The organism is Marinobacter sp. ST-43 (assembly GCF_030541085.1).
GTDB lineage: Bacteria > Pseudomonadota > Gammaproteobacteria > Pseudomonadales > Oleiphilaceae > Marinobacter > Marinobacter nauticus.
The window spans coordinates 1-55,573 of record NZ_JASSVO010000019.1 but is presented as its reverse complement, the minus strand read 5'-3'; the positions used below and the strand labels follow the sequence as shown (position 1 = coordinate 55,573).

Sequence of the window (55,573 nt, the reverse complement as noted above, 5' to 3'; positions counted from 1 at the left end):
TAGAGCCAGACATGCCTCCGAGTGTGCGGCCAGGCTGGCACCGAAACGGTTTAAACCGCTACAGGATGAGGCCCGATCAAACGCGGCAGATGCCGCCGCCTGCCCCCAGATTCCTGCCTGCCCCTCAAACGCCCACTAACAGGCGGTCAGAGGGATTTTCGCAGGAGCACTACGTCTTTCACGGGAATCTCCAGATCCCAGCCATAATGCTGGGCCAGCCAGCGGAATGTCTGCTCACGGTAGAACACCACATGGGTGGGATCGCGCCGATAGTGCCAGTTATCGAAACGGGCATCGTCGGTCTGGAAGCAAGTCATGATACCCAGGCAGCCTCCGGGCCGGAGCAGGCTGTCCAGCATGCGAAACACTTCGGCTGGATGATGCAGATGCTCCACAACCTCGGTACAGGTAATAACATCGTATTGCCGATCCAACGCGGCGGCGTCCGGGTAAAAGAACGGGTCATATAAAGTCATATGCAGTCCCGCTTCCTCAAGCATTCTGGCTAATGCCGGGCCAGGGCCACAGCCGAAGTCCAGCCCCTGCGCTCCGGGTTCAACATACCCCAGCAGAGGCTTGGCCAGCTTTGAAAGAAAACGCCGGTAGCCGGGATCGTCCGCATTGTTGTTGTGCAATTCATAGACGGCTCGCTCCCGGGAGCCGGACAGCCGACACTCGGAGGCCATCACCGTGGCTTCACACTGGCCACAACGGAAATACGTTTGCTGCCCCACTTCACGAAACGGCACCAGTTCAGCGTTTTCACACACCGGGCAGCGCGCTTCCTGCTGCGCGGACGATTGCGGTCTTTCGATCATGAACGTTTCAACCTGACAAAAGTTTCATTGTCATATCCGGCCATGCGGCGAATTTGTGACCGGATGCGTAAAAGCGCCCATCGTGCGCTGCCTATACTGGCACCGAACAGAGAGGAGTCGGCTTGTACCTCTTGAATGATAACAACAGTTCAATTCAAGACTAAATGCCCGGGAACTGCCCCGGCTCAGAGACCGGAACATGGAAACGTCATCTGAACTCGCACTGGAAGTGCCGATCGTCTCGGCTCGCTATGCCCGCCGTTTTGTCCGTTTTATGGAACATCGCGGTGTAAAGCGGCATACCATTCTTGCCAATACCGGCATCACCGACGACATGCTGAATAACCCGGACGCCAGCTTGTCCATGCATCAGGTCATGGATTTGCTGCGCCAGGCGGATTGGCTGATGACCGACGAGCGCGCGGCGTTCGAATTTGGCCAGCAACTGGACCTGCCCAGTCACGGCCTGCTCGGGTTCGCCATGTTGGGCCAGGAAAATCCGCGACGCCTGGTGAGCATGATCGTTCAATACCTGCGCGTTGGCCTGCCACTGATGGACATGGAACTGGAATCGACCGGCTCTACATTCCGCATCCGGCTCATCGATACCTGGGGCGTAGAGGACTTGAGACCCTGCCTGACGAAGATCTATATGGGCAGCATTCACCGTATCTCCTGCCAGGTTTGCAGCCATTTCCACTTCCAGTTTGATTTTCCGTCGTCTGCCTCACTGGAAGACTGGCAGTTGCTGGCCCCCGGGTGCGAGTTCGAATTCGATGCACCGGTTGCTCAGGTAACCATGCCACTGAAAGGTTCACCAATTCCGAAAAGCGAGGCGAACCTGGAGTTCTTGGTAGCCCGTACCCGATGCCATCGAAAACCAGGCAATCTGGAAGCCGACGAGACCGCGATGCAGGTTCGCGAACTGATCATGAGCCAGCCCGGCCGTCCCTGCACCACCGAAAACATCGCCCGGCGCCTGGACATCAGCCCGCGCACCCTGCGCCAGCATCTTGCCAGCGCCGGCACCTCTTTCAGAGAACTGCGCAACGAAATTCGTGAAAGCTTCGCCACCCTTTATCTGAAAGACACCAACGTACCGTTGGAGTCGATCTCCGAGAAGCTGGGGTTCAGTGACCAGGCCGGTTTTACCAAAGCCTATCGATCCTGGACGGGCAAAACCCCCGGCGACGTTCGGCGGCAAGCCCGCTCAAAAAAGTGAACACAGCTCACTTTTCGTTTTGACACCGTTCACGGTTTAGACAATCCCTTCGCCCCTCTCCGCTTTGAACAAAAACGGTGCCGCGACAAGCAATGACCCGCGGCACCCTCTCCCCGTCTAATAACGCTGCACTCATACGTGAACACGTATGGCAAAGGGATCTTTGCAAGTCCGATTGAGCAGTCCTTATCGGTGTTGTCTGCAACCCACTACAACAAATAACGACGTACAGAGGACGAACTCATGAAACTCAGGAACCTCAATACGAGTGTCCGCAAGCTCGGCCCCGCGATTGCCGCGGCGGCTTTGATGGCGGGAGGCGCAGGTAATGCCTCCGCCGAGCAAGTATCCACCGAGCTGGCATTTGAGTGCCCGTTTCCACTCATCGGTGATCAACCGATCCGTGCCACCATCAGTGCTGATATTCCTTCGGCAGCATCAGTGGGAGAAACGATACCGGCCTTCACCGTAGACGCGATCACCGTTGTCAACGACGATGCCCGCACCGGCCTGAAACTGGTTCAATCAGCCACTCTTGAAGGGGTTGCCACCAGCTTCAACAGCGTTACCACACCGGGCAGAACGGTAGAGCAGATCGTCACTCTTGATATACCACCGACACCGGTTCCGGAAACCTCCGGCGAATTCAATGTCCCGGCTACCGGCACTTCACCGGAATTCCTGGTTACCGCAGATGATGTCGGCGAACTGGAAATCAGGGTAGGCGCTCTGCGGCTGGACCTGATCGCGCGCACCGCCAACGGCGACATCGCACCCGCACCAATCGGCGAAATCACAACCGACTGTGTTCAGCTGCCGGATCAGAACAACCTGCTTCAGACAGTGACTGTAGGCGGAGACGTTGTTGAAACACCACGCATCAGTATTACCCCTGAAGACATCAGCTTTGGATCAGTACAGGCTGGCCTCAGTGCGCAGCAGAGTGTGACCATTACCAACACCGGCAACACCGGCCTTGGCCTCAGCAACATCTTCATTGATGGAACCGACGCCGATGTATTCACTGTCACCAATCAGTGCGGCTCCAGCCTGGCGCCCGAAGCTTCATGCGCTGTCGACGTAACCTTTGCTCCAAGCACCGAAGGTACTCGCAACGCTACTCTGACCATCGAATCTACCGATCCGGAGAACGAGTCTGTAAGCGTTCCGCTCTCTGGCAAGGGAACTCTGGCACCCACTCCGGAAATTTCGGTAACGCCGGAATCCGTTGATCTGGGTCGCGTTCTGTCAGGCACCAGCGCAACTGCACAGGTTACCGTAGACAACAACGGCAACGCTGCTCTGCAGATTGACAGCATCACCCTGACTGGCGCCAATGCGGCGGACTTCATTCAGACCAATGACTGTACAACGGTCGCCGCAGGTGAAAGCTGCACCATTGATCTGAACTACACCGCCGGGGCACCGGGTGTAAGCAACGCAACGCTTGTCGTTCGCTCCAACGACCCGGAAACTGCGGAAACCTCTGTCAGCGTCACAGCCGAGTCTTACGAGGAACCGACCGGAGGTTCCGAACTTGAGCTGCTGCTCGGTCTGCAGGGCTCTACTCTGATCAATGCAACCGGAGGCACCCTGCCGCTGAACGGTTCCATTGCCACACTGCTGGACATTGCCTCAGGCACCTTTGAAGCCGATCTGGAAGTACTGCCTACCTCTGGCAACTTCTCCATCAAACTGCTTTTCAGCAAGATCAATGCGGCAGCCAACGTGGAGTTTGAGCAGGCAGAGGTTACCACCGGCACACTTGTGAATGGCAAGTTGACCGCAAATTCCAAGCTGTATGTGAAAGTACCCAAGGTTGCCATCAAGCTTGGCTGGCTGCCAGTTCGCATCGGTGGCGGTTCCGAGTGCCAAACCCGTGAACCGATCAACATCGAACTCAAATCCGTTGAAGGCTCTAACTTCTCCCCGGCAACGGGCGGCGAGGTCAGCGGCGTCTACGAACTGGGCGCTCTGGAGAACTGCGGGCTGCTCACCAGCTTGCTCAACCAGTTCATGACTGGCCCGGGCAACACCATCAACCTTGAGCTCACTCCGCAATTCTGAGGAATTCCGGCATCGCCGGAAGCAGGTTCACGGCTGGCACTAGCTGGCCGTGAACCTTACACGCAGTAAAAACAAAATCAAAAAAAGGAACAATGCAATGAAAAGCCTGAAAAGAAATCTGCTAGCACTGGCTATCATCGGCGCGCCGTTTGCCGCGCAGGCAGAACTTAAACCAATCGACGATGCTCAGATGGGCAGCATCACCGGTCAGGCCGGTGTCACCATCGAGCTCGAAACCAAAGTAAACATTGGTGAATTCAGATATACCGATGAAGGCTCTCTCGCCATCAAGGACATCAGCATCGGCGGTGCTGGCGCCGGCTATGAAGATGAGATGTTCAAAGACATCGAGATTGGCAGAAGCCTGGCCTTCAAGGATTACACCGACCTGATCGACAATATCAAGATCGAGATCGACGTTGCCGCGGATGGCGACGCCATCATCAACGTACTGCCAATCACCGCAGCTCCTATCGATTTTGGCGTGACAACCGGTGAATGGAGCCTGCAGGGCAACACAGACTCCACGCTGCTGGCAAGCAACTTTTCAATGAGAGGTATCTTCAACAAGGTCGGCATCACCGTGGATACCGCGACCGACAAGCTGACCCTGGACACAAAGGTCGGTATTTCCGATCTGGATATCGATGTCGACTTCCTCGCGATCGGTATTCGTGACCTGCAGCTCACCAAGAATACCTATCTCGAAAAGGTTGCTGACAAAGCAACTGGCGGCAATGGCCCGACCATTCTGGATGCCGCCGCGGATATCGTTGTGGAGGTCTATAAAGACCAACGCTTCGGCAGCTCGGACGATTCTCTGGCGATTGATCTGCAGCAGTTTGACGCAGACATGAAGATTGGCCAGGTTCTGGTGGGCGGAACCAGCATCGGCTCCCTGACACTGGACAACCTCTCAGTGCAGAACACCCGCATGAGAATCTACGGTCACCAGTAATGCACCGAGGGCCCGTTCCGGGCCCTCACTCTGCCAACCCGGCGGCGCGTTTCATTTCCAGATCCAGATCGCTCTCCGCCAAGGGCTCTGAACTGATCAATTCAATCCGCGATTGTTCTCCCGGCTCACAGGGCTGAACGGTCAACGCACCTTCCACCTGATTGATCACTCGCCAGCCATCCAGGGTATGCACAACGGCCTTGAACCGCACCAGGCGTTCGTCCATCGCCGTTGCCAGAAGAGACGCCTCCGAGAATTGAATTTCCGGGTGGATGCGCCAACCCAGACTGTAATGCCCCTGACCACGGTTGGTCATCCGCTGCCAGGGCTGGTCGTCCAGAGACGGTGCCGGGGGGCGAAGATCAAGCGCAGCCCGCTGTTGATGAGCATCCGGGCTGGATACCGGCTGACGCTCCATCTCACCGTCCAGCCACTCGGGCGCCAAATGTCCTTGGCTTGTCGTGTAAACGGCACGCTTCGTCAGGGGCAGTGTGGCAACCCAGTCTTCAAACGCCGAGAGTTGCTGTGCCGTGCAAAGATCCGATTTGTTGGCGACCAGAATATCGGCAGCTTCGATCTGATCCCGGAACTGCACATTCTCAAGCACTTTCGGGTTCTCGAGTTTGCGTGGATCCACCAGAGTAATCACCGGCCCCAACGCCAGGACATCCTGATAATGCTCTCCAGTCAGGGTATCGAGAATCTGGGACGGATGGCCCAGGCCCGTGGGCTCAATCAGCAAACGATCCGGCTTGGCTCTGGCAATCAGCTGATTCAGGCCGATCTGCATGGGCAGCCCCGCGACGCAGCACATGCAGCCACCTGGCACCTCGCGCACCACCGCCCCCTCGGTCTCCAGGATGGCACCGTCAATGCCCACCTCGCCGAACTCGTTCACCAGTACCGCCCAGGTTTCCCCTTCCGGCTTCTGGCGCAGAAGGTCCAGAATGGCAGTGGTTTTGCCAACGCCAAGGAACCCGAGTATCAGGTTGGTGGGAATCGGGCGGGGAATGCTGGACATAATTCTGGCCTCAAAAACGTTATACTATAACAACATTGACCAGGCCGGGCTACGTCCCGACTATGGAGGAGTTAATGCCAAGACTGTTCTTCGGACTGGAAATTCCTGAGTCGATCAAGACCAGCCTCTTAAAGGTAAAAACTGACATTAAAGGTGCCCGCTGGCAAAGCAAAACCCAGCTTCACCTAACCCTGACGTTTCTGGGAGAGGTGGAGGCCGAACAGGTAATCCAGGCTCGGGATAACGCCAGAAAGGTGACCCATACGCCTTTTAAGCTGGAAGCCGCCGGGTTGGGTTGCTTCGGCAAGGAGGAGAGCCCGAAAATCCTCTGGGCGGGAGTCTCCCCCGAGGCAGAACTGAGGGGACTGCAACGCACCCTTGCCCAAAGGCTCATCAACGACGGCTTCACTCTCCAGAATCCCTCATTCAAACCTCACATTACACTGAGCCGCTTTCGGGCTGGCGCAGGCTCGGTGGCCGGGCTGATCGAGCACTACCAGAGGACCCGGTTTGGCAGTTGGCCGGTTCAGGGCTTTGCACTGTTTGAAAGCAGTCCAGGCCAAAGCGGCTCTGTCTATACCGTACTGGAACGCTATCCGTTAACCACCTGAAGCCTCAGGATTGCTCAAGTCGGTTTGCCTCGTAGTCCTCAATCAAGGCTCTGGCGAGAACCCAGTCCTCGTCAGCCACATGCACATTGGTAAAGCCGGCAGCGCCGATCTCGCCCAGTGCACCCTGCAGGTAATGCCCGCCTACGTGCGCCTCTATGTGATTGGCGCGCAGCAGGCCAGCAATGATGTGAGCTTCGGTAATATCCCGGGCCCGATAGGCTATTTGCAAAACAGCGCACTCCTATATGCTTAACGCTGTTTCGACTATAGTCGTCCCAATGCCCTGTGTCTCGCGCCCCAAGGATTGTCCATGCTCTGGTTTCTGCTCGCTGTCGTTACTCTTGTTGTCCTGATCACATTGCTGATCTTCCGGGTAAAGGATCTTTCCGAGTACGACGGCCAGGACTGGGTTATGAAGGAGGTTGCTCCAAACCCGGCTCATGATGAGGTCATAGAACGCATCAAGGACATGGGGCGCGCCTCCCGCGGCCTGAAAGGCAAAGCCCGGCTGATCGCCCTCCGCAATCACCTGGATAGCCTGGGTGAAGGCGTGGATATCGAATCGGACATCCGTCATCAGGATCATCCGCGTGGAGAATGGATATTGGCGCCCGGGGCCGATTCCCGCCGACGTGTGCTCTATATTCACGGCGGTGCCTGGGCTGCTGGCAGCCCTCGCAGTCACCGGGCGATTACCGACCGTTTTTCCCGGATTGCCAATGCTGCCGTTTTTGCGGTTGATTACCGGCTCATGCCCGAACACCGGTTCATGGATGGCATTCGGGACTGCCGCCAGGCCTATGCATGGCTGCTGAATCATGGCCCGGACGGCGAAGCGCCCGTCGACTTCATGGTGGTTGCCGGAGACTCGGCGGGCGGTAGCCATACCCTGTCTCTGCTGGCGTGGATTCGCGACAATGGCCTGCGGCAGGCCGATGCCGCCGTTGCCCTGTCACCCTCCACGGATCTCACGCTGACGGCGCCTAGCAATCGCGAGAATATTCGCACGGACCCACTGCTGGGCCCGGTGTTTGGTGGTTTGTCCAAAATCCCGCTGCCCGTGTTGTGGTGGGGAACACTTGCCGCGTTCAGAATCTCTCCCACCAACCCGGTTGCATCACCTCTGCGGGGTGAGCTTAACAAGCTGCCACCCGTGCTTATCCACGCAAGCACCACGGAAATGCTGCTGGACAACGCCACGCGTTACGCCGCCAAGGCAAAAGCCCAGGGTTCACCGGTGGAGCTTCACACCTGGCAGAACATGGTGCATGTATGGCACATCTTCACGCCACTTCTGCCCGAGGCAGACGAGGCGTTTGAAGACATCGCGGTGTTTCTTCAGAAAGTGGAACAGCAATAGCAGCTGGTGCCGGCGCTACTCAGCCGGCTTTCGCCTGACGTACAGCACTTTGTGGACGCGAGAAACGACCGTTCCTGCCTCATCCACAATATCGATATACCACTCCGGCAGGTACTTGTCGCCGTCAGCGGTGGCTTCGCGTATTTCATCAAGACGCGCATTGGTCAGCTCGAAGTGGGCCTTTACCACGCCCTTGCCGGGGCGGATAAAATCAATACTCGCGGACTTGTCCCACACGATGTAATCGTTGCCCAGTCGGCGCATCAGTAACAGCATATACATTGGGTCAACCATGCTGTAGAGAGATCCGCCGAAGTGCGTGCCCACGTAGTTGGTGTTGTACCAGTGCTGACGCATTTCCACCGTTGCAGAGCTGAAGTCATCAGCAATGTGAGTGACTTTAATACCTGCCCCCAGATAAGGGGCGAAAGTTGAGAGCACTCGGCGCATGGCGCCGGCACTGGCAAACCAGCGGCGAATCGTCGAATTCATGGCAACATCCAAACGGTTGAGAATCAGTTTCACGACTGTGTAGCTGGCTATCTTCTTACAGCCACACCGCGTTTTCAACGAAAATTCATACGACCGTTTGAATTTTTTAGACTGGAAACATCAAGGCTTCACATCGAACCACTGGGGATAGTTCAGCAGGCAGTACAGCGCGAGCATGTCGTATACCGCATGCCAGACCATCACCAAGGGCAGGCTGCCCCAGAACTGGTAGGCACCACCAAGAATCAGTCCAAGACCCGTTGCCACCAGAAAATAGGTAAACGACACGTAGTGCACCAACCCGAACAACACAGAGGCCGCCAGCAAGGCTGTCCAGGGCCCGGTATGCTGCAGTAGCCAGCCCTGCACCGCTCCACGGAACAAGAGCTCTTCCCCCACCCCGGCGAGCACGCACAAGGTCAGCAATACCGGCCAGCGATAACTCGCCGCGAAGCGGTAAAGGGCCTGCATCTGCGAGCCGAGATCATCAGGAAACAGCCAGGAGAGCTGGGTGAATAGCAATAGCACAAGGTAGGTGATGCCAGCGCCCAGGCTACCATAGAGCAGGGTTTCCAGCAGATTCAAGTTGTTCAGCATTAATGGAATATCGAACAACCAGATCGCAAGCCAGCCCACCAAACCAATACCGCCCTGAAACAGCAGGGCGGCGGTGGTGGATAGTTTGGCGCGACCTTGGGCCATAACTCAGTTTTCGAACAGACCCTTGACCGGGAACAGGTCGTCGTAGGCGGGCGCCTGCTTCTGGGCCTTGGCCTGGAAGGATTTCATCATGTCCGTGGGGCGGAACATGCCAGACTGCCATGTGGCCATGTAGCGGAGGCTGTCTTCTACGCTGTGATCGCGACTGAAATTGATCATTTCCTTGCAGCCGGTCACCGCCAGCGGCGAATTGGCAGCGATCTGGGCGGCAATGGACATCACGCCCTCAAGCATCGCTTCCTGAGTCTCGTATACCGAGTTCACGAAACCCAGGCGATAGGCTTCTTCAGCACCGAATTTGCGGCCCGTATAAGCCAGCTCACGCACCACGCCCTCAGGCATCAGTTTAGGCAGCCGCTGCAGCGTGCCCACATCAGCTGTCATGCCCAGCTCGGTTTCCTTGATGGTGAAATAGGCATCGGAGGTGCAATACCGGCTGTCAGCAGCGCACACCAGGTCCAGAGCCCCACCAATACAGCCCCCGTGCACGGCAGCAAGCACGGGCAGACGTACTTTCTCCAGAGAGCTCAGAGTATCCTGCAGCTGCAGTACGACTCTTCGCAGGTTCTCCGCCATACGGCCAGGATCACCACTCATGGGCACGGATTTCGGATCCGAGAACACGCCCAGATCCATGCCTGCGGAAAAGTGCTTTCCAGTGGAGGAGATCACAATCACCCGGGCATCGGTATTGGCTTCAATGTCCTGAACGCAGCGCGGCAGCTCCAGCCAGAATGCCTTGTTCATGGTATTCAGCGCCTCGGGGCGACTGAACTGAACGTGGGCGATGTGGTCTTTTACTTCAATATTGAAACTTTCGTAGTTGGCGAGTTCAGACATGATGGATCCCGTATCATCTGAGAGCATGGTTTCGTATTATTAGGGTGCACATTACCGCGAAACGAGGCACGATGGAATTCACTTTCCTTGGCACATCGGCCGGAACACCAACCCGGTCACGCAACGTCACCGGCCTGGCGCTTTGCCTTTCGGGGCCCAAACCCTGGTATCTGGTGGACTGCGGTGAAGGCACCCAGCACCAGGTGATGCGCACACGGTATTCGGTGATGCAGTTGCGCGCCATTTTCATCACCCACATCCATGGTGATCATATCTTCGGGCTACCGGGCTTGCTTACCAGCGCTTCCATGCTGGGTCGCACCGAGCCTCTGGACATCATTGCGCCGCCACAGGTACGCCGGTTTATCGATACGGTCATCGAAAACAGTGACTCCAGCCTGAGTTATCCGTTGAACTTCATCAACTCGGAAGCTCCGGGTTTTTACTGGCAGGATGACCATTTGGGTGTTACCAACGTGGCGCTTTCGCACCGGGTACCTTGCCGGGCCTACGTATTCACAGAGCGGAACCTGGAACGTCAACTCCAGAAGGAGAAACTGGTTGCTGATGGCATCGAGCCTGGCCCTGAATGGGGCGACCTGCAGAAAGGCAAAGATGTTCTACTGGATGACGGGCGCCTGCTGCGCAGCGACGACTACACCCAAATCCCGAGAACCGCGCGAAACATCATTGTCGGCGGTGACAACGACACCCCGGAACTGCTGAAAGATGCCTGCCAAGGCACCCACGTATTGATTCACGAGGCCACCTACACCCAGGATGTCGCAGACCGCGTTGGCCCCTGGCCACAGCACAGCTCGGCGCAGCAGGTGGCCCGGTTCGCGCAGGAGGCAAAGCTGCCCAATTTGGTACTCACCCACTTCAGCTCCCGCTACCAGTCCGCCCCGGGTGGCAGCCCTCATATCAACCAGCTCGCCGCCGAGGCGTTGCAGCATTACACGGGCCACCTTTTCCTGGCCCGGGATTTTGACACCTACCGTCTGGAGAAAGACTTCCAGCTACACAAAGTTGATCACAGCTAATCAGTCGCTATTCTGGCCTGGCGGCAGTACCACCCATTCAGGGTCTTCAAATTCACCCAAAGGCCGAATCTCAACAAACGGAGCGGCGCTTTTAATGATCTCCGCGATCCTCGGGTCCTTCCGGGCATCCATGGCATCGCGGTCGGCCTTGCTGTCCCAGCTGGCGATAGCGATCAACTTGTTCGGCTCACCAATCTTTCGGTGTAGTTCGGTACCACGGGCACCGGGCGCCTGCTGAATCAGCTCACTGGCCCGGACCCAGGCATCGGCATACTCCTCAGCAGAGTGCCCGTCTTTCACCGTGACCTCGAAAATATACTTCATCGCATCCTCCTCACTCCTATGGATCTTCGTGGTTCGCTGAGCCTTGCGGTAGACTGGCCGGACATTCACAGGGAAGTCACCAATGTCCGCACCGCTTGTTTTTGCCATCGTCGCCATCGCCCTGATTGGTGGCTCACTGTTTTATTTGTTCTTCTACCGCAACTGGCGACGGCGGCGCGAACTGCAACAGCCCTTCCCTGTGTCCTGGAGGCACCACCTTCAGGATAACGTGCCGCTCTATAATCGGCTCTCCGACAGCCACAAAACCCGACTGGAGAATTTGGTTCAGCTCTTTATCTCGGAGAAGGAATTCTACGAATGTGCCGGTTTTGAAATCGATGACCGGGTGCGAGTGACCATTGCCGGCCATGCTTGCCTTTTACTGCTTGAACGCGGATTTTACGAATACGATGACGTCAAAAGCATCCTGGTCTATCCCGACATCTACCGGGTAAAGGACACCGAAAGCGATGGCCTGGTGGTCAGCGCCAGTGACGAAACCCGGGCCGGAGAGGCCTGGTCCCACGGCCGGGTAATTCTGGCCTGGAGCCAGTGTGAACAAGCCATCGCCAATCCTCATGGCCCGCACAATGTGATTCTCCATGAATTCGCCCATCAGCTGGACTACCTGGATGGCACTGCGGACGGTGCGCCACCACTGAGTGGCGATGACGCTGCACGCTGGCAGGAAACCATGACCGAAGCCTGGGACCACCTGCAGCATCGGCTGGAACACCACCACAAACCCTGGCTCGATCCCTACGGCGCCACCGAGCCGGCCGAGTTTTTCGCGGTGCTGACCGAGGCCTTCTACCAACAACCGCAGCACTTGAAACGTGAACAACCTGACGTCTACGCTGCCCTGTGCCGTTTTTACCGGATCGACCCGGAGCACATGCGTGCCTGCGAGCCTTGATGATCAGCCGCCTAGGCCGTTTCCCTTGACGCCGAGACGATCCAGGTAAAGATGCAGCTCTTCCTCGCTGATATTCACGTATTCCAGTACCCGGCCATAGAGCATCACGGTAGGCACATTACGCCCGCCTAACTCCTTCTGGGTCTCACTCAGGACGTAAAGTATCGTCCGTTCCGTTTTTGTGAGACCATCCCGCGCATCGGGGATTACCTCGTCTATTCCGCGTAAACTGCTCATATTTCTGAATCCGGTAAGCTGCCCATGGAAATCAAAGTCAATTATCTCGACAACCTGAGGCTTGAGGCCAAGTTTGACGATTTTACCGTCGTCTCAGACCAGCCCGTCCGCTACAAAGGCGATGGCTCGGCGCCCGGCCCGTTTGACTACTTCCTGGCCTCATCTGCCATGTGCGCGGCTTACTTTGTAAAGGTTTACTGCAACGCCCGGGATATTCCCACAGATAACATCCGCCTGTCGCAGAACAACATTGTAGACCCGGAAAACCGCTACAAGCAGATTTTCAAGATTCAGGTGGAACTGCCGGAAGACATTTCGGACAAGGACCGCCAGGGCATCATCCGCTCCATCGACCGTTGCACCGTTAAAAAAGTGGTGCAAACCGGCCCGGATTTCCAGATTGAAGTGGTGGAAAACCTGGACGAAGACGCTCAGGCCCTGCTCACCGCCGCCCCCGGCGGCGACGGCAACACCTATATTGAGGGCAAGGATCTGCCCCTGGAGCAGACCATTGCCAACATGACCGGCATCCTCTCAGATCTGGGCATGAAGATCGAGATTGCCTCCTGGCGCAACATTGTTCCCCACGTGTGGTCTCTGCACGTGCGCGACACCGCGGCCCACATGTGCTTCACCAACGGCAAGGGTGCCACCAAGGAAGCCGCCCTGTGTTCGGCCCTGGGTGAGTTTATAGAGCGGCTGAACTGCAACTTCTTCTACAACGACCAGTACTTCGGCCAGGACATCGCCAACAGCGAGTTCGTGCACTACCCGAACGAAAAATGGTTCCAGCCAGGCCCGGAAGGCGAGTTGCCGGACGGCATTCTGGATGACTACTGCCTGAAGATTTTCAATCCGGACGGCGAACTGCTGGGCACGCACCTGTTCGACACCAACTCGGGCACGCCCGAGCGTGGTATCTGCAGCATTCCGTATGTGCGTCAGTCAGACGGAGAGACAGTTTACTTCCCCTCCAACCTGATCGAGAACCTGTACCTGAGCAACGGCATGAGCGCCGGTAATACCCTGCAGGAAGCGCAGGTACAGTGCCTGTCAGAAATCTTCGAACGGGCAGTCAAGAAAGAGATCATTGAGAACGAAATCGCCCTGCCGGATGTTCCCGAGAGCGTGTTGGCCAAGTACCCGGAGATTGTCGAAGGTATCAAGGCCCTGGAAGAGCAGGGCTTTCCGGTACTGGTGAAAGATGCCTCCCTGGGCGGTCAGTTTCCGGTGATGTGCGTCACCCTGATGAACCCCAAAACCGGCGGTGTGTTTGCTTCCTTCGGTGCACACCCCAGCTTCCACGTTGCCCTGGAACGCAGTCTGACCGAGCTGCTGCAGGGTCGCAGCTTTGAAGGTCTGAACGACCTGCCGGCGCCCACCTTCAACTCCATGGCGGTGACCGAGCCCAATAACTACGTTGAACACTTTATCGATTCCAGCGGCGTGGTGTCCTGGCGCTTCTTCAGCGCAAAATCCGACTACGATTTTGTGGAATGGGATTTCTCAGGCAGCAACGAAGAAGAAGCCGACACCCTGTTCGGCATCCTCGCGGACATGGGCAAGGAATGCTACATGGCGGTGTTCGAAGACCTCGGCGCTCCGGTCTGTCGAATCCTGGTGCCGGGCTATTCCGAGGTGTATCCGGTGGAAGACCTGGTGTGGGACAACACCAACATGGCCCTGGAATTCCGCGAAGACATCCTCAACCTGCACCGTTTGAGTGAAGAAGAACTGGCCGATCTGGTACAGCGCCTGGAAGAGGCCGAGCTGGATGTATACATGACCATCGTCACCCTCACCGGCATCGAATTCGATGAAAACACCGTATGGGGCCAGCTCACCATTCTGGAACTGAAACTGCTGATCTACCTGGCACTGGGCGAGCTTGAAGAGGCCCAGGAGCTGGTGGAGATGTTCCTGCAATTCAACGACAACACCGTTGAGCGCGGCCTGTTCTACCAGGCCATGAACGCAGCCCTGGAAGCCACGTTGAACGACGAACTGGAGCTGGATGATTACCTCTACAACTTCCGCCGTATGTTTGGCGACCCGGTGATGGATGCGGTGGTCGGGTCTATTGAGGGGTCGGTGCGCTTCTTTGGCCTGGAAGAAACCGGCATGGACCTGCGAGGTCTGGACCGGCACCTGAAGATGATCGAGAGCTACAAGAAGCTGCACGCGGCCAGGGCCCGCAAAGCCGGACTCTGACCGCTGCGGGGCAGATGCGGTGCCCTCAGGCGCCGCTATCCCGCCACTATCGTTTCAAAACCGCCATAAATCAGGCGTTTGCCATCAAAGGGCATAGGGTTCACATCGGGCTGCAGGCGTGGATCATCCATGATTTTCGGCATGGCGTGGTCCCTGATCGCCCGCGAGGGCCACTCTATCCACGAAAACACCACGGTTTCCTCCGGCTGGCACTTCACGGCCATCGGAAATGAGGTCGTTTCGCCCTCTGGCACGTCATCCCCCCAACACTCGACCAATTTCAGTGCGCCATATTCCTTGAACACCGCGGCGGCATCACTGGCGTGTTTGATGTATTTTTCCTTGTTAGCGGTTGGCACGGCAGCCACAAAACCATCGATATAGCTCATGATCTGTCTCCCTATTCAATCCTTCGGTGGTAGTTCCCGCACCGGCCGCACTTCAATGCTGCCAAAGCGAGCTGGTGGAATCCGGCTGGCCAGGTGCAGGGCTTCATTCAGGTCTCTGGCTTCCAGCAGATAAAAACCCGCCAATTGCTCTTTGGTTTCAGCAAATGGACCGTCGGATATCAAGACTTCATCATCCCGAACCTGCACGGTGGTCGCCGTGTCCGTTGGCTGCAGAGGCTGTCCGGCCACATAGTTTCCCTGTTCGGTAAGCCGCTCGACTCCAGCCACGCACTCCTGATTCAGATCATGCCATTCCTGATCAGTCATGGCGTTGATAATGCTCTCCTGGTAGTACACCAGAGCCACATACTTCATCTATCTTCCTCCCTGTACCTTACAGGCACGCTTTGGTCTGGTTACTGACCATCCATTGCACGCCAAACCGATCCTTTGTCATGCCAAACCGGTTGGCCCAGAAGGTCTGTTCAAAAGGCATGATGATCGTCCCGTCTTTTGCGAACTGGCTAAAAACCCACTCGGCTTGCTCAGGATCGTCGTACTCAAGATGCACCTGAGCGCCTTCCGGTGCCTGATAGCAATCACCTGCAGCGTCGGCCCCCATAAGCCGGCGCCCCCTCAAGTTCAGCGAGGCATGGGCCACCCTGTCGTGCCATTCCGCCGGGACCTGATCCGCTGCCGGCGTTTCCCCATAGGTGATGATGGCTTCGAGGTTTCCACCAGTAACTTCCTGATAAAACGACATAGCTTCACGACAGGTGCCAGGAAAGCCCACATGTAGGTTCATCTCCAGTGGAAGCCGGCTCAGTTCTTTGTGTTTTTCCAACCCCCTACCGGGCTCAAAATCATCCATCGTGAAGTACCGTCGCAACTCCAGCGTGACATCGCCGCTGGCATCCTCTCGGGGCCACTGTTTGGCCCAGGCGATAGCCTCCTCCAGCGACTGCACCTCCAGAATACTGTAGCCGGCAAGCAACTCTTCAGTATTCTGGAACGGCCCCTGGATGATCCGGGGCTCTCCGTCGCGAAACTCCACCCGACAACCCTCACTGCTGGGACGTATTCCGTTTCCACTCACGAACACCCCGGCCTGCATCATTTGCTCGTTGTAATCCGCCATAGCTTGCAGGATCTCCTGACTGGGTAACACGCCCTTCTCGGTGTCTGCATCCGCTTTTCGCATCAGCATGTACTTCATTATCTGCTCCTCCCTTGATTGCTTTACCAATAAGTCGCACAACAACGGAGGAAATCGACACAGGCAGACAACTTTTTTACACGGGAACACTCAATTCCCGAAGTCTGCGTTCCAGAAATCGCCGTTCCGGGGTTTGTGTCGCCAGCGCTAACGCACGCTGGTAGGCGTGAGCAGAAGCATCCACATCCCCTGCCCTGCGCAGGAGATCGGCCCGGGCGGCGTGAAACAGGTGATAGGACAGGATTTCCTTGTTGCCCACCAGCCCATCCAACAAAGCCAAACCGGCCTCCGGGCCATCACACATGGCTACGGCAACCGCGTGGTTCAAGGCGACAACCGGTGACGGGTGCTGGCGATAGAGAGCCGCGTAAAGTCGCGAAATGCGGCGCCAATCTGTTTCATTGGAATCGCCAGCGCGGGCATGCACTGCCGCTATGGAAGCCTGTAACGTGTATGGCGAAGCTGGCGTTAGCGGCAGTGCCTGTTCTAGCCACTTCAGCCCCCGGTCAATCTGGCTCCGATTCCACAGAGAACGATCCTGCTCCTCCAGCGTAACCAGATTGCCATTCTCGTCCTCCCGGGCACCGCGGCGGGAATCGTGCAGCAGCATCAGCGCGAGCAAGCCAAACACTTCCCCTTCGGGCAACAAATGAGCCAGATTCTCAGCGAGCCGAATGGCTTCATCCGACAGGCTCATGTCAGTGACCGACTCACCATCACTGCGGGAATAACCTTCATTGAATACCAGATAAATCACTCGCAACACGCCGGGCAAGCGCTCCGGCAGTTGCCGGGGCTCTGGAACCTCGTAGGGAATCCGGGCCTCTCGAATTTTTTTCTTGGCACGAACAATTCGCTGCGCCAGAGTAGCCGGCTTCTGCAACAGGGCCCGGGCGACCTGCTCGGTGGTCAAACCGCACATTTCCCTGAGAGTCAGAGCAACACGGGCATCCAGGGACAACGCAGGGTGACAACAGACGAAAAGCAGTCGTAACTGGTCGTCCTCAATGGCCTGCCAATCATCGCAGTCTGCGCCTTTTTCCTGCTCGCCTACCAGGTGAGCGTATCGTCGGGCGGTCTGTCCGCGGCGAATGTGATCAATGCCTTTGCGGTGACCGGTTCGGATAAGCCAGGCCACCGGGTTTTCCGGAATACCTTCGCCTGGCCATTGCCGAACCGCCGCCGCAAAGGCCTCTTGCATGGCTTCCTCCGCCAGCTCAAAACTGCCCAGCAGGCGAATAAGCGTAGCCATTACCTGCCGGGACTGATCCCGGTATATCCGCGCAATCGCCGGGTTATCTGCTGGCACCGTACCCTCCTGTGTGGATCACCTGCTTGCCGATCACCCGGATAGCCTCAGGCCGGCAGGTTGCGCGAAACGGGGTCTTGCCGGCCACGTCGCCATCCACCGTTACCGTCTTGGCGCGGGTGGTTTCTACGTGGCACCACTTGCCCTTGATCTGGATCACGGTGCTGGTCCGGCGCGGCGTCTTGCGGTTCAGGCGCACCATCAGAAATGCAAGTAACAGCTGCGGCAACGGGCGCGGTTTAACGGCTATGACATCCAGCAAGCCATCGTTCGCAGAGGCCTCCGGTATTTCATGGCCCCCACCGAAATAGGCCCCCGTGGCAACCGCAATCGATAGCCAGCGACCACCCAGATTAGAACGATCAGTACGAATATGGGCGTGGAACCCCCGCTGGGCGCCCAGTTGTCGGAACAGTGTGGCAATGTAACTGAATTTTCCAAAAAGCTTTTTGGTAGGTGAACTGGCCTGCCGTGAAGGCAAAGTGCCCAGGCCAATATGGGCCACGTTGAGATAGATGCGGTCATCAAACTCCGCCACATCAATCATCTCGGTGCTACCGTCCGCCACCAGACGGGCCACCTCTGCCGGTTCAGACGGAATACCCAGGTTGCGTGCAAAATCGTTAGCGGTTCCCGAAGGCAGAACTGCGAGAGTCGCGCCGGTGCGCAGGCAAAGTCCGGCCACACCGTTCACAGTGCCATCCCCACCCGCGGCCAACAATACGTCGTTGCCAGTCACCAGGCGCAGCCACTGTTCAGCCTCATCCAGCCTGCATTCGGTTACGTTCTCGATTCCCTGCTCGCGCAGATGCGGCAACCAGAAATCCGCATCCCGGCAGCCATCACCGGAACCAGGGCTATCCACCAGCCAATACGCCATATCATTCCCTCTGGAGAAAGAAACTGTCCCCTTCATTTGATAGCATGGCTGATCGATTTCTTCATGCAGGAAGCATTACCGTATGGCAACGCGCATTACTCTCCATTACTGCACTGGCTGTAACTGGATGCTGAGATCCGCCTGGATGGCGCAGGAACTGCTGACCACCTTCGACGGCATGGTCGACGAGCTCACATTGAAACCCGGCTCCGGCGGCATCTTTGAAGTCTGGGTAAACGATACCCGAATCTGGTCCCGCAAGGAGCAAGGGGGCTTCCCCGATATCAAGCAACTGAAACAGCTGGTGCGGGATCAGATTGCCCCGGAGCACTCACTGGGGCACTCAGACAAGCCGGTGTAGTACATCTACGAGGGTGGCTACCCGCTCCCGCATCTTTTCGCTACCATACGCCACCCTCAAAACGCCCGCCCGCTGCGCCAGGCCCGTCTGCAGCTGCTGTTCGCCAGAGGTGATCCAGTTGACCCTGCAGAGGCTTTCCCTTGTCCATCAATGCCTTATATACCGACTTGTCGGGCTACTACGATCTGATGTGTGCCGATATCGATTACCCTGCCCAGAGTCTTGGGGTACAGCGGTTACATCAGCTATTCGGCAATGGCGGCAAGCGTCATCTGGATCTGGCCTGTGGTACCGGGCCGCACATCCGGCATTTCCTGAACCTTGGTTACCAGTGCGAAGGGCTGGATATTAATCAGCCCATGCTGGATGTAGCCCAACAGCGTTGCCCGGAAGCCGTCTTCAGTGTTCAGGATATGTGCGAATTCAGGTTTGATAATCCATTTGATCTGATTACCTGCTTCCTGTACTCCATTCATTACAGCGATGGTATCGAGAAGCTCCAGGGCTGTATCGAAAGCGCCTACCGGGCGTTATCAGCCAACGGATTGTTCTGTTTCAATGCCGTAGACAAGACCCGAATCAACAACAATCTGTATGTCTGTCACTCCGCCCGGCACGATGGCAGTGAGTTTACCTTTCGGTCTGGCTGGCATTACGTTGGCGGTGGTGAACGGCAGTCGCTCCGGCTGAGCATTGATCGCACCACCAACGGCATCAGTGAATCCTGGCAGGATGAGCACCCCATGGTAGCACTGAGCTTTCGGGAGCTGGCCACCCTGTTGCAGCCCTGGTTTGACGTGACCATCTTCGAGCACGACTACGAACGCATCTTGCCCTGGGATGGCGAATCCGGAAACGCACTGTTTGTCTGCGTAAAGCGTTGAGCGTTACCGGATTTCGCTGAGAAGAATAGTGGTTAGTGCTTCATGCCGGCGTGGTCGTTCATCGCCGGGGCACCGTCAAGGGGGCGCACCATCAGTTCAATATTCAGGTCTTCGGCACCATCAAAATCCAGTCTTACCGGAACTTTCTCGCCCTCAACTAGGGGCTCAGGCAGCCTTTCAAGCATCAGGTGATAACTGTGAGGTTTTAACTCCACGGTTTTGCCGGCGGGTATCAGAAGACCACCATCTACCGGCTGCATACGCATGACACCCTCATGCATGGAAGTTTCGTGAATCGAAACGTTGCCGGCTCTAGGGGTTTCTGCGCCCACCAGGGTGATGGCCTGTTCACTGTGGTTGGTGATCGCCATATAGCCCACACCCATGGGCGTACCCGGCGGTGTTGGCCGACTCCAGGGCTGATTGATCTGTATCGGATGGCTCTGGTGGTCGTTACCGTGTGCGTGATCGGCGGCAAATGCGGCCGGGGCGAACAGGGCTGCGCCCAATGCCAGAGCAATCAGGGGTTGTTTCATTCGGCGTTCCTTGTTTTCTGACAAATATCACTACTGTAGCGGCCGGCTCCGACCACTTCAAAGCCATCAGGAGCGACGAATGGTCGCAGGGATATTGTCCGTGTTTGCCGTGTCAGTGAGCACCTGACGAACGTCTGCCATAGGCACCGGCCGGCTGAAATAGTAACCCTGGAAGCGCAGGCAGCCCATTTTGATCAAGGCCTGGGCCTGAGCCTGCTCTTCTACACCCTCAGCGATCAGACTCATGTTGTGGCTGCGGGCAATGGCGACGATGCTGCGCACCATATTGGCGGCTTTTTCATCTTCAACAATACCGTCCACAAAGCTTTTGTCGATTTTAAGCTCATCCAGAGGTAACTGGCGCAGCAGGCTGAGGGAAGAATAGCCGGTTCCGAAATCATCCATGGCCAGGCGTATACCGTGGCTTCTCAGGTCGCAGATAGTTTGCAGCACCTGATCGAAATTGCCCATGAACAGCGTTTCGGTAATCTCCAGAACCAGAGAGGACGGCGAGACATCGTGGGTTTTCAAGGCGTTCAATACTGTATCCACGAAGCCTGGCTGGCAGAACTGAATCACCGAGATGTTGATGGCCAGATCCAGCGGCTGTTTCACCTTGTCTATCAATTGCCGGAATTCCCTCAGGCTGGTGTCCAGCACGAAGTTACCCAGAGGAATCATCAGGCCGCTTTTCTCGGCCACATCCACGAATTCTGCCGGCGAAACGAATCCCAACTCTTCATCCTGCCAGCGCACCAAAGCCTCCAGACCAATGGTTTCGCCTGCATCGTTCACCTGCGGTTGGTACACCATATAGAGAGCATGAGAGGCCAGGCCATAGCGCAGCCTCTGTTCCACGTTCAGCCGCCGTAGATAAGCGGTTTCCATTTCTGCCTTGTAGACGCAGACGGCATTCCGGCTTTGTTTGGCCTCATACAACGCCAGGTGGGCACTACGAATCAGCTTGCTGAGGGAGTCTCCGTCTTCGGGGTACCGGGCCACCCCGACACTCGCGCCCACCTGCAGACGAAGCCGGCCCACTTCGAAGATTTGGGCCAGATCTTCTACCAGTGCCCGGCAGGCATCGGTCAACGAGGGGATGTTGGTATTGGGGGTAACGATGGCGAATTCATCGCTCCCGAGCCTCGCCAGATCGTCGTGTCGTTCCGCCAACCGCTCAAGTCTTCGCCCAAATTCCACCAGGGTGTGATCCCCGTACTCCAGCCCAAAGCGGTCATTGATGCCACTGAAGTTATCAATGTTGATCACCACCAGACTGAACGGCCTCGCCTGAGAAAGCCTGCCTTCCAATCGATCCAGGAGCCCGGCGCGGTTTAACAGGCCGGTGAGATCGTCATGTCGAGCCCGGTACAGCAACTCTTCCCGACGCTCTCCCTCGGCACGATCAATAACCCGGAACAACAGGTAGAGCAACCAGGCACCCAGTACAAAGCCAATCACGTAGGGTACGAGGGTACCCATAAAATCGCGGTAAAGAGGGGCAAAACGCGTCTCGGACACTGTCCAGATCTGATACCGAGCGTCGAAGGTGGCGGCTGTCAGATAATCTCGCTGGTCGCGGGTCATATGAAAAGAAACCGCCTCCGGACTGGCCATGATATCGGCCATGGTCTTTCCGGTTCCCTCCTCGAAATCACGCCGCTGTGCGCTCAAACGCTCCTCGTTGACCTGCGAGGCAGAATATCGCTCAGGCGTTGCGCCCTCTCGCGACATAAACTGGACGTATTTGTCTGCCTCCCGAAACAGGATGACACTGTCCTCGGGACCATCGTGCAGATCCTGCCCAAGAACTGAACCTTCGGCACCGATCTTCAGTCCGGCCGTCATTACTGCAACCACAGAACCATCGTCCGCTCGCAAGGCCTTTCGTATCGGGATCAACCAGGCACCGAGCGCATCCATATAATAAGTACGCCCTACCACCATCACATCCGACTCAAGGGCTTGCCTGAAACCTTCTGCGGTACTGGGGTTCTCCAGGAGATTGGGCAGGCGGCTGGTGTCCATATTGGTGCTGATACGAACCAGCGTGCCGTCCGGGCGAGCCAGGCCAAAACCTACGAGGGCCGGGTTAACCGAAAGGATATTGTCCAATAAAGGCATTTCCCTCCGCTCTTCCAGCGGTTCGCCACTGTCGAGGAGTTCGCGCCCCACGACATCAAGCACCAGCTCCTGAGTCCGGAACAGACTGTGAACGGATTGGGATATGAGCTCAGCTCTGGACAATTGATGCGCAGTTTCATCAGACAGGGTCTCCCGCCAGCGCTGCTGGAGAGACACCCCTAAAAGCGCAACGCCGACGATTACGATCAGAAAATACAGCGTCCAGATATTGCTTTTCAGAGCCGCCAAGTAGTCAGTCCATTTGTCCCGGTGAATGGGTTAATTTCGCTAACCATGATTATAGGATGACGTTGCAAATACGCACCCTGTTTTGACACAACCTTACCAAAAAAGATGATGCCAAAAGGAACTTTGCCGTCGTTATCCAGACAATCTGTTCATCTGGCGTTCATGCCGGATAGGGTTTACTGAGGCTAGAATCAAAATCAAAGCCAACGGCAACCAGGCGGAAAAGGAGCCAGACAATGAATGTAATGTCAGTGCTGAACCAGATCATGAACCAGGCCCAGGGCGGTCAGTCCCGCCAGGGCAGCCAGGGTGGAATGGACGTAAACCAGATGATGGGCAACCTTGGCAGCCAACTGTCCGGAGGTAAAGGCGGCAGTGGCATTGATGTAAAAAGCCTGTTGGGTGGCGGAGCACTGGGATTGATGCTGGGCTCCAAGCGTGGCCGCAAAATGGGCGGCAAGGCACTGAAGTATGGCGCCCTGGCCGGTGTCGGCGTACTGGCATGGAAAGCCTATCAAAACTACCAGAGCACCAATCAGGGCCAGGCACAGCCCGCCCCGGTGCAACAGGGCCAGCCCCTTGAGCAGTTGCAGGGAGCTGACCAGGAGCGTCGTGGACTGGAAATTCTCCAGGCCATGATTATGGCCGCCCGCGCCGATGGCCATATCGATGCCAATGAAAGACAACTACTGACTCAGGAGATCGAGCGGCTGGGCCCGGACGACGAACTCCAGGCCTGGATCCAGCAACAGTTCGATGCGCCACTGGATGCCAGCGCTTTGGCACGCAACGCCGATTCGCCCCAGGCAGCCCGGGAAATCTACGTCGTCAGCGCCGTGATGATTGACGAACAGAACCCGATGGAGCGTGCCTGGCTCGAACAACTGGCCGGTGCCCTGAAGATAGAACCCAATCTGGCCAGGGAGCTTGAACAACAAGTGCTGGCTGCCAGTTAATCAATCACAGCAGACGGCACCGGACTCCCCGGTGCCGAATCCAAGTCAGGCCTTCTTAACAAACTCCGACTTGAGCTTCATGGCCCCCACACCATCAATCTTGCAATCAATGTCGTGATCGCCATCCACCAGGCGGATGTTCTTGACCTTGGTTCCCACCTTCACCACCAGGCTGGAACCCTTCACCTTCAAATCCTTGATTACGGTGACGGTATCGCCATCCTGCAGCTCATTGCCATTGGCATCACGAACCACCTTGCCTGCTTCAGCCGCTGCCTGCTCGGCCTCCGTCCATTCATGGCCGCACTCCGGGCACACCAGCTGAACGCCATCTTCGTAGGTGTATTCAGAACTGCACTTGGGGCAAGGGGGCAACTGAGACATTATCATTTCCTGTTAACTGAATGAGCACAGGATTATACCACTATTGCCCCGGCGCCACCCTCGCCAGAATGTCCGGGTTCTCCGACAACGGCAACGCCAGAATCACTCCTTCATTCGAAGCCGGAAAAATGCCCGTCAACGCCGTCACATTCACTTGGTGTGACACCATCAAAACGGGCGCACCCTGCCCCAGGCTATTCACCAACTTGATGGTTTCACGGGTCTGTTGCGGGCCGTCGCCACGGTTGCGAAAAAATGAATTCAGAGCCGGCCACTCAGTCACTGGCCCCATATTCATTTCCTGGGCGGTCTCAACACATCGACACCACTGGCTGGAAAACAACCTCGCCTCAGCAATTCCATGTTCTGCCAGAAACGCTTTCCACGCCCGGGCCTGCTCACGCCCCGTGTCGTTCAGGTTCCTCTGGGTACTGCAATCTCCGAGCACAAACCCGACTGGATCACCGGTGCCTGGAGCCAGGGCATGACGCAGCATCAAAACGGCTCTCCCCTCTCTAAGGGCAGCCCAGGCGTCCTTTTCTGAGGCATGGGTTTGAGAAAACCCAAAAGCGCCGATGGCCATCAAACAAAACACAAACGCTTTCATAATGATTCCTCAAAGACTCCGTCAGCGCGCATATCGCGGCGGTATCACCAGTGCCAGATCTGTGTCATTGGGGGCTACTTTCCAAAAATTTCGAAGGCCATGGATGGCCTGAGAGAAGCGCACATGGATGTGCTCGTAGCGGTTTTTGGAAAGTAGCCCCCAATGACACAGGCACCCAATGTCTTACCGCCTAATAGCCAATACGCGGAACCAAACTAACAGGCTCACCCCATGAAAGGTTAAACTGACCACCAGCCAAACCAACGAAGGAAAACCGAAATGCCAATCTGGGTCGACGCCGATGCCTGCCCCGTTCCCATCCGGGAAATCCTCTGCCGTGCCGCTACCCGCTGGCAAATCCAGACCACCTTCATCGCCAACCACGCCATCAGCCTGCCACCAAGCCCACACATCAGCCGCCGGCAAGTCCCCCACGGTTTCGACGTTGCAGACAACGAAATCATGGACCAGATGAGCAAAGGCGATCTGGTGATTACCCAGGACATTCCCCTGGCCGCCGAAGCCATCGAAAAAGGCGCCGACGTCTTCAACCCCCGTGGGCAGGCCTTCACCAAAGAAAACATCCGCCAGCGCCTTGCCATGCGCAACTTCATGGAAGAAATGCGCAACGCCGGCCAGGTAACCGGCGGGCCGGCCCCATTCAGCCAGGGAGATCGAAAAGAGTTTGCCGACCAACTGGACCGGTGGCTGCAAAGAAACGCCCGCAAGTGAAAATGATTCTGTTTTAAAAAACGAAAGAATCCGCTACCCTTCCCGCCTCTGACAACCAGACAGCAGAAGGAAGCGGAACATGACCACACGCGCCCAGCACACCAGCAGCTTTGCCGCTCTCGGCCGCCTGCTTCGATACGCGCGTGGTTACCGGCGCCAGATCATCGCCGCCACCACCTGCTCCATCATCAACAAGCTCTTCGACATTGCCCCGGAAATACTGATCGGCGTCGCCATCGATGTAGTGGTGAACCAGGAAGAGAGCTTCGTTGCCGGCCTGGGCTTTGAGACTGCGCAGGAGCAGATCACCATCCTGGCGGTACTCACCTTCTTCATCTGGGCTGGTGAGTCGCTGTTTGAGTACCTGTTCCAGATTCTCTGGCGCAACCTGGCCCAGCGACTGCAGTCCGATCTCCGACAAGACGCTTACGAACACGCCCAGCGTCTGGACATGAGCTTCTTTGAGGCCAACAGCTCCGGACAATTGGTAGCCACCATGAACGACGATGTAAACCAGCTGGAGCGTTTCCTGGATGGCGGCGCCAATGCCATGATTCAGGTAGCGGTTACCGTAGTGGCTGTGGGTGCCGTATTCTTTGTGCTGTCGCCACTGATTGCCCTGTTGGCGTTCACACCTATTCCCCTGATCATCTGGGGTGCCTTCTATTTCCAGCGCAAAGCCAGCCCGCTGTACGCAGACGTAAGGGAGAAAGTGGGCGACCTGTCCAGCCGCCTGGCCAACAATCTGGGTGGTATCGCCACGATCAAGAGCTTCACCGCCGAACAGCGGGAAGCAAAACGCCTGAAGGACGCGAGCGAAGCCTATGTTGATGCTAACCGCCGCGCCATTCGTATCAGCTCCGCATTCATTCCGGTCATTCGAATGGCCATTCTGGCCGGCTTCCTGGCCACCTTTACCGTTGGCGGTATGATGGCGCTGGAAGGCAGCCTGAACGTGGGCGCTTACGGGGTGCTGGTGTTCCTCACCCAGCGACTGCTCTGGCCCCTGACCGGCCTGGCGGAAGTGATTGATCTGTTTGAACGGGCCATGGCCAGTACCCGACGGATTCTCGATCTGCTCGCCGAACCGGTAAACGTCCGGGATGATGCCGGCAAGTCCCTGGAACAACCCGTTCGCGGAAAGGTCTCATTCAACCAGGTGAGCTTCCGTTACGCCGGCAGCGGCGCAGGCATACAGGACATTACCCTGAGCGTTCCAGCAGGCAATACCCTCGCGTTGGTGGGGGCGACCGGCTCCGGCAAGTCCACATTGATCAAGCTGTTATTGCGGTTCTACGACCCCTCCCATGGAGACATCCGGATTGACGGCCAGCCCATTCGTGGGGTGAGCCTGAAGTCCCTGCGCGATGCCATTGGCCTGGTCAGCCAGGATGTCTACCTGTTTGAGGGCAGCATCCGCGACAACCTTGCCTATGGCAAACCCGATGCCAGCGAAGAAGAGATCATTGATGCCGCTCGTACTGCCGAGGCCTGGTCCTTTATTGAGGCGCTACCGGAAGGCCTGGACACACCAGTAGGTGAACGGGGCATTCGCCTGTCCGGCGGCCAGCGTCAAAGGCTGTCTCTGGCCCGGGCGCTGCTGAAGAATCCACCCATCCTGGTGCTGGACGAAGCAACCAGTGCCGTGGATAACGAAACCGAAGCCGCCATCCAGCGCTCACTCAAGCGCATCGGCCATAACCGAACCGTCATCATGATTGCCCACCGGCTTTCCACCATTGTGGATGCGGACACCATTGCCGTGGTCGAGAATGGTCGGGTTGTCGAAGAGGGCGATCACGACAGTCTGATACGCAATAACGGCGCCTATGCCGCGCAGTGGCGCGTGCAAACAGGTCAGGCGTAAGAACGTTATCCCGATTACCAATTATTATTGATAGGTATTCGCATTTAGATTATCCTGCCAGCCACAGAAACAGGGGAATCTGAATGTCCGCGTTTTTTGATGTCCGCGACCTCGCCGTCCACATTGGTAGCACGGCTATCCTTCATAACATTAGCCTGGCCTTTAACGAAGGCCAGGTGACCGCCCTGCTTGGCCACAATGGCTCGGGCAAATCCACTTTACTGAAAACACTGGCCAGGCAGATTCCAGCCAGTGCCGGTGAGGTCCGACTGGAAGGTGAAGCTGCCAAAAGCCTGGGCGCCCGTGCTTTTGCCCGGATTGTCGGCTACCTGCCCCAACACCCGCCGGGCACCGATGGCCTGACCGTCCGGGAATTGATCGCACTGGGCCGTTACCCCTGGCGAGGCCCGCTTGGCCGCTACAGCGATGCGGATTACGCGCTGATTGATCAGGCGATTGCCGACACAGACCTTAAACCTTTTGAACACCGCGCTGTCGATACCCTTTCCGGTGGTGAACGTCAACGGGCCTGGATTGCCATGTTGCTGGCCCAGCAAACCCGCTGCCTGCTGCTGGATGAACCTATCTCCGCCCTGGATGTGAAGCACCAGGTGGAAACGCTGCGTCTGGTGCAGCGCCTTGCCAGCCAGCGCGAACTGACCGTGATTGTGGTGCTGCACGATGTCGATCTGGCTTCCCGTTTCTGCGACCGGTTGGTGGCCCTGAAATCGGGCCAGGTGGTGGCCGATGGCACGCCGGCAGAGATCATGGACAGCCAGATTCTGGAATCGATTTACAGCGTTCCCATGGGCGTGATGGAGCGGGCGCCGGGGCAATGGGTTTCCTATGTCCATTAACACGAAAGCCATGATGCTCGGCGCGCTGCTCTTTCTGCTGCCGATCGCAGGAACCGCCCAGACCTGGCAACACGAAGGCGGCACACTAACCCTTGAAGAGCCCCCTGAACGCATTATCGCGCTGAACTGGGCCGCCACCGAGACGCTGCTATTACTGGGTATCACCCCCGTTGGCGTGGCAGACAAAGCCGGCTATCACACCTGGGTTCAGGAGCCGGAACTGCCTGACAGCGTCGCCAATGTCGGCACCAGGGTCGCGCCCAGCCTGGAGGCAATCGCAGAACTGAAACCCGACCTGATCGTCACCAGCACCGAAATGGCTCCCGCGGCCGAACTGTTGGAGCGGATTGCGCCAACCTACGTCATCAGCGTGTATAAAAAAGACGCCCGTCCATTCGACAGGGCCCGGGAAATGCTGATAACCCTGGGCGAAATCACCGGCCGGATCGACCGGGCCGAATGGGTACTGGCCGATATCGAACAAACCCTGAACCAACAGCGGAAACGACTGGAGCAAGCCGGCATCACCGACAAGCCGGTTGCCCTGGTGAACTTTATGGATGACCGCCATGTCCGCATCTATGCCCCCAACGGTCTGTTCCAGACTGCCCTGGATAACCTTGGGCTTACCAATGCCTGGTCAGATCCAGGCAACTACTGGGGGTTTTCAGCCATAGGCCTCGAGTCTGTGGCGGATGCCAGGAACAGCCGCATCGTGGTGATAGACCCCCTGGTGCCGGGGCTAGCCGACAGTCTGGCCAACAGCCCGTTCTGGACCTACCTGCCACCAGTGCGAGACGAGGAGATCTACCGGATTCCTGCTGCCTGGCCTTTCGGTGGCGTATACCCGGTGAAACGCCTGGCCGTTGCCCTGACCAACGCTCTGGTGGAAGGGGGCAGCGACAATGTCCGTTGAGTCTACCCTGCGCGTTTCCAATCGCCCAGAAATTCCCGCCAGGCTGCCCGTTGCAGTCGCTCTACTCTGGCTGGCCGCACTGGCCACCAGCGCCTTGCCCTGGCTCGATCAGCTACAGCTTCCACAACTTATATCGGCGTTCTGGACGTTTGATGGCAATAACTACGCCTCCGTTTTGGCCCACTTCAGCTGGGCACCGAGGGTCTCCATCGCGATACTGATTGGTTGCGCGCTGGGGCTGGCCGGAGCCGTTACCCAGCAGGTGCTGGGTAACCCACTGGCTTCACCCACCACTCTGGGCGTGGAGGCCGGGGGCCAGTTTGGCATCACCCTTGCTACCTTATTCGCTCCGGGCTTGCTCGCCTTCAGCCCCGACCTGGCCGCCGTGGCCGGCGGCTTGCTCGCCATCGGTCTGGTCATCCTGCTGACCTGGCGGCTCGGCTTCTCGCCGGTCACCGTGATTCTGGCCGGGCTGGTTGTCACCTTCTTTCTGGGCGCCATCAATATGGCATTCCTGCTGCTGAAAGGTGAATGGCTCGGCAATCTGTTTATCTGGGGTGCAGGATCCCTGGTGCAAAACAACTGGGCGCCCTTCTTTGATCTGCTCCCCCGGGTACTGGTTATTGCGGCTTTGATGGTGGCCCTGATGCGTCCGTTACAGCTGCTTCAGCTCGGCCAGGCATCGGCAAACTCACTGGGGGCGAAGGTGTCCCTGCTTCGTGCTGTTGCACTGTTTCTGGTGGTGATCATGAGCTCACTGGTGGTCAGCCGGGTGGGCGTGGTCGCCTTTGTGGGGCTGGCTGCACCAGTACTGGCGAGGCTTCTGGGGGCCAGAAGCCTAACTGAACGACTGCTATGGAGCACCCTGGCAGGTGGCGGCCTGCTGTTGCTGGCCGACACCCTCGCCCACTGGGCCACCACCTGGGATGGCGGGTCTCTTATACCCACCGGTACGACCACCGCACTCATTGGCGGGCCAATCATTCTTCTGGCCCTGCAAGGCTTCCGCAACACCCATCATATGCCCGGTCAGGACAGCAGCCCCGCGGGGTTTCTGCCCCGCCGGCGACATCCCGCAATGGTCGCCGCAGCCCTGTGCTCGTTACTGGCCCTGACCATCATTCTCTCCATGGGCTGGTCTCCGGGCCTTGAAGGCTGGAACTGGACGCCCGTAGCACAGTGGACAGACGCGTGGGTATGGCGGGGCCCGAGATTGATGGCCGCCATCCTGGCCGGAATGGCGCTGGGTATGGCCGGCACCCTGATCCAGCGGATGACCGGCAACCCCATGGGCAGCCCGGAACTGCTGGGCATCAGCGGCGGAGCAGCGTTAGTGATGGTAGTTCTGGTTCTGACCGGGCTGGAGATTGGCCGGCTTGGCCAACTGGCCGCCGCCACGGTGGGTGCCGCCGGCGCCCTGGGGCTGTTACTGCTGCTGGCCCGCAAGCACCACTTCGCAGGCAATCAACTGTTGCTTGGCGGCCTGGCGCTGTACGTATTCATGGATGCCGGCCTGAGGCTGGTAATGGCCTCTGGCGGCACCGTTGCCTCTCGCCTGCTGAACTGGATGTACGGCTCCACCTGGCTGATCTCGGAATCCGAAGCCTTCGGTTTACTGGCATTGGTGGTAGGCCTTTCGACCTTGCTCTTGCTTGCCCTGCGACCGCTCACACTGCTGCCCCTGGGCGAAACATCCGCCTCTGCCCTGGGACTGCGGGTGCCACGGGCGCGACTTCTTCTACTGGTGCTGGCTGCCGTGCTGACCGCGGCGTCAACTGTAGTGATCGGGCCATTAAGCTTCGTCGGGTTGATCGCCCCGCACCTGGCCCGGGTACTGGGACAGCAGACCGTGGGCCGGCAAATGCTGGTCGCAGCCCTGGCGGGGGGGCTACTGCTTTCACTGGCCGACTACCTGGCCCGGGTTCTGGTGTATCCCAATCAGCTACCCGCGGGGCTGCTGGCCGCCCTGGTCGGCGGCTTGTACTTCCTGTGGGGGCTAAGCCGTCATGGTCGCGGCTGAGGCAGCAACGCAATGGCTGACGGATTACCACAATCTGTTGGCCCGCCACGGCCTTGACGCTACCACTCTGATGGACAGCACACTGACACCCGCCAACCGCGAACAACCCGCGTTGTTCTCCCTGGCCCAGCTACTGGCAAATCCAGACCTTCTGCAACAACAGGTCCTCAAGGACTATCTGGATGCCGATCATCCGCGATTCCGCAAGGCGCGGCTTTCTGTCCTGCACCAGAGCCTGGCACTTCAGATTATCGGACCATTGGTGATCCGGCTGTTCAGGGATGGCAGCAGTGCTGCACTCGATCCCCGGCGGGTTTTCCTGTGCCCGACAACATCAACACCAGCGGACCCGTCTCGCTGGCAATATGCGGCCAGTAAACAGGAGATCCTGGAGCCTGAGGCGTTCATAAGAATTCTCAGTGAACAGATGCAAGACTGGTACGGTGTGTTCCGGCAGCATTTCGGGGTTAGTCCGGGTGCCTACTGGAGCAGTGTCGGGCTGGCGTTGGGTGCGCCCTATTCAGTGGTGTGGAACCGGGTTAATCCGGCAGAGTTGTGTAAACAGGCCGATAGCTGGCTGGCGCAGTTCAAATGCGAGGCCAACCGATACATTGACTGGATTCCGGCAGAATTCGGCCAACAGTGGTGTGCCATCCCTCAGCGCAAAGGGTGCTGCCTCAAATATTTATTGCCCGGAGGCGGCTATTGCGGAACATGTGGGATCTATCGGAAAGAGCGGATCAGCTAGCTCCGACCATCGAAACCAGTATCACTCCCAACGCAATCAATCCTATGACGGCACCTGAACCTGCCGCCAGCTTCAATCCATCGAGTATTTCCTGTTCCGGATTCATGCTCACTCTCCTTGAGGCTTGATCAACAAAAACCGGGGCAGCCAGCGCAGCGCCGACTGCCCCACCCTGTGATTAATACACCCAGGAAACGGTCAGGCTGGCATTGGCCGGCTCACCGTAGAAACCCTGGGCCGAGGCACCAAATTTCTTCAGGCTCTCGATGTACTTCTCGTCGGTAACGTTGTTTACGTTCAGGGTTGCATTCCAGTGTCGGGCGAAATCATAGCTTGCCATCAGATCCAGCACCGCATAGCTGTCCTGCTCTGTGACGATGGTCTCACCGGCATTCGGGCCGGTAGTCGCAACACCCTGTTCCTGGGTAATCTCAGACTGCCAGCGTACCTTGCCACCAAGCTTCAACCCTTCGACCCCAGGCACCTTCCAGGTAGCGCGCAACTGGGCTAGATGCTCTGGCACGAAGGACTTGGCCCCTTTACCATCCTTGTCCTCAATATCCACATAGGTATAACCGGCGAAGAGCTGGATTCGGTCGGTGAGATCACCCACTATTTCGGCTTCCACACCCTGGCTGGTCAACCCATCCACAGCGGTGTAGTAAGAATCATTGGTTCCGGCGAACACGCCTTCTGCCTCGGCTACGTTCTTCTGCTCAGTCTGGAACAAAGCAATAGTGGTATTCACACGGTCGTTCTGAAACTCACTTTTCAGGCCCAGCTCGTAGTTGACCCCGTCAATCGGATCCAGTCGATCACGATTGATGTCCACCTCAGTCTGGGGAGTGAAAATCTCGGTATAGCTGGCGTAGACCGAATGATCGTCATTGATGTCGTAGATCAGACCTGCATAGGGTGTTTTCACGGCATCGTAGCTGCTTTCCTTGGTCGCTCCGTAGCTTTCGCCCTTGTTATCCAGCCAGGTCAGACGGAGCCCTGTAATGGCGGTGAGTTGATCGGTCAGCGACCAACGAGCGGCAGCATAGGTGGACGTTTCGCGGTCGGTCCAGTCAGAGCCCGAAGGAGCATAGACCAAGTCTGGCTTGGCAAAATTGCCATCCCAGTCATTGAGAGGAGGCAGCGGAACGAAAACACCCTGTGTGTAGTTATAATCGAACCGCGACTCATCTTCGGTTTCTGAACGGGACCAATTGACCCCAACCACCAGTTCGTGAGTTCTATCGGCCAGGGTGAAGGGGCCAGTGGCATACGCATCGACCACCCATTGTTCCACATCCAGGTCGTATTGACTTGGATAGGCAAACAGCCCCTGGCCGGTTTGCCGATCCGGAGTCCCGAACTGATATAAAAGCTCAGAATCACTTTCATTCTCCAAACGGAACACCGTGCCCGTGGCTCTCCAGCCACCAGCAAGCTCCTGACGCAATTCAACAAAGCTGTTGTGCTGGGTGTTGTCCCAGTAGGACCAGTCTGAAGCCGTGCTGGTTGAACGCGCAAAATCCGTCGCTGAGCCATCGGAGTAGAACAAAGGCAGCGCACCCCACAACGGACTGTCTGTATCAGACGTCTGAATGGCGTGGCCAAGAGTTAGCAACGTGGTATCGGTCAGGTCTGCTTCCAGCACCCCGTAGAACATCTGCTTTTCGTTGTTATACCGGTCAAGGTAGGAGCCTTTGTCCTCATAACCGGCAACCACCCGGCCGCGCACCGCACCGGATTCAGACACGGCACCGGAAACATCACCGACAATCCGTTTTTTGTCCCAGGAACCACCAGTCACCGCAACCGAGGCATTGGTGTCAGCGGTTGGGCGCTTGCGGATAAAGTTGACTGTCGCGGCCGGGCTGCCGGAACCGGTCATCAAACCGTTGGCGCCCCGAACCACCTCCACGCGATCAAAGAAGGCGGTGTCCAGCTCACCCTGAACGTTGTCATATACCGCCGGCATGCCAACACCGTCGTACTGGAAGTTGTTGATATCGAAACCACGTGAGGTGTAGTACGTGCGGTCTGTTTCCACCGACTCTACGGTGACACCGGTGGTGCCTTCCAGAACATCGTTGATGTCGTTCTGGGCGAAATCGTCCATCTGTTCGCGGGTAATGACCGTGACGGCCTGGGGGACCTCCCGGTGTGACAGCTCCATCTTCATGGAGGTTGTGCTGGCTCCGCTAATGTAACTCTCCGTCGCTTCCGAGGCCACCTGGCCACGGCTTGCGGTAACATCCAGGGCTTCCAATGCCTTCGGTTCGCTGCCCTGCGCTGCTGCCAGTCCTGGCAGAGTCGCACACATCATGGCAGTGATCAGGGTTTTTCTTCTAAATCGGGGCTCCGGATTCAGAGACATCTAACGGCTCCTTGGTTGATTAAGACCACGTCATTTTTAAACCCCACTATGTTAATGCGAATGGTTTAGATTTGAAACACCAAATGCAAATGATCCGAAATTATCGCGAAACTCTATATCTCCAGAGGCTCGCATCGGCCGCAATACCACGACCTGCTATGGTTATTGCAGGTGCTGAAGATCTCTAAGAACAACAGAGAGGCGGAGACGGATATGTTCAAGCGCAAATTCTGGAAGTGGCCTCTGGCCAGCCTACTGGTCTCGGCAGCCCTGGCCACACAGGCAAACCAGACCTTTCAATCTGATAAGGCAGACTTTCATCTGGAAACCGTAGCCGCGGGGCTGGAACACCCCTGGGCCATCGCTTTCCTGCCCGACGGATCTGCACTGATTACCGAAAGGGAAGGCCGTTTGCGAATTCTGGAAGATGGGCAACTTCGCAGTGAACCAGTCAAAGGCCTGCCGGAGCTAGTCGTTTCGGGCCAGGGTGGTCTGCTGGATGTACTGCTGCATCCGGATTTCGAGGCTAACCGGCTGTTATTCCTTAGCTACGCGCATCGTAATCGCGAGGGCATGACCACACGGGTTGCCCGGGCAACTCTGGCTGACAACTCTTTGCAAGATGTCGAGGTGATCTTCGAGGCTCTTCCCCGCTCAAACACCAGCCGGCACTTCGCAGGCCGGATGCAGTTTGATCGCGACGGCAATCTATACATCTCAGTCGGTGACCGGGGTGAAATGGATCGTGCTCAGGATACCGCAGACGATGCCGGTGGCGTTCACAGAATCACCATCAGCGGTGAGCCGGCAGAGGACAACCCCTTTGCCGATCAAAGCGGCTTCAACGCGTCTTTCTTCACCTATGGCAACCGCAACATTCAGGGTATGACCCGGCACCCACAAACCGGTGAGATCTGGAGCCATGAACATGGCCCCCGGGGCGGCGATGAGGTCAACGTCCTTCGCGCGGGTAATAACTATGGCTGGCCCAAGGTCACCTACGGCATTGACTACTCGGGCCTGCCGATCTCCAGTCGTACCACGATGGAAGGCATCACAGAACCACTGCATTACTGGGACCCATCCATTGCGCCCTCTGGCATGGCGTTCTACACCGGAGATCTGTTCCCTCAGTGGCAGGGCGATCTTTTTGTCGGCGCCCTGAAGCTTCAGAAACTGGTGCGCTTGTCCCTCGACGGAGAAAAAGTCATCGAGGAGGAAGATCTGCTCACCGACCTGGGTGAACGTATCCGCGATGTGCGTATGGGGCCAGACGGCGCACTCTGGCTGCTGACCGACTCGGACAACGGCAAGGTATACCGGATGGTGCCGGCCGATTGAGGTTCAGTGCGGATCGTTGGTTCTTTCAGTTTTTTCGAACTGTGGCAGGTTGTCGGTGATCTCGAACCAATCAGATTTCGACCCTACGTAGACGTGCTGGGCTGCTTTTTTGCCCAGCGGCTCGTTAATCACACCAATGCGCAGCCGGAGGATGCCCGGAATAGCGTCGACCCGGCTGTAAAGAGGGCTTCCGCAACGGCTACAGAAGGCCCGGTATTTGCCGGGCCGGGATTCAAATTCGGTGATCCGGTCTTCACCGACAGTAAACCGGAACCGGACAGCCTGAACCGGCGCACTGGCCGAAAAGGCACTGCCATGATTGCGACGGCACTGGCTGCAATGGCACAGCGCTATGGGCCCAATCGGGCCGTCGTATTCAAACTGGATATCACCACAAAGACACTGGCCGGTATACATAACACTCCTGGCTCCGCGAAGGCTCACTGATCGCGCAGATGATACCGGCTGGCAGCCGGATTAGCAGCCCTAGTTCCGCAAACTCGTTACCCGTAGTTTTTTTCCAGATAAGCAAGAATGCGAGCCGATTCAAACAGCCCCTCCCCGGTATTGGGATCTTCCAGATAGGGCACCTGAACCCGGCCATGTTGCTGGAAAAACGCGTCCCGCTTGCCGCCCGGGATTGGCAGATAGGGGCCGGGTTTGATGCGCTGCCGGGCAGGTCCTGCTTCGGTCCAGTGTTCCTTGCCCAGATTATGCAAGGTGTACGGAATCTCGTATTCACACAGCTTTTCCCGAATCAGGCGCGAGAACGGGCTGCCTTCGAAACTCCACAAGTGAAGCCCCTGCTCAGGGCGCCGGGCTGGCCGCGCACGCATTCCGCGAAGTTCACTGGCTCCGGAGCCCGCAGCACCGAGCGCCGGTTGCCAGGGCCGGCTCTGGTAGTAGCGAGGCACGGAACGATGAGCATACTGGCGGAACAGATACTCGATAATCGCCTCGGATTCATACAGCACTTCGCCGGTGTTGTGGTCATGCAGCAGGGGAAACTGCTGTTTGCCCCCCAGGGTCTCGGCTTCCGGGCGGAATACCCGACCACCCTTCGGGCAGGGTCGAATCTCAACGTCCAGATGCAATGCCGTCAGCACCTCACGAACACGTCGGCAGTATGGACAGGCTTCAATGTCATAGAGAACCAGCGGCTTCTCAGGTTGCGGAACAGCCTTGATAACCAGGCACCCGCGCCAGGCTGCAAAAGAAGAAGTGGCCACCGATTCCAGCACATTCACTTGATGCTTCAGCGTTTTTAACATGATCGCTCCCTTGTTTTCGTCATTTTCTCCATTGTCCCACAGGAGAATCTGTGCCCATTGGCCCGCTGGCCCCTGGGCTGGCGTCATACTAACTCACTGATTCTTCAGGCCACTTACTCGATGTCACAAAAACTCAATATAAACAAAGACTCTACTGCCATTTTTTAACGTCATGTATAGCTTTTCTGCATAGTACATACGCACAGAATGGGCTATTGTACAAAGAGAACACAACAACGGGTTCCGGTCATGAATACTCAGGGGTTGCAGGCAGGCAAAGGTCTTGCCACAGGCAGATTTGCGTCAGGAGCAGTGGCGCTGGCCATCGTGTTGGCCAGCGCCCCGCTCGGCCAGGCTTTCGCTCAAGAACAGACCTCTGCGGAAGAGGCCTTCGCCAGCTCCCGTCACTGGGCCAGCCAGATCCGAAGTTATGCCAGCAAATCCCTGAACAGCGATGAAGCCCTGAGTGTGGCCGCCATTCCCCTGAACGGCCCCGGCATTGAGCAGTATGTAAACGCTGACACACTGATGAGCCCGGGCTCCATCATGAAGCTGGTAACCACCTATGCCGCCCTGGAACTCCTGGGCCCTACCCACCACTGGAATACCGATTTCCTCACAGACGGCATGATGGTGGGCGACAGCCTGAAAGGAAACCTCTACGTACGCTTCGGTGGCGACCCCAAACTGACCCTGGAACGGCTCTGGAGCACCCTGCGTGAACTCAAGAGCATGGGCATCAACCGTATTGAAGGCGACCTGGTACTGGATGGCAGCTATTTCCGGGTCGACGGCGGCTTCCCGGCGTTCGAGGATAACGGCGACAACCCCCACGCCCCCTTTCTGGTGGAACCCTCCGGCTATCTTACCAACCTGAATCTGCTGCATTTTCAGGTACGCGCCGATGAGCGTGGAACACAGGCCTGGACAACCCCGGATCTGGGCGAAGTCTCCATTGATAACCGGGTAACCGCATTACCGGAAGGTCCCTGCCCTGCCCGCAGCCGGTTTGATTGGGAACCGGTATTTCATGAAAACCATCAGGTAACGGTTCGGGTAACCGGACAGTTACCGCAAGGCTGCCGCAGCACCACCTATCTGTCTCTGCTACCGCACGAACGGTACTCTGCTTCCGTGATTCGTTCTGTGCTATCGGAAATGGGCATTATTGTCAGTGGTGGCGACCGCTTTGAGGGCACACCGGAAGACGCACGGCTGATCATGCGCACCACCTCACCAGATCTGGTCTCCATGGTGCGAGACATCAACAAATGGAGCAGCAACGTCATGGCCCGCCAGATACTGCTGACCATTGGCGCCGAGTTCCGCAAAGAAGATGACAAAGACGATCGGGTAGCCGGTATCCGCACGGTGTACGAATGGCTGGAGAATATGGGCATCAACACCGCTGGCATGGTGATTGACAATGGCGCCGGGCTAACCCGTCATGGTCGCATCACGGCCAGGCAAGGCGCCCAGATACTAGAACAGGCCTGGGACAGCCCCTACGCTTCCGACCTGATGGCCTCCATGCCCATTATCGCGATGGACGGAACCATGGCACGCCGGCTTCGCAACACCGGCATGGATGGCGAAGGCCGAATCAAGACCGGTTATCTGGAGAATGTTCGCTCAATCGCCGGGTTCACCCGGGACGATAACAACACCACCTGGGCCATTGTCGGCATGGTGAACAACGACCCTGCATGGAACGGCCAGGCGGTTCTGGATCGGGTTCTCTACTCTCTGCATTTCCGGCCTCCCGTGGGCATGACCTTATCCCAGTCTGCCGACGAAAATCCGGCTTCTTCGATTCAGTAAGTCAATATAAAAAGGCCGGCTGCAGCAGCCGGCCTGGCATTCATACTTTGTTCAAAGAAAGCGTGTTTCGTCTGTCAGTCGACTGTAAAAATTACCTCGTCGATCACATGAATCACGCCGTTAGACGCCTCAACATCAGCTTCGACGACGGTACTGCCCTCGATAACCAGAGCGTTGTCCTGTATATCAACGTTCAAGTTGTTGCTGGCCAATGTTGTTACAGTTCCGCCGTTAGAAGCGTATGCCGTAAGAGAGCCGACCGTAGTTCCGAGAATATGCTGGCTCAGAATGGCTGGCAGATTCGGATCATTGAGCAAGTCGCCGGCTGTAATACCGAGATCCGTCAGTAACGCCTCAAAAGCGGCATCTGTTGGCGCGAACACCGTCAAGGTTGCATCAACATCCGCAGCTGCAGTGAGCAACGCTGCCGCACCAGGGGTCTGGAGTGCCGCAAGTAGCGTTGTAAACTCCGCGTTTTCAGCCCCTGCCAGCGCGGTTACGATTTCTGCAATCGTTGAGTCTGTATCACTGAGATCGCTCGGCGGCGGAAGCAGCACTTTGTCGATAATGTGAATAACACCATTGGTGGCGTCTACATCTGGCCCCGTTACTCGAGACGTGTTGACGTATAGCACGTCTTCTCCGCTTTCCTGTGAAATAGACAGCGCGACGTTTTCACTATTCACGGTTGGAACGAGATTTTGTGGGACCGGGCTTTGCGCAACGCTGATCGCAGCGGCAGCCTTCACTTCCCCCACAGACGTTGCAAGGACATGGTAGGTAAGAACGGTGTTTAATAACTCCGTGTTGGCTAACAACTGTTCCGCCGTAAGTCCCAGGTCGCCCAGCAGGGCTTCAAAGGCGGCGTCGGTCGGTGCGAACACCGTTAATTGATCATCTCCGCCGAGCAGTTCCGCGATGGATGGATCGGCTTCAAGAACGGCAGCTTCCAGAATGGTCGTGTTTTCGTTCTCAACAGCGATTTCGAGAATGCTTTGGGTTACAGCATCGGTGCTGCCGTTATCGTCGTTATCATCGTCATCAAGCCAGCAACCGGATAGCATGACACTGCCCGCTAAAACCATCGGTAAAGCGTATTTTGCTTTCATTTTTCGTGCCTCGTCTGGAGGGGTTGATTACCAGGTTAAAGTGGTTCGAACCTGCACTGATTCAGTCCCTGACCAGTGTCGAAAGCAAATTACGGTGAGGCGAGAGAAACGGATTTACAGATTTTTACATTTAAGCGAACAATTGTAAGGTGAATAGCAGCAATACACTGGCCTTATCAGTCTGGCCGGCGTTCTTTGGAAAACAATCGGGCCATGGTCCAGTCCGCCATTTTGCCTGCCATTGGTGCGATAAAGCTGACCAGCGGGAAGGCCACCGTCCAGGCGACCACAAATGCTGCGCCCCAGCGATGGAAATAGCCCTCGGTCAAGCCGGTATTGATCAGGGTGATAATCCCAGACATCAAAAGCGACATGATGCCGGACATGTAAAAGGCAAAAACAAACTGGCGCACACGCGTTTGCTTGTAACTGGACATGTTTTCCTTCCCGGTTTTAACGTATGGAACACTGCCGAATCCAATCAGGCGACCGCAGCGTAGGAGAGAAGACACTGCCACCGATGCTGGATCGCAACATCTTAGTGAGCATGCAACATTTTTCCATACGGCTTTTTACCAAGGAGCATAGGTAATGGATGCCCCAACGCCCGGAACACGACGCGCCCGCTGGATCGTCGGGCTGGTGTTACTGACGTTTTTGGCGGGCTGCAGTCAGACGCGCCTGGCCTACCGGTACGCCGACTGGGGCGTCGTCTGGTGGGTAGAGGATTACATCAGCCTGACCGGTGAACAAGAAGCTCAGTTGAGTCAGGATCTGGAAGCGCTCAGACAATGGCATTGCTCGGCAGAGTTGCCCCGTTACCAGCAATGGTTGGCAGTCCTCAAATCAGATCTGGAGGAAGGGAAGCCGAGCGAGGCCACGGTTCTGTTCCATCAGGAACAACTCATGGACTTCTTACCCGAATTGTTGGAACGGGCCACTCCGGTAGCCGTTAATCTGCTGTCTTCTCTATCGGATGAGCAGGTAGCGCAACTAGCCGACAACATGGCGGAGAAGCAGCAGGAGCTGGAGCAGGAAATGCTGGAGGGAACACCCGCTCAAACGGCACAGGCGCGCTCTGAACGGACTATTGAGCGTATTGAACGATGGCTTGGCGACCTGAATCAGCAACAGCGGGCCATCGTCGAAAACTGGTCAGCGAACCGTGGCCGGCAAACAGAAATCTGGTTAACAGGGCGGAGAAACTGGCAATTGGCATTGCTCGACACGCTGGAGAGACGACGCCAGTCCGGCTTTGCTGAACAGGTGAACGAGTTGCTGGTTCACTCAGAGCGCGCCAGAGGAGCGGAATACCAGGCCATGCTGGCCGAAAGCCGGGTGGCGATGGCCGGCTTGATGCACGATCTTCTGCAGGCTGGAGATAGCCGGCATCAAGATCAGCTGCTGGCCAGGGCCAGTGAGCTGAAAGGAGATTTTGCAGCGCTGACCTGCAGCTAAACACGGATCGCGATACCAAAAAAGGGCCGGATGAATCCGTATCATCCGGCCCTTTTTGCGTCTCGATCTGTGTCAGACCGTCAGGTAACCACCATCCGCATTAATGCAGGCTCCTGTGGTATAGCTGGAAGCGTCAGACACCAGGTACAGCACAGTACCCGCCATTTCATCGGGATCCGCCACACGCTTCATCGGGATGTGGGCCATGGCCTGCTTCTTGATGGCCTCATTGGTGGTCAGGGCGCTGGCAAATTTGGTATCGGTCAGGCCCGGCAACAAGGCATTCACCCGCACATTCTGCTGGCCCAGCTCCATGGCGAAAGATTTGGTCATGGAAATCACTGCTGCCTTGGTCACCGAATAGATGCCCTGGAAGTGGCCAGGGTTTACGCCGTTAACCGACGCCACGTTCACAATGGAACCGCCGCCGTTTTTCTTCATCAGCTGGGCGCCACGGGCACACATGAAGAAGTAACCACGGATGTTCACATCCACGGTTTTGTGGAAAGCACCCAGATCGGTGTCTTCAACCGGGCCAAAATACGGGTTAGCCGCGGCGTTGTTGACCAGGATATCCAGTTTGCCGTGCATTTTGGCGATGTGCTCCCACACCGCTTCAATCTGGTCCATCTCGCCGATGTGGCAGGCGAAGGCTTCGGCGCTGCCGCCGTCTTCACGGATGCTGTTGGCCACGGCCTCACAACCGTCAATCTTGCGGCTACTGACAATCACGTGAGCACCGTAATGAGCCAGCGTGCGGGCGATGCTCTCGCCGATACCGCGGCTGGCGCCGGTTACCAGGGCGACTTTGCCAGTCAGGTCGAACAGGTTTTTGTTGCTCATGGAGTTCCCTCAGCTTATCGGAATGTCACCAGGGCGGGGTCTTCCGCTTCCAGGTGGCTATAGTTGTTGAATACGGCCAGGCTGCGCCGGGGGCCGGAATACAGAATACGGGACACGCTGGTATTGGCGATCACGTTGTTCATTTCCAGCGCCTTGTGGTCTGACAGTTCCAGCAGGCGCTGGGCAATGACCGCAATGGGACCGCCAGAGGTAGACACAATCACATCGGCGCCATCGGCCAGGTTAATCAGCTGATCCAGTGCATGGCCAACCCGCTGCCGGAATCCGTGCCAGGTTTCGCTGTATTCCTGGTCGAACTCGCCGCTCACCCATCGGGCCACCGCCTTCTCGAAAGCCTGCTGGAAGGCTCTTGCAGGTTTGGGAAAGCTGGAGAGGTCCCGCGCCATTACCTGTTTATCGGCCCACTCCGGGCGCAGGCGCTCCACCACTTGCAGGTGATCGAATTCGTTCAGGCCCTCGAGCACCTGCATCCCCGGCAAGGCCGAGCCATAGCCGGTGGCGATGGCTTCCACGGTTTCACGATGGCGCTGAAGGTTGCCACCAAAAACGGCGCCGGGTTCTACCTTGTCCGCCAGCCAGCGGCCCAGAATCTTGCCCTGCTCCCAGCCGCGGGGAGACAACTGATCGTAGTTTTCCTTGCCAAAACTGGCCTGGCCATGGCGTACCAGATAGATGGTGGCCATTACAGGGTGCTCTCGCGGATCAGCCGCTGGCAGCGCTTCTCCAGGTAGTTGGCGGCATGGCCAAAGGCGGCAAAGCGCTTGTCCTTGGTCTGGCCGTGGTAGAAGCGGTAATAAATTTGTTGGATGATCACCGCCAACCGGAACAGGCCATAGATTTCATAAAAATCGAACTTTTCGGCACGAAATCCGGACTTCTCCATGTAGTAGTCCACCACTTCCTTCCGGGTCAGCATGCCAGGGCGGTGGGTGGGCTGGCGCCGAAGCATCTGGAACGGGCCTTCATCGTCCGCTTCAATCCAGTAGGCCAGGCTGTTGCCCAGATCCATCAGAGGATCGCCGATGGTGGCCATTTCCCAGTCCAGCACGCCAATCACTTCAAACGGGTTGTCCGGGTTAAGCACCACGTTGTCGAAACGGTAGTCGTTGTGGATCACCACCTGGGCAATGTCGTCCGGCATCTTGTCATTGAGCCAGGCCATCACTTCTTCAAAGTCACCCACGTCTTCCGTACGAGCCTTCCGGAACCGATCGCTCCAGCCGCCAATCTGCCGCTGCACGTAACCGGCGCCCTTACCCAGCTTGTCCAGGCCTGCGGCCCTGGCATCCACGGTATGCAGGTCTACCAGCTTGTCGATCACGTTCAGGCACAGCTTGCGGGTGTCTTCAGCGCTCAGCTCGAAATCCTTGGGGAAATCCTGGCGCAGAATGATGCCCTTGAGCCGCTCCATCACGTAGAAGTCACAGCCCAGAACGCTGTGATCGTCGCAGATGGCGACAATATTGGGCACATAGGGATACGCCGGCTTCAAGGCCTCCATCACGCGAGCTTCCCGCAGCATGTCGTGGGCAGACTTGGCAATCTTGCCGAACGGCGGCCGGCGCAGCACGTAGGACTGGTCGCCGTAATCCACCTGATAGGTCAGGTTGGACGCACCGCCTGGGTACTGCTTGATGCTCGGCTGGCCTTCCAGGCCCGGAATGGCCTGCTTCATGAACCGGTCGACGGCGCTGATATCCAGCTCTTCGCCTTCGCGGATGTCTACGGCCTGGTCGATCTGTGTCATTCATTCTCTCCTGTGATGTGTTCAGGCGTTCGCCTTGCCACCCATCTTGCTCATCCAGCGTTTGGTTTCCTGGTGCATCAGCCAGTCAAACGCCCAGGGTGCGTGGCGCTTGAGCATCCACATACGGCGCTCTTTGGCGTGGGGCAGTACCCAGAAGTCTTTGTCTTTCACACTGCGGAAGATATCCTCGGCCACGTCTTCGGCGGTAATGCTGGAGCGCTTCATCAGCTTGTTGACGTTCTGCTGGATACCGGGAATGTCCGAACGCATGGTGCTGGTCAGATTGGTCTGGAAAAACGCCGGGCACACGCAGCTGACATGAATACCGGCATCCCGCAGCTCCTGGCTGAGAGTTTCAGACAGAGCAATGACTCCGGCCTTGGAGACATTGTAGCTGTCCATCAAGGGGGCAAGCATGAGGCCGGCCATGGAGGCTACGTTCACAAACGCGCCGGAGCCTTGTTCCTTGAACAGCGGGGTGAAGGCTTTGCAGCCACGGACAACGCCCAGTACGTTGATGTCGAGGATCCATTCCCAGTCTGCCATGGTGGTGTCTTCGATGGAGCCTGCGGAGGCGACGCCGGCGTTGTTGACGACCACGTCCACACCGCCCCATTTCTGTACCAGGTCATCACGGACTTTCTCGAAGTCGCTGAGGCGGCGTACATCACATTCAACAAAGTAGCCTTCGCCACCGGCGTTGTTCAGCTCCGCTTCAACGGCCACGCCCTGTTCCGGGTTAATGTCCCCGATGCAGACTTTCGCGCCCTCTTTGGCGTACCGCAATGCAATCGCCCGGCCCAGGCCACTGGCCCCGCCGGTTATAAATACCCGTTGTGTCATCGTTGTTTCTCTCCGTTATGTTTTGGAGTTCCTGTTCTTTTTTACCCCGGAGTAAGAGTTGGTACCGGAGGGGCTGTCCAAAAACCGCTACAAGCACATCCATGTGCGCTTCTCTCCGGCCATCCATGGCCTCCGACATTTTTGGACAGCCCCTCCGGTACCAACTCCCATACCACTGAGCATGCTGTTCTGACCGCCCTCTACTGAGCACGCAGGAGCCGGTGGGCCGGGGGTTCTGAAAATTTGTGGAGCCATGGATGGCGGAACACAAGCGCCACATGGATGTGCCGCCAGGAGCGCTTTTCAGAACCCCCGGGCCACCGGCGCCCACCTCCGCACTCAGAGGCTAGAGGAGTAAAACTCCCACGCCCGACTCAGGACTTGTACTTCCGAAGCTCCAACCGCGCCACCATAGCCCGATGAACTTCGTCCGGGCCATCGGCCAATCTCAGAACCCGAGCGTAGCCGAACAACGCGGTCAGCGGGAAATCATCGTCGCTGACGCCGGCACCGCCGTGAATCTGAATCGCATCGTCCACAATCTGCTGCAGCATCTTCGGCACCACTGCCTTGATCATGGAGACTTCCTGCAAGGCACCCATGATGCCCTTGGTATCCAGCGCCCAGGCGCATTTCAGGGTCAGCAGCCGTGCCTGTTCGATGTTCATTCGGGCATTGGCGATGATGTCCGGGTTGCCGCCTAGTTTGGCGATCGGGCGGCCGAAGGCTTCGCGGGTCATGGCGCGTTTGATCATGATCTCCAGGGTGCGTTCAGCGGCGCCGATGGCGCGCATGCAGTGGTGTACGCGGCCCGGGCCAAGGCGGCCCTGGGCGATTTCGAAGCCGCGGCCGGGGCCGGCGATGATGGCGCTTTTGGGCAGGCGTACGTTGTCGAACAGTACCTGGCCGTGGCCATAGGGCTCGTCGTAGGCACCGAAGACCGGCAGCATGCGCTCAACGGTGATGCCCGGGGTGTCGAGCGGCACCAGCACCATGGAGTGACGGCGATGTTTCTGGGCGTCCGGGTCGGTTACGCCCATGAAGATGCCAACTTTGCAGTCAGGGTGGCCGATGCCGGTGCTCCACCATTTTCGGCCGTTGAGCACGACTTCGTCGCCTTCAACGGTGGCGGTGGCTTCCATGTTGGTGGCGTCGGAGGAGGCCACGGCCGGTTCAGTCATGCAGAAGGCGGAGCGGATTTCGCCGCTCAGCAGTTTCGGCAGCCACTCGGCTTTCTGCTCTTCAGAGCCGTAGTGGATCAGCACTTCCATGTTGCCGGTGTCCGGCGCGTTGCAGTTGAAGATTTCCGGGGCGATGAAGCTGCGGCCGGTTTCTTCGGCAATCAGGGCGTAGTCGGAGTTCAGCAGGCCGCAGCCGTACTTGTCGTCCGGGAAGAACATGTTCCACAGGCCCTGGGCCTTGGCTTTCTCCTTCAGTTCCTTGATGACCGGCAGTACTACCCAGCGGTTATCCTGGGAGGCAAGCTCCTTGTGGTACTGCTCTTCGATGGGATAGATCTCGTCACGCATGAACTTTTTCACGCGGTTGAGGTAATCCTGGCCTTTCTCGGAAATATTGAAATCCATGGTGCAGCTCCTCGCGCTGGCCGCCCTGACGGGCGCAATGTCGATCAGATGGCAATCAGTCTAGGAGCCAACGCATTATTACGCGACTGAATTGTTCTTATCATTTATCATTACCTGTGCTTATTCAGAAAACGGAACCTCATCATGGCGCTGAATAGACTGGACCTGAATCTGCTGCATGTTTTCGACACCATCTATCGGGAAGGCAGCCTGACGCGGGCCGCAAAGGCTCTGCATCTGACCCAACCTGCCATCAGTCATTCTCTGGCTCGGCTTCGGGATCATTTCAGCGATCCGCTGTTTACCCGCCAGGGTAACCAGATGGTGCCCACCCCCCTGGCTCGGCGGTTTCTGGAGTCCATGCGCCCGGGGTTGAACCAGATCCAGAGTGCAGTGAATCAGTTTCACGCCTTCGACCCCGCCAGCCAGCGTAAAACCTACGCCCTCGGCCTTCGGGATGTTCTGGAATCCACCTTCCTGCCTCAACTGATTTCAAAACTCGCGCCCTATCCGGACATGGAGGTGCAGAGTCAACGGGTGGCAAGACGAGACATGGAAACGCAACTGGCCGCAGGCAAGCTGGACTTTGCCATTGACGTATTACTGCCGGTGAGCAACCAGACCAGCCATGAACTGCTGAGGCAGGACCGACTGGTGGTGTTGGCGCGAAAGGGTCACCCGGTCATCGCGCGAGGGCTGGATATGGCCAGCTATCTGGAGGCCCGGCACATTCTGGTGTCGTCACGGGCCGAGGGCCCGGGTATTGAGGATTTCGAGCTTTCCCGCCACGGCGCCCAGCGCACTATTCGCCTACGCTGCCAGCATTACTACGCGGCCTGCCGGGTGGTGGAGAGCTCAGACCTGTTACTGACGATGCCGGAAACCTACGCCCGGATCATTGCCCAGAACACCGACATCGAAGTGCTGGCGCCGCCGGTGGAGATGCCGTCGATTGATGTGCATCTGTATTGGCACAAGGCCTATGAACAGGAACCGGCGCTGGTGTGGTTTCGGGACTTGCTGCGCAACCTGCAAAAGGCTCAATAGGCTCCGACCAGCATCAGAAAGCCGAAGAAGCCAGCCGCGGTAATCGCCAGAGATACCGCCACGATACCGAAGCCCCACCAGATAGCCGCACCATCGGCAATGTCGACACCATGACCGCGCAGGGTGCGATAGAACGCCCATGGACCAAGCACGAACGCGCCCACGACGGCAAACACCAGTCCGATGGCGATTCCGGCAAAGGTCCAGGTAGCCAGTACAGTCGCGCGGTCCGAGGTCTGGTCGGTCACGCCATGATGTTCCAGAAACTTCTTGCAGAAGAACCAGACCAGGGCAAACAAGGCAGCCACAAAGACCAGGCCGCCAATCAGGGTAATCAGGCGATAGAGCACGGAAACATCCTGTTAAGAGTCAATCAGTCGGGAAACACCGGCTCCGGCAGACATTCGAATCCCGGTTTGGCGAACAGGTAGCCCTGGTAAAGGGCAATCCCTTGAGAACGAAACCAGAAGTATTCTTCCGGCGTTTCCACGCCCTCCGCCACAATTCGGCCGCCAAGCTGGCGCATCATGGTGATGATACCTGAGACCACTGCCTGCTTGTTGGGTTCCGCATGAATGTTGCGAACCAGCCCCATATCCAGTTTCAGCACCACAGGCGCACTCGTCGCAATGGGACTCATCAAAAAGAACAGAGGGTCTATCCACAGAAGCTCCAGAGCGGCTCGCTCGAAATGAATTCGGGTGGAACTGTAAAAGAATCAATCACATTCAACTATAGACACCATCCGCAATCGGGTAAAACGAAAACTCGCTATACCTCCCATAGTCGGGTGGCATCTGCCGGCTGCGGGTCTACACTGGTTTTGGTGTATTTAATCAGTCAAGCCGCTCTTAAAAGGAGGTTCATGGATGGCCCAGACCACCCGTATTGCAGTAACACCCGGAGATGGTATCGGCCCGGAAGTGGTCGCGGAAGCCGTGCGATGCCTGGAGACACTGCGATCCAGGCACAGCCTGCCACTGGAATGGACCCGTTTTCCATGGCCCTCTCACGCCTGGCACGAAGAACACGGCGAATCCTGGCCCACAGATGCCCTTGAGCAGCTCAAGGCCTACGACGCCATACTGCTGGGCGCGCTGGGAGATCCGGGCCCCATGCACGACCCGGAGCGCTATCTGTTACCGGACAGCATTTCGCTCGCGCCCCTGCTGGACATGCGAAAAGGCTTTGACCAGTGGGTGTGTGAACGCCCGGCACGACTGCTCCCCGGCGCACGCCAGTACCTGAAAGATGACCGTGCCAAGGACATCGATATGCTGGTGATTCGCGAGAACAGCGAGGGTGAGTACGTCAGTCAGGGTGGCCGGCTGCGCCCGGGATCGCCCGACGAAGTGGCCACCCAGATGGAGGTGTTCACCCGCCGGGCCACTGAGCGCATTATCCGGTACGGCTTTGAACAGGCTCGTAAACGGGCCGGCGAACGTCTTCAGCAAGGCCGCACCCGCAGTTTCCGGACACTGGATGGCAAGACCTGCGAAAGCCAGGTATGCCTGATCACCAAGCGCAATGCCCTGCGCTACTGGGGTGACATGTATACCGAAGTGTTTGAGGAAATCAGCCGGGAATTCCCGGATGTAGCCACCCATCACGAACTGGTGGATGCCGCCTGCATGAAATTTGTCTCCAGCCCCTGGGCCTTTGACGTAGTCGTAGCCAGCAACCTCCAGGGCGATATTCTGACCGATCTGGCCGCCGTGATCTCGGGGGGCATGGGGGTAGCTCCGTCCTGCAACCTCAACCCGACCGACCCGGACATGCCCTCCATGTTTGAACCCACCCACGGTAGCGCGCCGGATATCGCCGGCCAGGGCATCGCTGATCCGACCGCCATGCTGTTTACCACCGCCCGCATGCTGGACTGGCTAGGCCGAAAAGACCCGTTGCTGGCCCAGGCCGGGCAGGAACTGTTTGATGCGGTGGCCGCGGATCTCGCAGAGAAAGGCTCTGAACAACGCAGCACCCGGGAAATCGGGGATGCTATTTGTAAACGCCTTGGGGCCTGACTAGGCTGCAAAAGAGGTATTCCATTCACTTCGGGAGGTGTCCATGACCGACCACAAAGGCAAGCTGTCCCCCCTGCTCAAGCAGGCTACCGGCATCACCGCGGCCAAAGGCGAAGGTGCCTATATCATTGACCCTGAAGGTCGCCGTTACCTGGACTTTACATCCGGCATTGGTGTCACCAGTACCGGGCACTGTCACCCGAAAGTGGTGGAAGCCGCCCAGAAACAGGTAGCCACCATGATCCATGCCCAGGCCACCACAGTCATGAACCCGAGACTACCTGAACTGTCAGAAAAACTCGGCGCCGTGACCCCGGACCCGCTGAATGCCTTCTTCTTTTCCAATGCTGGCACCGAAGTTGCCGAAGGTGCCATCCGCCTGGTGCGCCAGGCCACCGGTCGCCCCAATGTGATCGTATTCCATGGCGGCTTTCATGGTCGCACCATGGGCTCACTGTCCATGACCACCTCCAGCGTGGGCCTGCGAGCCGGCGTCAGCCCGATGATGGGGGGCGTGGTCGTCGCGCCATTCCCTCACGCCTTCCATTACGGCTGGAGCCTGGATGAGGCCACGGACTTCTGCCTGAGAGAGTTGGATCGCATCTTTGTGACCTATTCCGCCCCCAAGGAAACCGCGGCCATGCTGATTGAGCCGGTTCAGGGCGAGGGTGGCTATGTGCCGGCCAACGCTCGTTTTATGCAGGGGTTGCGGGAGCGCTGCGACAAGCACGGCATCATGCTGGTGTTTGACGAAGTACAGGCCGGGTTCGGCCGCAGCGGCAAGTTCTGGGCCCACGAACACTTCGGGGTAACACCCGACGCCATCATGATCGCAAAAGGCCTGGCCAGCGGCTTCCCCATTTCTGCTCTGGCGGCTTCAGAAGAAACCATGGCCAAGGGCTGGCCGGGTTCTCAGGGCGGCACCTATGGCGGCAACGCTGTAGCGGCGGCTGCCGCCATAGCAACCATCGACGTGATTCAGGAAGAGGGCCTGGTGCAGAACGCCGATGCGATGGGCAAACGCCTGTGGGACAACCTGCACAGTTTGAAAAAGGACTACCCGGAAATGGCAGATGTCCGGGGCAAAGGCCTGATGGTTGGCGTGGAGATGCGCCGCGGAGACTGCCCGGACGGAGAACGCGCCGGCAAGATCCTGAAAGAATGTGAAAAGCGGGGGCTGCTGATGCTGCGGTGTGGCCCATACCAGGAGATAGTACGCTGGCTGCCGCCGCTGATCGTCAACCAGCACCAGATTGACGAAGCCACCGGCATCTTCGAAGAGGCGCTGAAAGCCACGGCCTGAGCCATCGGCCGGTACCAGCAAGCAGAAAGGCCGGGAGGAACGTCATCCACCCGGCCTTTTTTGCTTCCACTCACCGCAAGGCAGGATCCTGCCTTACTGATCCGCCATCACAAACTCCAGTCGTCCCGGGGCTACCCGCACATCCATCGGTACCATCCCGAACATGCGCTGGGCGAAATCGGTTTCATCCAGACGATACACCGGCATGGTTTCCAGCATCTGAGCCACCGCCCGCATGACATTGTCGGTGATGGGTGCCAGATCCCCTTTGAAAAAGGGCGAGTCAATCGAGCTCTCCAGTAACTGCAAGCGGCGGATATACACTGCTTTCTCCTGGCTGTCGTATACCGGCGCACCCTCCACTTTCAAAGCGAGGTCCACGGGTAACTTGGCCATCAACGCATTCAGGGCTACCTGTCCACGCAGGTCGATCACCGCTACGTCCCGACCATCAGGCCCAAGGGTAATATCAGCGTCATCCAGGCTGAGACTGAGAGGCGACCCACTCTGCAGCTGTTTTCGATCAAACTCCGCCACCACATCCTTCAGGTGACCCTCAATCTCACCCTCGGAGATGGCGTAGGGCGAAAGGCTTGCGCAACCGCTAGCCGTCAGCACAACGAACAGAGACAGCAGCCAGGCTTTGGCGTGATTCAACATGATTGGATTCCCTGCAAATTGGTCGGCTTTTATCCTGCGCCAGAGCGCCCTGCACCGCAACTGACTGGCATTAACGATTGGTCATGCGCTTACTCATTCTCGGGGCGGGCATCCACGCTGACGACTCGCCCCTCTTCCAACTGGACAGTCAGAACAATGGGCTGACAGCACACCTGACAGTCCTCGACATATTCCTGCTCAGGCACGGTCGGGTCGACGCTGATATCCAGCGTCTCCCAACAGTAGGGGCATTGAATCAGGACGGATTCCAGAGCCGACATGCCAGGCCTCAGAACTGTTGCTTGGCCATCCAGGGGATGATCCGGTCGAAGGCCTCTTCCATACGCTCGCAGGTAGTGGAGAAACTGAACCGCAAGGCGTTGGTGCAGTGCTCACCAAAGGCGTCCCCCGGCACCACGCAGACACCGGTTTCCTTCAGCATGCGCAAGGCCAGATCCGAACCATCCACGTGGGGCGGCAAGTCCGGGAAGGCGAAAAAGGCACCACCGGGCTTGTAGCCGGTCAGGTAAGGGGTTTGATCAATCAACTCGACAACCTTGTCCCGACGCTCCCGGTAGATATCCACCATGTCCTGAACGCATTGTTGGTCGGCCGTCAGCGCCGCCACTCCGGCAAACTGGGATGGGGTATTGGCCACTGAGGTGGTGAACATATGGTACCGGCGCAGGGACTTGATCGCCGCCTGGCTGGAAATGACCCAGCCTACGCGCAGGCCGGCCATACTGTAGGTTTTGGAGAAACTGCTGATGCACATGATGTTGTCCAGGTCCATGGAGCAATTGAGGACACTGGCAAAATCATCGTCATCAAAAATCAGGTGGTCATAGACTTCATCGGCGTATACCTGGATACCACGATAGGCGCACTCTTCCAGAATGGTCTCCACGGTGCTGCGGGGATACACCGCCCCGGTGGGGTTGTTCGGGTTGTTCAAAATCAGCGCAAAGGTGCGGGAGCCCATGGCCCGAATTACATCGTCCGGATCCAGCTGGTGATTGTTCTCGGCCCTCGTGGGAACAAACTTCACCTCACCCCCGGTCATCCGGATCAAAGGTGCATACAACAGAAACGATGGGTCTGTCACGATGAACTGCCGCCCGGGCGCCGAGGTGGCCGAAATGGCCAGATACATGGCCTCAGTCGCGCCGCTCGTTACCAGGATGTTGTCACGGGTGAGCTTGCGGTTGTAGCGCTTGCCATAGTAATCCCGCAGTGCAACCAGCAACTCCGGCAGGCCGGCATCCATGGTGTAACCGGTCTGGCCGGCATTGAGCGCATCAATGTAGGCGTCGATAACATGTTTGGGCGTGGGCAGATCTGGCTGGCCGATCGACAGATGAATCACATCCTTCATGGTAGATGCCATATTCACCAGGCGACGAATCCCCGAAACAGGAATGGCCTGCATGGCAGGGTTCCAACTGGCCTTGGTCTTCCGGTACTTCACTTTACGCGGCTTGGTCTGGCCGGTGTCCTTGTTCGCGGATTCCGCCATAAGCACCTCCTGGGGGACAGGGTAAATAAAAGCGTACCTTTGCAGGTTAGTCAGGAAAGAGGGGGGGTACAAGCAAGCGGGACTAAAGGATAACCGAACCCCTGAAAAACCGGTTCCGGCCGCCTCAGGTTGACCAGCCCACAACCGCCTACCAGACTAGTAAGACAGTCGTTATTGAGTGCACCATTACCGGAGGTTACATGACAGATTCACGCAAACCGGTCGTTACCGTTCTGACAGCACCGGGAGAGCCGGCACCGCCGGGTATAGAGGCGGTCAAGGCCCGGGCTGAAGTGCGCTTCGCCTGCGACGAACCCACCCTGCGTGAAAGCCTGCCCGGCACCGATGTCATGATGGTCACGGACTTCCGTACCGAAGCCCTTGAAGCGGCCTGGCCCTGTGCTGACAAGCTGCAATGGATTCACGCCACCAGCGCGGGGGTAGATGCGCTGATGTTTCCCGCCCTGATCAAGAGCGATGTGGTGGTCACCAACGCCCGTGGCATTTTCGACCGCACCATCGCCGAATACGTACTCTGCACCATCCTGATGTTCGCCAAGGATTTCCCCCGCTCCATCCGGCTGCAAATGAATCAGGAGTGGAAACACAGAGATACCGAACGGGCCGAGGGCAAACAGGTACTGGTGGTTGGCGCTGGCTCCATCGGCCGCCAGATTGGCCGGCTGGTAAATGCCATCGGCCTGCACGCCCACGGTATCGCCCGTACCCCGAGACATGATGACCCGGATTTCGTGGCGGTGCATGGCAACGATGAGCTTTATGAGCAGCTCTCACATGCAGACTTCGTGGTGATTGCGGCGCCGTTGACGCCACAAACCGAAGGCCTGTTTGATGCCAAAGCCTTTGCCGCCATGAAAAAGACCGCACGCCTGATCAACATCGGCCGCGGCCCGATCGTCAATACCGAAGCCCTGCTCAAGGCACTCGACGATGGCGAGATTGCCGGCGCCGGACTGGATGTTTTCGAAGAGGAACCACTGCCCTCAGACCACCCGCTCTGGCAGCGGGAAAACGTGATCATGACCGCCCATATGGCCGGTGATTTTATCGGCTGGAAGCGGGCGCTCACGGATCAGTTCCTGGAGAACTTTGATCGGTGGCACAAGCGGGGTGAGCTGTTTAACCTGGTGAACAAAGAGCTTGGCTACGCCGGGAGTTAATTCAGATTAGCTGCTGAGTACTCTGATTGTAACGGCAGCAAATCAAATACCCGGCTTTCATCATTAGGATCCACCAACTCCGTCGGGGATTTGTACACCCGCGGAGTGGTGTACAGCATCCTGAGCGCCGTGCCGTGAGGCATGGCCATATAACGCTCCGGCTCGTTTTCCTCCAGCCACTTGCGAACCCTCGGCGCCATGTTGTGGGCCATTTTCGGAAAAAAGTGGTGTTCGATGTGGTGGCTAAAGCGGAAATGCAGTCGGTCCAGCACCGGATGGCTGCGCAGGCTCATGGAATTATCCAGCGGGTTATTGGTGGCTGTCTGCGGGCGCAGGAAGTGATTGGTGAGGATATAGCCCTGCCCCAGCGCGTTGGCCACCATGAACGGAATCAGCACCGTAAACAGCGCGAGAGAGCCAGAAACCGCAGCCAGCGCCAGCCAGCCCCCCAGGCACAGAAACACCTGCGCGATGGCCTTCCGGCGATCAAACCCCTTGAACTGCTTGCGGCGTTTCGCCTGAATCCAAAGCACCAGCTGGGCGTGGAACGTGAACGAATAAGTCAGGAACAGATAGCTGTACCAGGTACCGGAACCCGGAGCCAGCTTATGAAACTTTTTCTGGCCCGGGTTGGTCTTGTAACGACGAAGCGTGCCGAAGCTGTCCGGGTCTGTATCACCGGTATTGGTGTTACCGTGATGCACCACATTGTGCCACTTGCGCCAGAACTCCGGCGGCACCAACAACGGCCCAAACCCCAGCCAGCCAAACACATTCTGCCAGCGCCGGCTCATGCCCAGAGCACCATGCAGCACCTCATGGGCCAGCAGCGCCTGGCAACCAATGGTGTGCCCCACCAGCAACGCCAGCGCCAGATTGGCGTACCACGGTAAACCCGCCATCAGGATAACCGCCAGCCCACCCCAGATAATGGCCTGCAGGGGCAGAAACCAGACCACCCGCCAGGCCTGCGGCTTGAACGTGTCAGCGGGAAGTTCCTTTTTCATGCGATCCCGGAGTTCCCGTTCGTCCGGCTTTCCGAAAACCGCACTCACACTTGTTTCGGGTTTCACTGCTGCGTTCATCTTTTACCTGTCACCATTTGCTGTTGAACACACCCACCATGCACCAAACTTTCAGCGCACACTTGTTAGCCGAAAACTACAACAGAAAACCCAATAAAACAATGGCCAAAGAACGAGAAAGGGAACCCGCCCATAAAATGGGTAACAAGCGTATCCCGATAAGCAATCACCAAAGCATGATGACGCAGGTGGGGTGGCTTTCCCTGGGATGTCTTTGGCCATGGATGGCCAAAGAGAAGCGCACAGGGAAGTGCTTGTAGCGGTCCCAGGGAAAGCCTCCCCACCTGCGGCACAGCACCAGCCCCGAGAGCTACAGAACACAAGCAAGCCGAAAACAAAAACGGGAGCCCAAAGGAGGCTGTGTGAAAACAGCCTCCGAAGCTGGCAAAATAACCGCGACATGGCTCGCGGTTATTTTTTATGAGGCATCTTGAAGGCACCCCTCGAAGTCAGGCGCTGTTGCTCCCACCCAGC

Annotated in this window: 58 protein-coding genes (1 of these 58 cut by a window edge); 25 read left to right on the top strand and 33 right to left on the bottom strand. The window is 57.5% G+C overall.

From position 1 onward, the window contains the following. On the top strand, positions 1–139 hold the final stretch of the coding sequence (locus QPL98_RS16700) for a PA2778 family cysteine peptidase (protein WP_278349970.1). 860 nt of this gene lie to the left of the window's left edge; 139 of the gene's 999 nt are visible here — the last part of the coding sequence; its start codon lies beyond the left edge, outside the window; its stop codon occupies positions 137–139. 7 nt (positions 140–146) lie between these two features. On the opposite strand, the gene QPL98_RS16695 is transcribed toward QPL98_RS16700, so the two are convergent. After that, on the bottom strand, positions 147–818 hold the full coding sequence (locus QPL98_RS16695) for a class I SAM-dependent methyltransferase (protein ID WP_278349969.1): 672 nt from the start codon (positions 816–818) through the stop codon (positions 147–149). Positions 819–1,017: 199 nt separating this feature from the next. Between QPL98_RS16695 and QPL98_RS16690 the strand changes: the two genes are divergently transcribed. The 3 genes from QPL98_RS16690 to QPL98_RS16680 all read left to right on the top strand — a co-directional run bounded on the left by QPL98_RS16690 (position 1,018) and on the right by QPL98_RS16680 (position 5,065). Next, a complete protein-coding gene (locus tag QPL98_RS16690; RefSeq protein WP_011785629.1) occupies positions 1,018–2,040 on the top strand; it encodes an AraC family transcriptional regulator in 1,023 nt (340 codons plus the stop codon). A 243-nt stretch (positions 2,041–2,283) separates the two neighbouring features. After that, positions 2,284–4,107, top strand: a complete 1,824-nt coding sequence (locus tag QPL98_RS16685) for a choice-of-anchor D domain-containing protein (protein WP_199451860.1) — start codon at positions 2,284–2,286, stop codon at positions 4,105–4,107. Positions 4,108–4,204: 97 nt separating this feature from the next. Continuing rightward, the gene (locus QPL98_RS16680) at positions 4,205–5,065 is read left to right on the top strand and encodes a DUF6160 family protein (protein WP_011785631.1); all 861 of its coding nucleotides are present in this window, start codon (positions 4,205–4,207) and stop codon (positions 5,063–5,065) included. Positions 5,066–5,090: 25 nt separating this feature from the next. Here the strand turns inward: QPL98_RS16680 and QPL98_RS16675 are convergent, their stop codons facing one another. After that, positions 5,091–6,086, bottom strand: coding sequence for a GTP-binding protein (locus tag QPL98_RS16675; RefSeq protein ID WP_014420835.1), 996 nt, complete (start codon positions 6,084–6,086; stop codon positions 5,091–5,093). Positions 6,087–6,160: 74 nt separating this feature from the next. Between QPL98_RS16675 and thpR the strand changes: the two genes are divergently transcribed. Beyond that, positions 6,161–6,697: an RNA 2',3'-cyclic phosphodiesterase gene (gene thpR, locus QPL98_RS16670; protein ID WP_278349966.1), complete on the top strand. Its 537-nt coding sequence runs from the start codon at positions 6,161–6,163 to the stop codon at positions 6,695–6,697. A 4-nt stretch (positions 6,698–6,701) separates the two neighbouring features. Here thpR and QPL98_RS16665 read toward each other — a convergent pair whose 3' ends face one another. Next, positions 6,702–6,926, bottom strand: a complete 225-nt coding sequence (locus tag QPL98_RS16665; protein ID WP_011785634.1) for a DUF2007 domain-containing protein — start codon at positions 6,924–6,926, stop codon at positions 6,702–6,704. Between the two features lie 81 nt (positions 6,927–7,007). On the opposite strand from QPL98_RS16665, the gene QPL98_RS16660 reads away from it, so the two are divergent. Next, positions 7,008–8,057 carry an alpha/beta hydrolase gene (locus tag QPL98_RS16660; protein WP_222448461.1) on the top strand — a complete coding sequence of 350 codons (1,050 nt, stop codon included), beginning with the start codon at positions 7,008–7,010 and terminating at the stop codon, positions 8,055–8,057. 15 nt (positions 8,058–8,072) lie between these two features. Here QPL98_RS16660 and QPL98_RS16655 read toward each other — a convergent pair whose 3' ends face one another. From QPL98_RS16655 to QPL98_RS16645, 3 genes are all read right to left on the bottom strand, one after another. Continuing rightward, positions 8,073–8,549 (bottom strand): DUF4442 domain-containing protein, encoded by a 477-nt coding sequence (locus QPL98_RS16655; RefSeq protein WP_222448460.1) that lies wholly within the window; start codon positions 8,547–8,549, stop codon positions 8,073–8,075. Between the two features lie 120 nt (positions 8,550–8,669). Continuing rightward, positions 8,670–9,251, bottom strand: coding sequence for a CPBP family intramembrane glutamic endopeptidase (locus QPL98_RS16650; RefSeq protein WP_272998965.1), 582 nt, complete (start codon positions 9,249–9,251; stop codon positions 8,670–8,672). A 3-nt stretch (positions 9,252–9,254) separates the two neighbouring features. Further along, positions 9,255–10,109 (bottom strand): crotonase/enoyl-CoA hydratase family protein, encoded by an 855-nt coding sequence (locus QPL98_RS16645; protein ID WP_272998966.1) that lies wholly within the window; start codon positions 10,107–10,109, stop codon positions 9,255–9,257. Between the two features lie 71 nt (positions 10,110–10,180). Between QPL98_RS16645 and QPL98_RS16640 the strand changes: the two genes are divergently transcribed. After that, on the top strand, positions 10,181–11,152 hold the full coding sequence (locus tag QPL98_RS16640; protein ID WP_153741257.1) for a ribonuclease Z: 972 nt from the start codon (positions 10,181–10,183) through the stop codon (positions 11,150–11,152). Here QPL98_RS16640 and QPL98_RS16635 read toward each other — a convergent pair whose 3' ends face one another. After that, positions 11,153–11,476: an antibiotic biosynthesis monooxygenase gene (locus tag QPL98_RS16635; RefSeq protein WP_022992939.1), complete on the bottom strand. Its 324-nt coding sequence runs from the start codon at positions 11,474–11,476 to the stop codon at positions 11,153–11,155. It abuts the gene before it with no gap. Between the two features lie 82 nt (positions 11,477–11,558). On the opposite strand from QPL98_RS16635, the gene QPL98_RS16630 reads away from it, so the two are divergent. After that, entirely contained in the window at positions 11,559–12,392 is an 834-nt protein-coding gene (locus tag QPL98_RS16630; protein WP_278349965.1) for a zinc-dependent peptidase, read from the top strand. A 3-nt stretch (positions 12,393–12,395) separates the two neighbouring features. Here the strand turns inward: QPL98_RS16630 and QPL98_RS16625 are convergent, their stop codons facing one another. Further along, positions 12,396–12,629 carry a hypothetical protein gene (locus QPL98_RS16625; protein WP_219194215.1) on the bottom strand — a complete coding sequence of 78 codons (234 nt, stop codon included), beginning with the start codon at positions 12,627–12,629 and terminating at the stop codon, positions 12,396–12,398. Between the two features lie 24 nt (positions 12,630–12,653). On the opposite strand from QPL98_RS16625, the gene QPL98_RS16620 reads away from it, so the two are divergent. Further along, entirely contained in the window at positions 12,654–14,840 is a 2,187-nt protein-coding gene (locus QPL98_RS16620) for an OsmC domain/YcaO domain-containing protein (protein ID WP_303293652.1), read from the top strand. A 35-nt stretch (positions 14,841–14,875) separates the two neighbouring features. Here the strand turns inward: QPL98_RS16620 and QPL98_RS16615 are convergent, their stop codons facing one another. From QPL98_RS16615 to QPL98_RS16595, 5 genes are all read right to left on the bottom strand, one after another. Beyond that, positions 14,876–15,229, bottom strand: a complete 354-nt coding sequence (locus QPL98_RS16615) for a DUF1428 domain-containing protein (protein ID WP_303293651.1) — start codon at positions 15,227–15,229, stop codon at positions 14,876–14,878. A gap of 15 nt (positions 15,230–15,244) precedes the next feature. Beyond that, entirely contained in the window at positions 15,245–15,604 is a 360-nt protein-coding gene (locus QPL98_RS16610; protein WP_011785646.1) for a YciI family protein, read from the bottom strand. 19 nt (positions 15,605–15,623) lie between these two features. After that, positions 15,624–16,445 carry a YciI family protein gene (locus QPL98_RS16605; protein ID WP_303293650.1) on the bottom strand — a complete coding sequence of 274 codons (822 nt, stop codon included), beginning with the start codon at positions 16,443–16,445 and terminating at the stop codon, positions 15,624–15,626. 76 nt (positions 16,446–16,521) lie between these two features. Beyond that, positions 16,522–17,754, bottom strand: coding sequence for an RNA polymerase sigma factor (locus tag QPL98_RS16600; RefSeq protein ID WP_153741252.1), 1,233 nt, complete (start codon positions 17,752–17,754; stop codon positions 16,522–16,524). Next, positions 17,741–18,634, bottom strand: coding sequence for a diacylglycerol kinase family protein (locus tag QPL98_RS16595; protein WP_153741251.1), 894 nt, complete (start codon positions 18,632–18,634; stop codon positions 17,741–17,743). The genes QPL98_RS16600 and QPL98_RS16595 overlap by 14 nt, the downstream gene beginning before the upstream one ends. An 82-nt stretch (positions 18,635–18,716) precedes the next feature. On the opposite strand from QPL98_RS16595, the gene QPL98_RS16590 reads away from it, so the two are divergent. Together QPL98_RS16590 and QPL98_RS16585 are read left to right on the top strand one after the other, a co-directional pair. Beyond that, complete coding sequence (locus QPL98_RS16590; RefSeq protein ID WP_014420825.1) at positions 18,717–18,995, top strand: SelT/SelW/SelH family protein; 279 nt, start codon at positions 18,717–18,719, stop codon at positions 18,993–18,995. A 140-nt stretch (positions 18,996–19,135) separates the two neighbouring features. Further along, positions 19,136–19,879, top strand: coding sequence for a class I SAM-dependent methyltransferase (locus QPL98_RS16585; RefSeq protein WP_153741250.1), 744 nt, complete (start codon positions 19,136–19,138; stop codon positions 19,877–19,879). Between the two features lie 32 nt (positions 19,880–19,911). Here the strand turns inward: QPL98_RS16585 and QPL98_RS16580 are convergent, their stop codons facing one another. Next, the gene (locus tag QPL98_RS16580; protein WP_011785651.1) at positions 19,912–20,415 is read right to left on the bottom strand and encodes a copper chaperone PCu(A)C; all 504 of its coding nucleotides are present in this window, start codon (positions 20,413–20,415) and stop codon (positions 19,912–19,914) included. Between the two features lie 66 nt (positions 20,416–20,481). Continuing rightward, positions 20,482–22,788 (bottom strand): bifunctional diguanylate cyclase/phosphodiesterase, encoded by a 2,307-nt coding sequence (locus tag QPL98_RS16575; RefSeq protein WP_273030282.1) that lies wholly within the window; start codon positions 22,786–22,788, stop codon positions 20,482–20,484. A gap of 236 nt (positions 22,789–23,024) precedes the next feature. On the opposite strand from QPL98_RS16575, the gene QPL98_RS16570 reads away from it, so the two are divergent. Beyond that, the gene (locus QPL98_RS16570) at positions 23,025–23,744 is read left to right on the top strand and encodes a tellurite resistance TerB family protein (RefSeq protein ID WP_273030284.1); all 720 of its coding nucleotides are present in this window, start codon (positions 23,025–23,027) and stop codon (positions 23,742–23,744) included. 45 nt (positions 23,745–23,789) lie between these two features. Here QPL98_RS16570 and QPL98_RS16565 read toward each other — a convergent pair whose 3' ends face one another. Then, positions 23,790–24,128 (bottom strand): zinc ribbon domain-containing protein YjdM, encoded by a 339-nt coding sequence (locus tag QPL98_RS16565; protein WP_011785654.1) that lies wholly within the window; start codon positions 24,126–24,128, stop codon positions 23,790–23,792. 40 nt (positions 24,129–24,168) lie between these two features. Further along, positions 24,169–24,711 carry a histidine phosphatase family protein gene (locus QPL98_RS16560; protein ID WP_303293653.1) on the bottom strand — a complete coding sequence of 181 codons (543 nt, stop codon included), beginning with the start codon at positions 24,709–24,711 and terminating at the stop codon, positions 24,169–24,171. Between the two features lie 303 nt (positions 24,712–25,014). Between QPL98_RS16560 and QPL98_RS16555 the strand changes: the two genes are divergently transcribed. The 6 genes from QPL98_RS16555 to QPL98_RS16530 all read left to right on the top strand — a co-directional run bounded on the left by QPL98_RS16555 (position 25,015) and on the right by QPL98_RS16530 (position 31,875). Then, entirely contained in the window at positions 25,015–25,467 is a 453-nt protein-coding gene (locus QPL98_RS16555; protein ID WP_011785656.1) for a YaiI/YqxD family protein, read from the top strand. A 79-nt stretch (positions 25,468–25,546) separates the two neighbouring features. Then, positions 25,547–27,334 carry an ABC transporter ATP-binding protein gene (locus QPL98_RS16550; protein ID WP_303293649.1) on the top strand — a complete coding sequence of 596 codons (1,788 nt, stop codon included), beginning with the start codon at positions 25,547–25,549 and terminating at the stop codon, positions 27,332–27,334. An 83-nt stretch (positions 27,335–27,417) separates the two neighbouring features. Then, positions 27,418–28,191, top strand: coding sequence for an ABC transporter ATP-binding protein (locus QPL98_RS16545; RefSeq protein ID WP_303293648.1), 774 nt, complete (start codon positions 27,418–27,420; stop codon positions 28,189–28,191). Then, positions 28,181–29,107: an ABC transporter substrate-binding protein gene (locus QPL98_RS16540; protein WP_303293647.1), complete on the top strand. Its 927-nt coding sequence runs from the start codon at positions 28,181–28,183 to the stop codon at positions 29,105–29,107. The genes QPL98_RS16545 and QPL98_RS16540 overlap by 11 nt, the downstream gene beginning before the upstream one ends. Beyond that, positions 29,097–31,127 carry a Fe(3+)-hydroxamate ABC transporter permease FhuB gene (gene fhuB, locus QPL98_RS16535; RefSeq protein WP_303293646.1) on the top strand — a complete coding sequence of 677 codons (2,031 nt, stop codon included), beginning with the start codon at positions 29,097–29,099 and terminating at the stop codon, positions 31,125–31,127. Before QPL98_RS16540 ends, fhuB begins: the two co-directional genes overlap by 11 nt. After that, positions 31,114–31,875: a (2Fe-2S)-binding protein gene (locus QPL98_RS16530; protein ID WP_303293645.1), complete on the top strand. Its 762-nt coding sequence runs from the start codon at positions 31,114–31,116 to the stop codon at positions 31,873–31,875. Before fhuB ends, QPL98_RS16530 begins: the two co-directional genes overlap by 14 nt. A 178-nt stretch (positions 31,876–32,053) precedes the next feature. Here the strand turns inward: QPL98_RS16530 and QPL98_RS16525 are convergent, their stop codons facing one another. Further along, entirely contained in the window at positions 32,054–34,243 is a 2,190-nt protein-coding gene (locus QPL98_RS16525) for a TonB-dependent siderophore receptor (protein WP_303293644.1), read from the bottom strand. A 213-nt stretch (positions 34,244–34,456) separates the two neighbouring features. Here QPL98_RS16525 and QPL98_RS16520 point away from each other — a divergent pair, with 213 nt between their 5' ends. After that, positions 34,457–35,584: a PQQ-dependent sugar dehydrogenase gene (locus tag QPL98_RS16520; RefSeq protein ID WP_272998981.1), complete on the top strand. Its 1,128-nt coding sequence runs from the start codon at positions 34,457–34,459 to the stop codon at positions 35,582–35,584. Between the two features lie 3 nt (positions 35,585–35,587). On the opposite strand, the gene QPL98_RS16515 is transcribed toward QPL98_RS16520, so the two are convergent. Both QPL98_RS16515 and QPL98_RS16510 read right to left on the bottom strand, forming a co-directional pair. Then, on the bottom strand, positions 35,588–36,001 hold the full coding sequence (locus tag QPL98_RS16515) for a GFA family protein (RefSeq protein ID WP_303293643.1): 414 nt from the start codon (positions 35,999–36,001) through the stop codon (positions 35,588–35,590). Between the two features lie 86 nt (positions 36,002–36,087). After that, entirely contained in the window at positions 36,088–36,855 is a 768-nt protein-coding gene (locus QPL98_RS16510; protein ID WP_303293642.1) for a glutathione S-transferase N-terminal domain-containing protein, read from the bottom strand. Between the two features lie 249 nt (positions 36,856–37,104). On the opposite strand from QPL98_RS16510, the gene dacB reads away from it, so the two are divergent. Continuing rightward, complete coding sequence (gene dacB / locus QPL98_RS16505) at positions 37,105–38,676, top strand: D-alanyl-D-alanine carboxypeptidase/D-alanyl-D-alanine-endopeptidase (RefSeq protein WP_303293641.1); 1,572 nt, start codon at positions 37,105–37,107, stop codon at positions 38,674–38,676. Positions 38,677–38,750: 74 nt separating this feature from the next. Here dacB and QPL98_RS16500 read toward each other — a convergent pair whose 3' ends face one another. Together QPL98_RS16500 and QPL98_RS16495 are read right to left on the bottom strand one after the other, a co-directional pair. Continuing rightward, on the bottom strand, positions 38,751–39,785 hold the full coding sequence (locus QPL98_RS16500) for a fasciclin domain-containing protein (RefSeq protein WP_199451881.1): 1,035 nt from the start codon (positions 39,783–39,785) through the stop codon (positions 38,751–38,753). Positions 39,786–39,961: 176 nt separating this feature from the next. Further along, the gene (locus tag QPL98_RS16495; RefSeq protein WP_014420803.1) at positions 39,962–40,222 is read right to left on the bottom strand and encodes a DUF2798 domain-containing protein; all 261 of its coding nucleotides are present in this window, start codon (positions 40,220–40,222) and stop codon (positions 39,962–39,964) included. Positions 40,223–40,376: 154 nt separating this feature from the next. Here QPL98_RS16495 and QPL98_RS16490 point away from each other — a divergent pair, with 154 nt between their 5' ends. Continuing rightward, positions 40,377–41,243, top strand: a complete 867-nt coding sequence (locus tag QPL98_RS16490) for a DUF6279 family lipoprotein (RefSeq protein ID WP_199451882.1) — start codon at positions 40,377–40,379, stop codon at positions 41,241–41,243. Positions 41,244–41,315: 72 nt separating this feature from the next. Here QPL98_RS16490 and QPL98_RS16485 read toward each other — a convergent pair whose 3' ends face one another. The 5 genes from QPL98_RS16485 to QPL98_RS16465 form a co-directional block, all read right to left on the bottom strand. Then, the gene (locus QPL98_RS16485; RefSeq protein WP_303293640.1) at positions 41,316–42,086 is read right to left on the bottom strand and encodes an SDR family oxidoreductase; all 771 of its coding nucleotides are present in this window, start codon (positions 42,084–42,086) and stop codon (positions 41,316–41,318) included. Positions 42,087–42,100: 14 nt separating this feature from the next. Next, the gene (locus tag QPL98_RS16480; protein ID WP_303293639.1) at positions 42,101–42,790 is read right to left on the bottom strand and encodes a histidine phosphatase family protein; all 690 of its coding nucleotides are present in this window, start codon (positions 42,788–42,790) and stop codon (positions 42,101–42,103) included. Continuing rightward, the gene (locus QPL98_RS16475) at positions 42,790–43,854 is read right to left on the bottom strand and encodes a phosphotransferase family protein (RefSeq protein WP_303293638.1); all 1,065 of its coding nucleotides are present in this window, start codon (positions 43,852–43,854) and stop codon (positions 42,790–42,792) included. Before QPL98_RS16475 ends, QPL98_RS16480 begins: the two co-directional genes overlap by 1 nt. A gap of 21 nt (positions 43,855–43,875) precedes the next feature. Next, the gene (locus tag QPL98_RS16470; RefSeq protein WP_303293637.1) at positions 43,876–44,697 is read right to left on the bottom strand and encodes an SDR family oxidoreductase; all 822 of its coding nucleotides are present in this window, start codon (positions 44,695–44,697) and stop codon (positions 43,876–43,878) included. Between the two features lie 374 nt (positions 44,698–45,071). Beyond that, entirely contained in the window at positions 45,072–46,283 is a 1,212-nt protein-coding gene (locus QPL98_RS16465; RefSeq protein WP_303293636.1) for an acyl-CoA dehydrogenase family protein, read from the bottom strand. 144 nt (positions 46,284–46,427) lie between these two features. On the opposite strand from QPL98_RS16465, the gene QPL98_RS16460 reads away from it, so the two are divergent. Continuing rightward, positions 46,428–47,330 carry a LysR family transcriptional regulator gene (locus QPL98_RS16460; protein ID WP_303293635.1) on the top strand — a complete coding sequence of 301 codons (903 nt, stop codon included), beginning with the start codon at positions 46,428–46,430 and terminating at the stop codon, positions 47,328–47,330. Here the strand turns inward: QPL98_RS16460 and QPL98_RS16455 are convergent. Together QPL98_RS16455 and QPL98_RS16450 are read right to left on the bottom strand one after the other, a co-directional pair. Continuing rightward, the gene (locus QPL98_RS16455; protein WP_014420797.1) at positions 47,324–47,680 is read right to left on the bottom strand and encodes a hypothetical protein; all 357 of its coding nucleotides are present in this window, start codon (positions 47,678–47,680) and stop codon (positions 47,324–47,326) included. The genes QPL98_RS16460 and QPL98_RS16455 overlap by 7 nt on opposite strands. A 23-nt stretch (positions 47,681–47,703) precedes the next feature. After that, entirely contained in the window at positions 47,704–47,943 is a 240-nt protein-coding gene (locus QPL98_RS16450; protein WP_303293634.1) for an EAL domain-containing protein, read from the bottom strand. A 256-nt stretch (positions 47,944–48,199) separates the two neighbouring features. On the opposite strand from QPL98_RS16450, the gene QPL98_RS16445 reads away from it, so the two are divergent. Together QPL98_RS16445 and QPL98_RS16440 are read left to right on the top strand one after the other, a co-directional pair. Next, on the top strand, positions 48,200–49,354 hold the full coding sequence (locus QPL98_RS16445) for an isocitrate/isopropylmalate dehydrogenase family protein (protein WP_199451888.1): 1,155 nt from the start codon (positions 48,200–48,202) through the stop codon (positions 49,352–49,354). Between the two features lie 43 nt (positions 49,355–49,397). Further along, positions 49,398–50,657, top strand: coding sequence for an aspartate aminotransferase family protein (locus QPL98_RS16440; RefSeq protein ID WP_199451889.1), 1,260 nt, complete (start codon positions 49,398–49,400; stop codon positions 50,655–50,657). A gap of 93 nt (positions 50,658–50,750) precedes the next feature. Here QPL98_RS16440 and QPL98_RS16435 read toward each other — a convergent pair whose 3' ends face one another. The 3 genes from QPL98_RS16435 to QPL98_RS16425 form a co-directional block, all read right to left on the bottom strand. After that, the gene (locus QPL98_RS16435; RefSeq protein WP_011785680.1) at positions 50,751–51,317 is read right to left on the bottom strand and encodes a DUF1439 domain-containing protein; all 567 of its coding nucleotides are present in this window, start codon (positions 51,315–51,317) and stop codon (positions 50,751–50,753) included. Positions 51,318–51,406: 89 nt separating this feature from the next. Then, positions 51,407–51,598: a CPXCG motif-containing cysteine-rich protein gene (locus QPL98_RS16430; protein WP_022990918.1), complete on the bottom strand. Its 192-nt coding sequence runs from the start codon at positions 51,596–51,598 to the stop codon at positions 51,407–51,409. An 8-nt stretch (positions 51,599–51,606) separates the two neighbouring features. Continuing rightward, positions 51,607–52,833, bottom strand: coding sequence for a pyridoxal phosphate-dependent aminotransferase (locus QPL98_RS16425; RefSeq protein WP_011785682.1), 1,227 nt, complete (start codon positions 52,831–52,833; stop codon positions 51,607–51,609). Positions 52,834–53,033: 200 nt separating this feature from the next. Between QPL98_RS16425 and QPL98_RS16420 the strand changes: the two genes are divergently transcribed. Beyond that, positions 53,034–54,014 carry a D-2-hydroxyacid dehydrogenase gene (locus QPL98_RS16420; protein WP_011785683.1) on the top strand — a complete coding sequence of 327 codons (981 nt, stop codon included), beginning with the start codon at positions 53,034–53,036 and terminating at the stop codon, positions 54,012–54,014. Here QPL98_RS16420 and QPL98_RS16415 read toward each other — a convergent pair. After that, positions 54,011–55,087: an acyl-CoA desaturase gene (locus tag QPL98_RS16415; protein WP_303293633.1), complete on the bottom strand. Its 1,077-nt coding sequence runs from the start codon at positions 55,085–55,087 to the stop codon at positions 54,011–54,013. The two genes, QPL98_RS16420 and QPL98_RS16415, sit on opposite strands and share 4 nt — an antisense overlap. Positions 55,088–55,573: the final 486 nt, after the last annotated feature.

Bases quoted from the DNA above. Each gene is read 5' to 3' on its own strand.
- QPL98_RS16440 (WP_199451889.1), top strand. From the start codon at position 49,398: ATGACCGACCACAAAGGCAAGCTGTCCCCCCTGCTCAAGCAGGCTACC.
- QPL98_RS16685 (WP_199451860.1), top strand. From the start codon at position 2,284: ATGAAACTCAGGAACCTCAATACGAGTGTCCGCAAGCTCGGCCCCGCG.
- QPL98_RS16525 (WP_303293644.1), bottom strand. From the start codon at position 34,243: ATGTCTCTGAATCCGGAGCCCCGATTTAGAAGAAAAACCCTGATCACT.
- QPL98_RS16530 (WP_303293645.1), top strand. From the start codon at position 31,114: ATGGTCGCGGCTGAGGCAGCAACGCAATGGCTGACGGATTACCACAAT.
- QPL98_RS16425 (WP_011785682.1), bottom strand. From the start codon at position 52,833: ATGGCGGAATCCGCGAACAAGGACACCGGCCAGACCAAGCCGCGTAAA.
- QPL98_RS16545 (WP_303293648.1), top strand. From the start codon at position 27,418: ATGTCCGCGTTTTTTGATGTCCGCGACCTCGCCGTCCACATTGGTAGC.
- QPL98_RS16515 (WP_303293643.1), bottom strand. From the start codon at position 36,001: ATGTATACCGGCCAGTGTCTTTGTGGTGATATCCAGTTTGAATACGAC.
- QPL98_RS16635 (WP_022992939.1), bottom strand. From the start codon at position 11,476: ATGAAGTATATTTTCGAGGTCACGGTGAAAGACGGGCACTCTGCTGAG.
- QPL98_RS16520 (WP_272998981.1), top strand. From the start codon at position 34,457: ATGTTCAAGCGCAAATTCTGGAAGTGGCCTCTGGCCAGCCTACTGGTC.
- QPL98_RS16540 (WP_303293647.1), top strand. From the start codon at position 28,181: ATGTCCATTAACACGAAAGCCATGATGCTCGGCGCGCTGCTCTTTCTG.
- QPL98_RS16500 (WP_199451881.1), bottom strand. From the start codon at position 39,785: ATGAAAGCAAAATACGCTTTACCGATGGTTTTAGCGGGCAGTGTCATG.
- QPL98_RS16560 (WP_303293653.1), bottom strand. From the start codon at position 24,711: ATGGCCATCGGCGCTTTTGGGTTTTCTCAAACCCATGCCTCAGAAAAG.
- QPL98_RS16570 (WP_273030284.1), top strand. From the start codon at position 23,025: ATGAATGTAATGTCAGTGCTGAACCAGATCATGAACCAGGCCCAGGGC.
- QPL98_RS16565 (WP_011785654.1), bottom strand. From the start codon at position 24,128: ATGTCTCAGTTGCCCCCTTGCCCCAAGTGCAGTTCTGAATACACCTAC.
- QPL98_RS16495 (WP_014420803.1), bottom strand. From the start codon at position 40,222: ATGTCCAGTTACAAGCAAACGCGTGTGCGCCAGTTTGTTTTTGCCTTT.
- QPL98_RS16660 (WP_222448461.1), top strand. From the start codon at position 7,008: ATGCTCTGGTTTCTGCTCGCTGTCGTTACTCTTGTTGTCCTGATCACA.
- QPL98_RS16550 (WP_303293649.1), top strand. From the start codon at position 25,547: ATGACCACACGCGCCCAGCACACCAGCAGCTTTGCCGCTCTCGGCCGC.
- QPL98_RS16610 (WP_011785646.1), bottom strand. From the start codon at position 15,604: ATGAAGTATGTGGCTCTGGTGTACTACCAGGAGAGCATTATCAACGCC.
- QPL98_RS16595 (WP_153741251.1), bottom strand. From the start codon at position 18,634: ATGGCGTATTGGCTGGTGGATAGCCCTGGTTCCGGTGATGGCTGCCGG.
- QPL98_RS16690 (WP_011785629.1), top strand. From the start codon at position 1,018: ATGGAAACGTCATCTGAACTCGCACTGGAAGTGCCGATCGTCTCGGCT.
- QPL98_RS16620 (WP_303293652.1), top strand. From the start codon at position 12,654: ATGGAAATCAAAGTCAATTATCTCGACAACCTGAGGCTTGAGGCCAAG.
- QPL98_RS16655 (WP_222448460.1), bottom strand. From the start codon at position 8,549: ATGAATTCGACGATTCGCCGCTGGTTTGCCAGTGCCGGCGCCATGCGC.
- QPL98_RS16435 (WP_011785680.1), bottom strand. From the start codon at position 51,317: ATGTTGAATCACGCCAAAGCCTGGCTGCTGTCTCTGTTCGTTGTGCTG.
- QPL98_RS16650 (WP_272998965.1), bottom strand. From the start codon at position 9,251: ATGGCCCAAGGTCGCGCCAAACTATCCACCACCGCCGCCCTGCTGTTT.
- QPL98_RS16470 (WP_303293637.1), bottom strand. From the start codon at position 44,697: ATGACACAACGGGTATTTATAACCGGCGGGGCCAGTGGCCTGGGCCGG.
- QPL98_RS16640 (WP_153741257.1), top strand. From the start codon at position 10,181: ATGGAATTCACTTTCCTTGGCACATCGGCCGGAACACCAACCCGGTCA.
- QPL98_RS16645 (WP_272998966.1), bottom strand. From the start codon at position 10,109: ATGTCTGAACTCGCCAACTACGAAAGTTTCAATATTGAAGTAAAAGAC.
- QPL98_RS16605 (WP_303293650.1), bottom strand. From the start codon at position 16,445: ATGAAGTACATGCTGATGCGAAAAGCGGATGCAGACACCGAGAAGGGC.
- QPL98_RS16615 (WP_303293651.1), bottom strand. From the start codon at position 15,229: ATGAGCTATATCGATGGTTTTGTGGCTGCCGTGCCAACCGCTAACAAG.
- QPL98_RS16675 (WP_014420835.1), bottom strand. From the start codon at position 6,086: ATGTCCAGCATTCCCCGCCCGATTCCCACCAACCTGATACTCGGGTTC.
- QPL98_RS16680 (WP_011785631.1), top strand. From the start codon at position 4,205: ATGAAAAGCCTGAAAAGAAATCTGCTAGCACTGGCTATCATCGGCGCG.
- QPL98_RS16465 (WP_303293636.1), bottom strand. From the start codon at position 46,283: ATGGATTTCAATATTTCCGAGAAAGGCCAGGATTACCTCAACCGCGTG.
- dacB (WP_303293641.1), top strand. From the start codon at position 37,105: ATGAATACTCAGGGGTTGCAGGCAGGCAAAGGTCTTGCCACAGGCAGA.
- thpR (WP_278349966.1), top strand. From the start codon at position 6,161: ATGCCAAGACTGTTCTTCGGACTGGAAATTCCTGAGTCGATCAAGACC.
- QPL98_RS16580 (WP_011785651.1), bottom strand. From the start codon at position 20,415: ATGAAACAACCCCTGATTGCTCTGGCATTGGGCGCAGCCCTGTTCGCC.
- QPL98_RS16485 (WP_303293640.1), bottom strand. From the start codon at position 42,086: ATGAGCAACAAAAACCTGTTCGACCTGACTGGCAAAGTCGCCCTGGTA.
- QPL98_RS16420 (WP_011785683.1), top strand. From the start codon at position 53,034: ATGACAGATTCACGCAAACCGGTCGTTACCGTTCTGACAGCACCGGGA.
- fhuB (WP_303293646.1), top strand. From the start codon at position 29,097: ATGTCCGTTGAGTCTACCCTGCGCGTTTCCAATCGCCCAGAAATTCCC.
- QPL98_RS16480 (WP_303293639.1), bottom strand. From the start codon at position 42,790: ATGGCCACCATCTATCTGGTACGCCATGGCCAGGCCAGTTTTGGCAAG.
- QPL98_RS16590 (WP_014420825.1), top strand. From the start codon at position 18,717: ATGGCAACGCGCATTACTCTCCATTACTGCACTGGCTGTAACTGGATG.
- QPL98_RS16555 (WP_011785656.1), top strand. From the start codon at position 25,015: ATGCCAATCTGGGTCGACGCCGATGCCTGCCCCGTTCCCATCCGGGAA.
- QPL98_RS16695 (WP_278349969.1), bottom strand. From the start codon at position 818: ATGATCGAAAGACCGCAATCGTCCGCGCAGCAGGAAGCGCGCTGCCCG.
- QPL98_RS16510 (WP_303293642.1), bottom strand. From the start codon at position 36,855: ATGTTAAAAACGCTGAAGCATCAAGTGAATGTGCTGGAATCGGTGGCC.
- QPL98_RS16430 (WP_022990918.1), bottom strand. From the start codon at position 51,598: ATGTCGGCTCTGGAATCCGTCCTGATTCAATGCCCCTACTGTTGGGAG.
- QPL98_RS16625 (WP_219194215.1), bottom strand. From the start codon at position 12,629: ATGAGCAGTTTACGCGGAATAGACGAGGTAATCCCCGATGCGCGGGAT.
- QPL98_RS16490 (WP_199451882.1), top strand. From the start codon at position 40,377: ATGGATGCCCCAACGCCCGGAACACGACGCGCCCGCTGGATCGTCGGG.
- QPL98_RS16460 (WP_303293635.1), top strand. From the start codon at position 46,428: ATGGCGCTGAATAGACTGGACCTGAATCTGCTGCATGTTTTCGACACC.
- QPL98_RS16445 (WP_199451888.1), top strand. From the start codon at position 48,200: ATGGCCCAGACCACCCGTATTGCAGTAACACCCGGAGATGGTATCGGC.
- QPL98_RS16630 (WP_278349965.1), top strand. From the start codon at position 11,559: ATGTCCGCACCGCTTGTTTTTGCCATCGTCGCCATCGCCCTGATTGGT.
- QPL98_RS16475 (WP_303293638.1), bottom strand. From the start codon at position 43,854: ATGACACAGATCGACCAGGCCGTAGACATCCGCGAAGGCGAAGAGCTG.